At 64.2% G+C, this 42,985-nt stretch carries 44 protein-coding genes and 1 pseudogene; 28 read left to right on the top strand and 17 right to left on the bottom strand.

Features of this window, described 5'->3' with window-relative positions; genetic code table 11:
- Window positions 1-118: 118 nt before the first annotated feature.
- Window positions 119-649, bottom strand: coding sequence for a DUF3617 domain-containing protein (locus AX729_RS37530; protein ID WP_061029904.1), 531 nt, complete (start codon window positions 647-649; stop codon window positions 119-121).
- Window positions 650-693: 44 nt separating this feature from the next.
- Window positions 694-987 carry a hypothetical protein gene (locus AX729_RS37525; protein ID WP_061029902.1) on the bottom strand — a complete coding sequence of 98 codons (294 nt, stop codon included), beginning with the start codon at window positions 985-987 and terminating at the stop codon, window positions 694-696.
- A 184-nt stretch (window positions 988-1,171) separates the two neighbouring features.
- Between AX729_RS37525 and AX729_RS37520 the strand changes: the two genes are divergently transcribed.
- From AX729_RS37520 to AX729_RS37505, 4 genes are all read left to right on the top strand, one after another.
- Window positions 1,172-1,633, top strand: a complete 462-nt coding sequence (locus AX729_RS37520; protein WP_061029913.1) for a hypothetical protein — start codon at window positions 1,172-1,174, stop codon at window positions 1,631-1,633.
- A 120-nt stretch (window positions 1,634-1,753) separates the two neighbouring features.
- A complete protein-coding gene (locus tag AX729_RS37515; RefSeq protein WP_061029900.1) occupies window positions 1,754-2,446 on the top strand; it encodes a ribonuclease T2 family protein in 693 nt (230 codons plus the stop codon).
- A 143-nt stretch (window positions 2,447-2,589) separates the two neighbouring features.
- Window positions 2,590-3,450: a 23S rRNA (adenine(2030)-N(6))-methyltransferase RlmJ gene (locus AX729_RS37510; RefSeq protein ID WP_061029899.1), complete on the top strand. Its 861-nt coding sequence runs from the start codon at window positions 2,590-2,592 to the stop codon at window positions 3,448-3,450.
- Between the two features lie 252 nt (window positions 3,451-3,702).
- Entirely contained in the window at window positions 3,703-3,918 is a 216-nt protein-coding gene (locus AX729_RS37505) for a cold-shock protein (RefSeq protein ID WP_008544396.1), read from the top strand.
- 171 nt (window positions 3,919-4,089) lie between these two features.
- On the opposite strand, the gene AX729_RS37500 is transcribed toward AX729_RS37505, so the two are convergent.
- The gene (locus AX729_RS37500; protein WP_061029897.1) at window positions 4,090-4,713 is read right to left on the bottom strand and encodes an outer membrane protein; all 624 of its coding nucleotides are present in this window, start codon (window positions 4,711-4,713) and stop codon (window positions 4,090-4,092) included.
- A 251-nt stretch (window positions 4,714-4,964) separates the two neighbouring features.
- Between AX729_RS37500 and uvrC the strand changes: the two genes are divergently transcribed.
- From uvrC to AX729_RS37465, 7 genes are all read left to right on the top strand, one after another.
- Window positions 4,965-7,019 (top strand): excinuclease ABC subunit UvrC, encoded by a 2,055-nt coding sequence (uvrC, locus tag AX729_RS37495; protein ID WP_061029895.1) that lies wholly within the window; start codon window positions 4,965-4,967, stop codon window positions 7,017-7,019.
- A gap of 97 nt (window positions 7,020-7,116) precedes the next feature.
- Window positions 7,117-7,734: a CDP-diacylglycerol--glycerol-3-phosphate 3-phosphatidyltransferase gene (gene pgsA / locus AX729_RS37490; protein WP_061029893.1), complete on the top strand. Its 618-nt coding sequence runs from the start codon at window positions 7,117-7,119 to the stop codon at window positions 7,732-7,734.
- Window positions 7,731-7,982, top strand: coding sequence for a molybdopterin converting factor subunit 1 (moaD, locus tag AX729_RS37485; protein ID WP_061029890.1), 252 nt, complete (start codon window positions 7,731-7,733; stop codon window positions 7,980-7,982). Before pgsA ends, moaD begins: the two co-directional genes overlap by 4 nt.
- Before the next feature lie 102 nt (window positions 7,983-8,084).
- Entirely contained in the window at window positions 8,085-8,552 is a 468-nt protein-coding gene (locus AX729_RS37480; protein WP_061029888.1) for a molybdenum cofactor biosynthesis protein MoaE, read from the top strand.
- Window positions 8,552-9,511, top strand: a complete 960-nt coding sequence (prmB, locus tag AX729_RS37475) for a 50S ribosomal protein L3 N(5)-glutamine methyltransferase (RefSeq protein WP_061029886.1) — start codon at window positions 8,552-8,554, stop codon at window positions 9,509-9,511. Before AX729_RS37480 ends, prmB begins: the two co-directional genes overlap by 1 nt.
- Window positions 9,512-9,600: 89 nt before the next feature.
- On the top strand, window positions 9,601-10,188 hold the full coding sequence (locus tag AX729_RS37470) for a phage holin family protein (RefSeq protein WP_061029883.1): 588 nt from the start codon (window positions 9,601-9,603) through the stop codon (window positions 10,186-10,188).
- The gene (locus AX729_RS37465) at window positions 10,189-11,319 is read left to right on the top strand and encodes a YihY/virulence factor BrkB family protein (RefSeq protein ID WP_061029881.1); all 1,131 of its coding nucleotides are present in this window, start codon (window positions 10,189-10,191) and stop codon (window positions 11,317-11,319) included.
- A 46-nt stretch (window positions 11,320-11,365) separates the two neighbouring features.
- On the opposite strand, the gene AX729_RS37460 is transcribed toward AX729_RS37465, so the two are convergent.
- Complete coding sequence (locus tag AX729_RS37460) at window positions 11,366-12,205, bottom strand: class I SAM-dependent methyltransferase (protein WP_061029880.1); 840 nt, start codon at window positions 12,203-12,205, stop codon at window positions 11,366-11,368.
- A gap of 272 nt (window positions 12,206-12,477) precedes the next feature.
- Here AX729_RS37460 and AX729_RS37455 point away from each other — a divergent pair, with 272 nt between their 5' ends.
- Both AX729_RS37455 and AX729_RS37450 read left to right on the top strand, forming a co-directional pair.
- Entirely contained in the window at window positions 12,478-13,947 is a 1,470-nt protein-coding gene (locus tag AX729_RS37455; RefSeq protein WP_061029878.1) for an EAL domain-containing protein, read from the top strand.
- A 15-nt stretch (window positions 13,948-13,962) separates the two neighbouring features.
- A complete protein-coding gene (locus AX729_RS37450) occupies window positions 13,963-14,817 on the top strand; it encodes a TIGR01459 family HAD-type hydrolase (protein WP_061029875.1) in 855 nt (284 codons plus the stop codon).
- Window positions 14,818-14,923: 106 nt separating this feature from the next.
- Here the strand turns inward: AX729_RS37450 and AX729_RS37445 are convergent, their stop codons facing one another.
- Entirely contained in the window at window positions 14,924-15,319 is a 396-nt protein-coding gene (locus tag AX729_RS37445) for a response regulator (protein WP_008567674.1), read from the bottom strand.
- A 229-nt stretch (window positions 15,320-15,548) separates the two neighbouring features.
- Here AX729_RS37445 and AX729_RS37440 point away from each other — a divergent pair, with 229 nt between their 5' ends.
- From AX729_RS37440 to arfB, 7 genes are all read left to right on the top strand, one after another.
- Window positions 15,549-16,520, top strand: a complete 972-nt coding sequence (locus AX729_RS37440) for a bifunctional riboflavin kinase/FAD synthetase (protein ID WP_061029873.1) — start codon at window positions 15,549-15,551, stop codon at window positions 16,518-16,520.
- 206 nt (window positions 16,521-16,726) lie between these two features.
- Complete coding sequence (gene ileS, locus AX729_RS37435; RefSeq protein ID WP_061029871.1) at window positions 16,727-19,771, top strand: isoleucine--tRNA ligase; 3,045 nt, start codon at window positions 16,727-16,729, stop codon at window positions 19,769-19,771.
- A 9-nt stretch (window positions 19,772-19,780) separates the two neighbouring features.
- Window positions 19,781-20,275: a signal peptidase II gene (gene lspA, locus AX729_RS37430; RefSeq protein WP_061029869.1), complete on the top strand. Its 495-nt coding sequence runs from the start codon at window positions 19,781-19,783 to the stop codon at window positions 20,273-20,275.
- Window positions 20,276-20,371: 96 nt separating this feature from the next.
- Window positions 20,372-21,094 carry a hypothetical protein gene (locus AX729_RS37425; RefSeq protein ID WP_061029867.1) on the top strand — a complete coding sequence of 241 codons (723 nt, stop codon included), beginning with the start codon at window positions 20,372-20,374 and terminating at the stop codon, window positions 21,092-21,094.
- Between the two features lie 199 nt (window positions 21,095-21,293).
- Complete coding sequence (locus AX729_RS37420; protein ID WP_502686937.1) at window positions 21,294-22,688, top strand: M16 family metallopeptidase; 1,395 nt, start codon at window positions 21,294-21,296, stop codon at window positions 22,686-22,688.
- Window positions 22,685-24,049, top strand: coding sequence for a M16 family metallopeptidase (locus AX729_RS37415; protein WP_061029865.1), 1,365 nt, complete (start codon window positions 22,685-22,687; stop codon window positions 24,047-24,049). Before AX729_RS37420 ends, AX729_RS37415 begins: the two co-directional genes overlap by 4 nt.
- A 113-nt stretch (window positions 24,050-24,162) precedes the next feature.
- Window positions 24,163-24,579: an alternative ribosome rescue aminoacyl-tRNA hydrolase ArfB gene (gene arfB, locus AX729_RS37410; RefSeq protein WP_061029863.1), complete on the top strand. Its 417-nt coding sequence runs from the start codon at window positions 24,163-24,165 to the stop codon at window positions 24,577-24,579.
- Between the two features lie 71 nt (window positions 24,580-24,650).
- Here arfB and AX729_RS37405 read toward each other — a convergent pair whose 3' ends face one another.
- Window positions 24,651-24,956, bottom strand: coding sequence for a hypothetical protein (locus AX729_RS37405; RefSeq protein WP_061029909.1), 306 nt, complete (start codon window positions 24,954-24,956; stop codon window positions 24,651-24,653).
- 373 nt (window positions 24,957-25,329) lie between these two features.
- Between AX729_RS37405 and AX729_RS37400 the strand changes: the two genes are divergently transcribed.
- The 4 genes from AX729_RS37400 to AX729_RS37385 are packed head-to-tail and all read left to right on the top strand — an operon-like array spanning window position 25,330 to window position 28,228.
- Window positions 25,330-25,650 carry a c-type cytochrome gene (locus tag AX729_RS37400; RefSeq protein ID WP_061029907.1) on the top strand — a complete coding sequence of 107 codons (321 nt, stop codon included), beginning with the start codon at window positions 25,330-25,332 and terminating at the stop codon, window positions 25,648-25,650.
- On the top strand, window positions 25,651-26,046 hold the full coding sequence (locus AX729_RS37395; RefSeq protein ID WP_061029861.1) for a VOC family protein: 396 nt from the start codon (window positions 25,651-25,653) through the stop codon (window positions 26,044-26,046). It begins immediately after the preceding gene.
- Between the two features lie 34 nt (window positions 26,047-26,080).
- Complete coding sequence (locus AX729_RS37390) at window positions 26,081-26,629, top strand: Twin-arginine translocation pathway signal (protein ID WP_061029858.1); 549 nt, start codon at window positions 26,081-26,083, stop codon at window positions 26,627-26,629.
- A gap of 30 nt (window positions 26,630-26,659) precedes the next feature.
- A complete protein-coding gene (locus AX729_RS37385) occupies window positions 26,660-28,228 on the top strand; it encodes a GMC family oxidoreductase (RefSeq protein ID WP_061029856.1) in 1,569 nt (522 codons plus the stop codon).
- 136 nt (window positions 28,229-28,364) lie between these two features.
- Here AX729_RS37385 and AX729_RS37380 read toward each other — a convergent pair whose 3' ends face one another.
- Window positions 28,365-28,682, bottom strand: a complete 318-nt coding sequence (locus tag AX729_RS37380) for a ribbon-helix-helix domain-containing protein (RefSeq protein WP_061029854.1) — start codon at window positions 28,680-28,682, stop codon at window positions 28,365-28,367.
- A gap of 246 nt (window positions 28,683-28,928) precedes the next feature.
- On the opposite strand from AX729_RS37380, the gene mutL reads away from it, so the two are divergent.
- A complete protein-coding gene (mutL, locus tag AX729_RS37375) occupies window positions 28,929-30,740 on the top strand; it encodes a DNA mismatch repair endonuclease MutL (RefSeq protein WP_061029850.1) in 1,812 nt (603 codons plus the stop codon).
- Window positions 30,741-30,847: 107 nt separating this feature from the next.
- Here the strand turns inward: mutL and rsmD are convergent, their stop codons facing one another.
- The gene (rsmD, locus tag AX729_RS37370) at window positions 30,848-31,402 is read right to left on the bottom strand and encodes a 16S rRNA (guanine(966)-N(2))-methyltransferase RsmD (protein ID WP_061029848.1); all 555 of its coding nucleotides are present in this window, start codon (window positions 31,400-31,402) and stop codon (window positions 30,848-30,850) included.
- A gap of 3 nt (window positions 31,403-31,405) precedes the next feature.
- Window positions 31,406-33,493, bottom strand: a complete 2,088-nt coding sequence (locus AX729_RS37365; protein ID WP_061029846.1) for a pseudouridine synthase — start codon at window positions 33,491-33,493, stop codon at window positions 31,406-31,408.
- A gap of 119 nt (window positions 33,494-33,612) precedes the next feature.
- On the opposite strand from AX729_RS37365, the gene AX729_RS37360 reads away from it, so the two are divergent.
- Window positions 33,613-34,071 carry a nucleoside deaminase gene (locus tag AX729_RS37360; protein ID WP_061029844.1) on the top strand — a complete coding sequence of 153 codons (459 nt, stop codon included), beginning with the start codon at window positions 33,613-33,615 and terminating at the stop codon, window positions 34,069-34,071.
- Window positions 34,072-34,174: 103 nt separating this feature from the next.
- Here the strand turns inward: AX729_RS37360 and AX729_RS37355 are convergent, their stop codons facing one another.
- Together AX729_RS37355 and purD are read right to left on the bottom strand one after the other, a co-directional pair.
- Window positions 34,175-35,077 (bottom strand): alpha/beta fold hydrolase, encoded by a 903-nt coding sequence (locus AX729_RS37355; protein WP_061029905.1) that lies wholly within the window; start codon window positions 35,075-35,077, stop codon window positions 34,175-34,177.
- 216 nt (window positions 35,078-35,293) lie between these two features.
- Window positions 35,294-36,577, bottom strand: coding sequence for a phosphoribosylamine--glycine ligase (gene purD, locus AX729_RS37350; RefSeq protein WP_061029842.1), 1,284 nt, complete (start codon window positions 36,575-36,577; stop codon window positions 35,294-35,296).
- 557 nt (window positions 36,578-37,134) lie between these two features.
- Between purD and AX729_RS37345 the strand changes: the two genes are divergently transcribed.
- The gene (locus AX729_RS37345; protein WP_061029841.1) at window positions 37,135-38,310 is read left to right on the top strand and encodes a hypothetical protein; all 1,176 of its coding nucleotides are present in this window, start codon (window positions 37,135-37,137) and stop codon (window positions 38,308-38,310) included.
- A gap of 167 nt (window positions 38,311-38,477) precedes the next feature.
- Here the strand turns inward: AX729_RS37345 and AX729_RS40285 are convergent, their stop codons facing one another.
- The 6 genes and pseudogenes from AX729_RS40285 to AX729_RS37320 form a co-directional block, all read right to left on the bottom strand.
- Window positions 38,478-38,624 carry a hypothetical protein gene (locus AX729_RS40285; protein WP_156457427.1) on the bottom strand — a complete coding sequence of 49 codons (147 nt, stop codon included), beginning with the start codon at window positions 38,622-38,624 and terminating at the stop codon, window positions 38,478-38,480.
- 437 nt (window positions 38,625-39,061) lie between these two features.
- Window positions 39,062-39,871 carry a GIY-YIG nuclease family protein gene (locus AX729_RS40280; RefSeq protein ID WP_156457426.1) on the bottom strand — a complete coding sequence of 270 codons (810 nt, stop codon included), beginning with the start codon at window positions 39,869-39,871 and terminating at the stop codon, window positions 39,062-39,064.
- A 149-nt stretch (window positions 39,872-40,020) separates the two neighbouring features.
- Entirely contained in the window at window positions 40,021-40,749 is a 729-nt protein-coding gene (locus AX729_RS37335) for a hypothetical protein (RefSeq protein WP_156457425.1), read from the bottom strand.
- A complete protein-coding gene (locus tag AX729_RS37330) occupies window positions 40,746-41,228 on the bottom strand; it encodes a hypothetical protein (RefSeq protein ID WP_061029836.1) in 483 nt (160 codons plus the stop codon). The genes AX729_RS37335 and AX729_RS37330 overlap by 4 nt, the downstream gene beginning before the upstream one ends.
- Window positions 41,229-41,508: 280 nt before the next feature.
- Complete coding sequence (locus AX729_RS37325) at window positions 41,509-41,808, bottom strand: winged helix-turn-helix domain-containing protein (RefSeq protein ID WP_061029834.1); 300 nt, start codon at window positions 41,806-41,808, stop codon at window positions 41,509-41,511.
- Window positions 41,808-41,996: pseudogene (locus tag AX729_RS37320) on the bottom strand (hypothetical protein); the annotation flags it as partial. The gene AX729_RS37325 and the pseudogene AX729_RS37320, both read right to left, overlap by 1 nt.
- A 161-nt stretch (window positions 41,997-42,157) precedes the next feature.
- Between AX729_RS37320 and xseA the strand changes: the two are divergent.
- Window positions 42,158-42,985 (top strand): exodeoxyribonuclease VII large subunit (gene xseA / locus AX729_RS37315; RefSeq protein ID WP_063817338.1); only part of this gene is annotated, 828 nt, incomplete at its 3' end.

The following is a 42,985-nucleotide window of genomic DNA, read 5'->3' as shown; positions in this document are numbered from 1 at the left end:
ACCTCCAGGCTCAACGAGCCTACTACAGGTGTCCACTCATTCGGAGGAAGTTCAGATCGCTCTTGCGATCCGGGTGGGGGTACAGGGGGAGCGCACTGACTCCCTGCCGCTTGCTCTCCTACTTCGGCAGCAGCGCCTTCAGCTTGTCCATGTCGCGCACGTTCATCTTGAAGCCGCCGGGCATCACGATGTCGCCGGGCTTCTGATCCGGCTTGCAGGCGCCCAGCCATTTGGCTTGCAGCGTCATGGTTCCATCGCGGCCGGCCGCGCCGGCGACGCCGCCTTTCGCATGCGAGGTGGTCTTCACCGTATAGGCCGAGTTGAAATCACCCGTGATCTCGGCATGCGAGGTCGTGCTGACGCCGGCGACGCTGCATTCGGAATCGCTGACATAGCCGGTCGCGGTCTTCTTGATCTCCTGCTTGGCGCAGACCTGCTTGGCCATCGGAGAGACGTTGTTGCTCATCTCCTTGTCGACGGTCTCGTCGGTGCAGTGCTGCATGGTCATTTCAGGGACGGGCGAGCCGGTCGTGACCAGCTTCATTTCCCACAGGCCGGCCTTGCGCACCGGCAAATCCTCGGCGCTGGCGCTGCCTGCCGACAACGCAAGGCAAAGCGTCGAGCCGAGCAAAGCGAGTTTGCGCGTCATGTGGATGGCTCCCGGCCGAAAGAATGCGGCGTTACGACAGCGTCTCAGTAGAGCGTGCGGATCGGCTGCGCGGCGGCGCCATAGGGCACCCAGCGGCAGGAGAACGAGACATAACCGCCGTCAGAGGGCTGCACCGCGAGGAACTTCACGACCTTGCCGTAGCGCGCGCAATGATCGACCGCGACCTGGCGCGCATCGACCTGCATCGCCATGGAATAGGCGATGATGCCGCCGGTGTCGTTGCCCTTGAACGGCGGCACAGGAAGGAGATCGGCGCGCGCCGACTGGCTCGCCATCATACCCAGGGCAAGAAGGCCCGCGGCCGCAATGATTCGCATTCCCGTCACTCCAATTGGCTGAGCGCCAGTGTACGGTGCCGGGATGGAAGTGAAAAGAACCGAAGCCAGTCAGCGGGCATGTCCCGGTCAACTCCTGGCGAAGTGTTGCCGCGCTGCACTTGACCTCCCCCGGCCTTCGCGGCACCGTCCGACCTTCGCAAGACCTTAGCTGTCCGGATTGATCATGCGCGCCCCCTCCCTGAAATCGCTCCGCTTTGCCGCCGTGCTCGGCCTCATGTTCGGGGCGCTGTCGTTCGGCGAGGTCAGGGCCGCCAATCCGCTGGAGCTGAATTTCTGGCTGAACGGCCCCCGCTACGACGGCGCGGTCGCCGATTGCGACCGGGCGCTACCGACGATCGCCACCCAGTTCTGGGAAAAGGAAAGCTCGTTCTGGAACTCGTCGCTGAAGATCACGGCTTTCTCTGCCGTTCGCGAGGTCGCATTCCGCCCCTGGCAGTCCGACAACATTCCGCGCCGCTACTGCACCGGCGACGCCATGCTCAATGACGGCAAGGTGCGCAAGGTGCACTTCTCGATCATCGAGGACGGCGGCTTCGCCGGCTACGGCGACGGTGTCGAATGGTGCGTGGTCGGGGTTGACCGCAACTGGGCCTACAATCCGGCCTGCCGGGCCGCCAAGCCTTGATTTGAAGGGCGCCTGATTCGGGTGGATCGAGGCGGCAGACGACGGCCGACGAATTTTTGTTCTTGAAATGTTCCCATTGCCTGCTAGGCTGTATGCACAGTCTAGTTGAGGGGCGTCGTCATGTTTGATCCCAGATTGCGTTCGTTGTCCCGCTTGATGATCTCGCTGACTCTCGCCGCGGGGCTGGCCGTGCTCGCCGGTGGCGCCAAGGCCCAGGACAAGCGACAGAACGCGCCGGGCGAGTTCGATTTCTACGTGCTCGCGCTGTCATGGTCGCCTTCGTTCTGCGAGGAGGCGGCCGAACGCGGCGGCCGGTCACAGATGCAATGCGGCGGACGGCCCTACGCTTTCGTGGTGCATGGGCTGTGGCCGCAATATGAGAACGGTTTTCCGGAATATTGCCGGCGGCCGGCGCCGCGGCTGAACCGCAACATCGTCTCCTCGATGCTCGATTTGATGCCGGCGCCGGGCCTGATCTTCAACGAATGGGACAAGCATGGCACCTGCTCCGGGCTCGAGGGCCGCAGCTATTTCGAGATGATCAGGAAAGCGCGCGCCGCGATCAAGATCCCGGCCGACTATCTCGATCTGTCGCAGGCCAAGACCGTGGCGCCGGCGGAGGTCGAGGAGGCCTTCATCAAGGCCAACCCGGGTCTGAGCAACGCCGCCGTCTCGGTCACCTGCAACCGGACGCGGCTCTCCGAGGTTCGCATCTGCCTCAACAAGGACCTGCAATTCCGCGCCTGCGACGAGATCGAGCGCCGCGCCTGCCGCCGCGAGCAGGTGACCATGCCGCCGATCAGGGGCGGCTAGGCCGGCCATCTTCCGGGCGCGCGAAGTGCGAGCCCGGATCGATCGCCCCCGTACGTGGCAAAATCGATTTCGGGCCCTGTGCTGCGCACCACACCCGGAATGACGGGAGTTACTTTCACCGCGCGATGTCGTAACTCTCGGCCATGAACTACCGTCATGCCTTCCACGCCGGCAGCTTCGCCGATGTCATCAAGCACATCGTGCTGGCGCGCATCCTCACTTATCTGCAGGACAAGCCGGCGGCGTTCCGCGTCATCGACACCCATGCCGGCGCCGGGCTCTACGACCTCGACAGCGACGAGGCGCGCCGCAGTGGCGAGTGGCTGACCGGCATCGCGCGGCTGATGCAGGCACGCCTGTCGAACGAGACCGCGGCACTGACCAAGCCCTATCTCGACATCGTGCGCGCCTTCAATCCGAAAGGCGAGCTCAAGGCGTATCCGGGCTCGCCGTTGATCGCGCGCGGCCTGCTGCGGCCGCAGGACCGCCTCGTCGCCTGCGAGATCGAGCCGAAGGCGCGGAAAGCGCTGATCGACGTACTGCGCCGCGACGAACAGGCGCGTGTGGTCGATCTCGACGGCTGGATGGCGCTGCCGGCCTTCGTGCCGCCGAAGGAGCGGCGCGGCCTCGTGCTGATCGATCCGCCCTTCGAGGCGAAGGACGAGTTCGAACGGCTCGGCGAAGCCTTCTCGGCGGCCTTCGCAAAATGGCCGACCGGTATCTACGTAATTTGGTATCCGGCCAAGAACCGGCGTGCCACCGACACGCTGGCCCAAACCGTCGCGCGGCTCGCAGCTGCAGCAAAACCGCCCGGGAAATGTCTGCGCCTCGAATTCAGCGTCGCGCCGCAGCTCGATGGCGCCGCCCTCACCTCCACGGGTCTCCTGATCGTCAACCCGCCGTATACGCTGCACGGCGAGCTCAAGACCATCCTGCCCGAGCTGGAAATGCCGCTCGGCCAGGGTGGAGCTGCCAGATTCCGATTGGAGATGCCGAGGCCATAACGCTCCGGCATTCTTGGGAAAAATATGCAGGAACGGTAGTCAATCTGCGACGAACCGTATTATGCTGTTTCCGTGACTGGCTTTACGTTCCGCTTCCGCGAATGGTTGCGGCGGAGTGAAGGCCCTAAGAAAGATCCCGCCGGACCGATGAGGTCCGTCCAAGGATGGCCAGCTCCCGGGCTCCGTAAGGCCCGGTCATGTCGTGACGTGAGTCTGCGTCACGACGGAGGAGCAATGAGGGGGAGTTTCCCGATGGCCATGACGGGAACGGTCAAGTTCTTCAACGGCGAGCGCGGCTACGGCTTCATCAAGCCTGACGACGGCGGTCGCGACGTCTTCGTTCACATCACCGCTGTGGAGCGGGCGGGACTGAAGGACCTTGCCGAAGGACAGCGTATTACTTTCGAAGTCGAGCCGGACAAGAAGGGGAAGGGGCCGAAGGCGGTCAATCTGGTAATCCTCTCCTAAGGCGCGATGCGATCTGGATGTATCGTCATCGCGCTTGAGGTTGTTGGTTGAGCATGATCTTTCCGGAAGACCGCTGCGCAGTTTTCCCGATCATGCCTCGGCGCGCCCGACGCAAAAAAATCCCGGCCGCGAACGGCCGGGAGGCTGATCCGATATTTTCTTCTCGATATGTCAGAAGCGATAGTTCACGCCTGCGCGGACGACGCTGGCGCTGTAGCCGTTTGACACGCCCGTGATTGCGAACTGGCTCGTCGACAGATCGATGTAGAGATATTCGAGCTTGACGCTCCAGTTCGACGCAAGGCCGACTTCCGCGCCGGCGCCAATGGTCCAGCCCGCGGTGGTGTGCGACTCCGTCCAGCCGAAGGTCTGCCCGCGCAGCTCGCCGAAGGCGAGGCCGGCGGTACCGTAGAACAGCACGTTGCTGAACGCATAGCCCGCGCGGCCGCGCAGGGTGCCAAACCACGGGTTGGAGAATTTCCACGGCGCGAAGGTGTCGTCGGCGCCGGTCGCCTGGATGTCGCCCTCGACACCGAACACCCACGGGCCATTCTGGAAATTGTAGCCGGCTTGCACACCGCCGACGAAGCCCGATGGCTTCGAGGGGTTGTTGTCGACCGAGCCCCATTCATAGCCGATGTTGCCGCCGAGATACGGGCCGGCCCAGCTATAGGCATTGAGCGGCTGATTGACGGTATAGGGCGCACGCTGCCCGTAATTGAGATCGGCGGCCTTTGCCGAAGCTGTCCAGCCGGCGGCAACCAACGCGGCCGCGCCCACAACGAGCCTCTTCATCACACACTCCAACGCAACTGCCGCAATCCGTTGCGATGACCCGCGCCGCCGCGCCGGCCCCGTCGCAAGGTTACGGAACCCCGAACTTTTCGCGTAGGATTTATCGAGAGTTTTAAGTTAAAGGGCTGTTAAGCCGGGTTACTGCGCTGTTAACAGGCTTAAGCAAGCGTTACCGGGAACTCGCCGCCCATCCTGTGCGTGCCGCGTGGGCGGAACTTCAAATCGGCACCCCCAGCGCCTAAATTCCCTCCATGGTTCACGATTCCTCCGACAATCCGGACGACCGCGCGCGCAAGTTGCCGCAGGCTGCTGCGAGCGACGCGCCGCCCGAGCTGGCAGCGCCGGACCTCGATCCCGCGGCAGCGGGCGCCGACGACGAGGACGAGGCGCTCCTGCCGGATATCCTCGAAGAGAGCGGCTCGGTCGGCGGGGAGCCGCTGGCGACCGGCCACGAGGCGATTGAGCGCGCGGTCCGGCTCGCTCCCACCTCGCCCGGCGTCTATCGCATGCTCAATGCGAACGCCGACGTGCTCTATGTCGGCAAGGCCAAGAACGTCAAAAAGCGCCTGTCCAACTACGCGCGCCAGAGTGCGCCGCAGCCGGCGCGCATCCTGCGCATGATCGCCGCGACCGTGACCGTGGAGATCGTCTCGACCACCACCGAGACCGAAGCGCTGCTGCTGGAAGCCAATCTCATCAAGCAGCTGCGGCCGCGCTTCAACGTGCAGCTGCGCGACGACAAGTCGTTTCCATACATCCTGATCACCGGCGACCATTGGGCGCCGCAGATCCTCAAGCATCGCGGCGCGCAGACCCGGCCGGGACGCTATTTCGGCCCGTTCGCGTCCGCCGGCGCCGTGAACCGCACCATCACCGCCCTGCAGCGCGCGTTCCTGATCCGATCGTGCACCGACTCCTTCTTCGAGAGCCGCACAAGGCCGTGCCTGCTCCATCAGATCCGCCGCTGCGCCGGCCCCTGCACCCGCGAGATCGATTTTCCGGGCTATACGACGCTCGTCCGCGAGGCGAGCGACTTCCTGTCCGGCAAGAGCCACGCGGTGAAGCAGGAGCTTGCTGGCGAGATGGAGAAAGCGGCCAATGAGCTCGAATTCGAGCGCGCCGCACTCTACCGCGACCGCCTCGCCGCCCTGTCGGCGATCCAGTCGCAGCAGGGCATCAATCCGCGCACGGTCGAAGAGGCCGACGTGTTCGCCATCCACCAGGAGGGCGGCTTCTCCTGCGTCGAAGTGTTCTTCTTCCGCACCGGCCAGAACTGGGGCAACCGCGCCTATTTTCCGCGTGCGGAAAAGACCTATACGCCTGATGAAGTGCTCGGCTCGTTCCTTGCCCAGTTCTACGACGACAAGCCGCCGCCCAGGAACATCCTGCTCTCGCACGAGATCGAGGAGTGCGAGCTGCTCGCCAACGCGCTGTCGATCAAGGCCGGGCACAAGGTCGAGGTCACTGCGCCCAAGCGCGGCGAGAAGAAGGAGCTGGTCACCCACGCGCTGACCAATGCGCGCGAGGCGCTCGGCCGCAAGCTCGCGGACACCGCGACGCAGAGCCGCCTGCTGGACGCCATGGCCGCGACGCTGAACCTGCCGCACCCGCCCAAGCGCATCGAGGTCTACGACAACAGCCATATCCAGGGCACCAATGCGGTCGGTGCGATGATCGTCGCGGGGCCCGATGGCTTCGTGAAGAATCAGTACCGCAAGTTCAACATCAAGTCGGAAGGACTGACGCCCGGCGACGACTACGCCATGATGCGCGAGGTGCTGGAACGCCGCTTCAAGCGCCTGATCAATCCGCCCGAGGATGGGGCAGCCAGGAAGGACGACGACTTCCCGCAATGGCCGGACCTCGTGATCATCGACGGCGGCCGTGGGCAGCTCAACGCGGTCCGCGAGATCTTTGCAAATCTCGGCCTGACCCAGGTGTCGCTGATGTCGGTCGCCAAGGGGCCGGACCGGGATGCCGGCCGCGAGACCCTGTTCATGCCGGACCGCGAAGCCATCAAGCTCGAGCCGCGCGATCCCGTGCTCTATTTCATCCAGCGTCTGCGCGATGAGGCCCACCGCTTCGTCATCGGCTCGCACCGCAAGCTGCGCAAGAAGGACATCCGCGAGGCCGGTTTGCAGGAGATCCCGGGCATCGGCCCGTCACGCAAACGTGCCTTGCTGCATCACTTCGGGACCCTGAAGGAGATCGAACGGGCCTCGATCGCCGATCTCGGCAAGGTTCCGGGGGTGAGCGCCGAGAGCGCCCGCAGGATTTTCGAGTATTTCCATCCCCAGCCGGGGTGAATTAAAGGGGACCGCAGTCATATGGTCGTCGTATCCCGCACCCCATCTGGGAAGCGGAACGGTTGACGTTCAGGCTCGAGCGGTATTGGTAGGACGAATGAACATCGCCACGACACGAGGGACGACCAGCCGCGCGATGTCCCTCCCCAACATCCTGACCTATGGCCGGATCGCCGCGATCCCGGTCGTGGTGGGATGCATCTATGCGCAGTCTATCCTGGATCAGCCGCTCTGGCTGCGCTGGCTCGCGGTCGGCATTTTCATCGCGGCCGGGGTGACCGATTACCTCGACGGCTATTACGCGCGGATCTGGAATCAGCAATCGGCATTCGGCCGCATGCTCGATCCGATCGCCGACAAGCTGCTGGTCGCCTCCTGCCTGCTGATGCTCGCCGCGGACGGCATCATCCATGGCTGGTCGTTGTGGGCCGCCATCGTGATCCTGTGCCGCGAGATCCTGGTCTCGGGCCTGCGCGAATATCTCGCCGCGCTCCGCGTCAGCGTCCCGGTGACCAAGCTTGCGAAGTGGAAGACCACGGTCCAGCTGGTCGCGATCGGCTTCCTGCTCGCCGGTCCGGCCGCCGACCAGGTGGTGCCCGTCGTCTCGATGATCGGTCTGGCGCTGCTGTGGGCCTCGGCGATCCTCACCATCTACACCGGCTACGACTATTTCCGCGCCGGCATCCATCACCTCATCAAGGAGGACGAGGGATGAAGGTGAAATATTTCGCCTGGGTGCGCGAGCGCGTCGGCAAGGCCGAAGAGACCATCGAGCCGCCCGCGAACGTGCGCACCGTCGAAGAGCTGATCGCCTGGCTGTCCGGCCGAAGCGAGGCTTACGCTTACGCCTTCGAGAAGCCGAAGGTGATCCGCGCCGCGATCGATCACGCCCATGTCAAGCAGGACGCCGCCATCGGGGGCGCTCGCGAGATCGCGTTCTTCCCGCCGATGACCGGCGGCTAGGCAGATGTTCTGGAACAGACCAGCGTATGAGCGTGCGGATTCCCTCACCCGCGCCTTCGGCGCGACCTCTCCCTGTGGGAGAGGTGTGGGAGCGGCTAGACCATGACCTGCCCCGTCACCATCCGCATCCAGGAAGACGATTTCGACATCGCGCGCGAGATCGCGATCCTGACCAAGAGCCGCACCGACATCGGCGCGGTCGTGAGCTTCTCCGGCATCTGCCGCGCCGACGATGACGGCGGCAAGGTCGCCGCGCTGACGCTCGAACATTATCCCGGCATGGCCGAGGAAGAGATCAGGCGTCATGCCGACGAGGCCATTTCGCGCTGGCCGCTCAACGGCATCACGGTGATCCACCGCGTCGGCCGCTTCATGCCGGGACAGAACATCGTGCTGGTACTGACCGCCTCGCAGCACCGACAGGCAGCGTTCCAGGCGGCCGAGTTCCTGATGGACTATCTCAAGACCAGTGCGCCGTTCTGGAAGAAGGAAGAGAGCGCCACCGGCACGGGCTGGGTCGAAGCCCACGCCCGCGACGACGAAGCCGCCGCGCGCTGGACGAAATCCTGATGGCAAAAACCTCCAAAAGAGCACCGCGCGGCCGCGCCGCGCCGAAGCTTGCGAAAGTCGGGCGCGGCGAGCTTCTCACGCTGCTCGACTTCGTCCGCTACGCGGTAAGCCGTTTCGTCGAAGCCAGGCTCGCTTTTGCCCACGGCACCACCGATCCGGTCGCGGAAGCCGCCTTCCTGGTCTGCGAGGCGCTGCATCTCAATCCCGAACAGTTCGAGGTCTTCGCCAATGCCCGCGTCACGGACGCGGAGAGCAAGATCCTGCTCGACCTGATCAACAAGCGCGTCACCACACGCAAGCCGGCCGCCTATCTCGTCAACAAGATCTATATGCGCGGCCTGCCCTTCTATGTCGACGAGCGCGTCATTGTTCCGCGCTCCTTCATCGGCGAGTTGCTGGACACGCATTTCGGCAGCGAGGGCGAGGCCGGCTCGCTGATCGACGACCCCACGGCCGTCACGCGCGTGCTCGACCTCTGCACGGGATCGGGATGCCTCGCCATCCTCGCCGCGCATCATTTCCCGAATGCCACGGTCGACGCCGTCGACGTCTCCAGGGGTGCTCTTGAAGTCGCCGCGCGCAATGTCGGCGCATACGGGCTCGAGGACCGGATCACCCTCTATCGCGGCGACCTGTTCGCCCCGCTCGGCGACAACAGATACGACCTGATCATCACGAACCCGCCTTACGTCGATGCCGAAGGCATGGCGGCGTTGCCGCCGGAGTGCCGGGCCGAGCCGAAGCTCGCCTTCGACGGCGGTGCCGACGGTCTGGACGTGATACGCCGCATCCTGCGCGATGCGCCCGATCACCTGACGCCGGACGGCGGGCTGATCTGCGAGATCGGTCGGGGCCGCGAGCTGGTCGACGAAGCCTTCCCGGAACTGCCGCTGCTCTGGCTGGACACCGAAGATTCCGAGGGCGAGGTGTTCTGGATCGCAGCCGCCGATCTCGGCTGATTCAGCCCGACGGATCACGCTCCGTCGGAACAAGTCAAATACCGCCACGTTCATCCCCGACCAGGTTCTCACTCTCGGAGGATGACCGCATGCTCGCGCCATCGGGCGAAATGCTGCGCGCCGGCATGGCGCTCAAGCTCAACCATCTCAAGCGCGCCATGCAGTCGTATCTGCGCGACCGCACCAGCCAGGCGACCGGACGCGTGACCTCCTATGCGGTCGCGGCCGGCCTGTTCGCCGTGGCCGGACTGTTCGTGGTCGCGACCTTCTTCGTCGGCCTGATCGCCCTCTACCGCTGGATCGCGATCACCTACGGGCAATTCTGGGGGTTTGGTGCCGTCGGCGCAGTGCTGCTGGTGCTGGCCGCGATTTGCGCCGGCGTCGCCATGGCGATGATGAAACGACCGACCAAGGCGATCGTGCCGCTTGCCAGCCGGATGCGGGTTGCGATCGCCACCCCGCGCATCCCGCGCGGAACTGTCAAGCAGGCCGTCAAGGAAGTCGCTACGACGATTCCTCTGGTGCCGCTCGCACCAGGCGAGCGTGGCCACGGCAGCATGGCCCGGGCCGTTCGCACCAACCGGCCCGTGCAGCTCGGCCTGATGCTCGCGGCGATTGGACTGGCGGGGTTCACGGCGGCGCGACGAAGGCGTCACGGTCGAAGATTGGACGCCTGAATGCTGGCGCGGCGCTCCGAACAGATCGACTCCTGGCTGCTGGTGGCGGCCACGGCCGTATTCGTGCTGACGGCGGAGCGCTACTTTCAGGACTCCGGCCTGATCCGGCCGGGGCCCCCGCAAGAGCGTCGCAAGGGCGATGCGAATTCACCGGAAACGCACCCGGCCGGTGCGGCAATGCAGCCCGGCCGGGGCCGCCGGGCGAAAAATCCGTTCGATATCCCCTGGGCGGGCTGGAAGGATATCTTCTGGCGGACATATCAGCGTACCGACGAGGATCGCCTGCTCGCGACGGCCGGGGGCGTCGTGTTTTTCGGGCTGCTCGCGATCTTCCCCGCGGTCACCGCGCTCGTTTCCTCCTACGGCCTGTTCGCCGATCCCGCGACGATCAGCGCCAATCTGCACACGCTTGCGACCATGCTGCCCGAGGGCTCGTTCCAGATCGTCGAGGAGCAGGTCGCGCGCGTGGTGTCGAACGGCAGTACGACGCTTGGGCTCACCTTCATCTTCGGGCTGCTGCTAGCGATCTGGAGCGCCAATGCCGGTGTCAAGGCGATCTTCGACGCCCTCAACGTCGCCTATGAGGAACGCGAGAAGCGCAGCTTCATCCGACTGAACATGGTGTCGCTGGCCTTCACCATCGGCGGCATCGTGGCGCTGCTGTTGATGGTAGGGGCCGTCGTCGCCTTCCCGCTCGCACTCAATCATCTCGGCATGGCGCCCGAAAGCAAGCTGATCGTGGCGCTGGCGCGATGGCCGCTGCTGTTCCTGATCCTGCTGGTGGCGCTCGCCATCCTCTACCGCTTCGCGCCCAGTCGCGACGCGCCGCGCTGGCAATGGCTGAGCCTCGGCGCCTTGACCGCAGCGATCCTCTGGATCGCCGGTTCGGCCCTGCTGTCCTGGTACCTCTCGGAATTCGCCAACTACAACGCGACCTACGGCTCTCTGGGCGCCGCGATCGGCCTGATGACCTGGATGTGGATGTCGGCGATCGTCATCATGTTCGGCGCCGAGCTGAATTCGGAGATCGAGCGGCAGACGCTGCGCGACACGACCACCGGGCGGGAGAGGCCGCTTGGCAGCCGCGAGGCCGTCTCGGCCGACACGGTCGGCGCCACCGCGCCATTTTGATGGGTGGCGGTCAGGCCGGAGGCCGGCCTGACCCACTCAGGCGATGTCAGCGCTTGGTGATCACGGCTTCCAGATATTCGCTGTGCACCACGATCGTGCCGTCGTCGGCGTGGTTGAACTCCTCGAGCAGCGCCAGGAGATCGCGCTTCAGCGCGGCCTGGCCGTTCTCGTCGAGCGCGGCAAACGCCTTCAACGTAGGCCCGTAAAAGGCCTTGAAGATTTCGAGCCAGTGGTCCGGCGAGCGATAGCGGAACACGAACATGCGCGGCTCGGCGGCGATCTCGGAGGCCTGGCTTGCGAACATCTCTTCAAGTCGCGCCGCCGTGCCCCAGAGCGCCGGCGACTTCACTCCCGCGGGCGGCGGTAAATGCTTGCCGATGGTCTTGAACAGCTGGCCGATGAAACCTTGCGGCGTCCAGTTGGCGAGACCGATCTTGCCGCCGGATCTGCAGACCCGCGCGAGCTCGGAGGCGGCCTTGTCCTGATCCGGCGTGAACATCACGCCGAAGGTCGAGAGCACGACGTCGTAGCTGGCGTCGGCAAACGGCAAGGCCTCGGCATCCGCCTCGCGGAACTCGACCATGAGATGTTCGGCCGCCGCGCGCTCCTGCCCGCGCTTGAGCAGCGCCGGCACATAGTCCGTGGACGTGACGTCGCACCAGCGCCGCGCCGCCGCCAGCGTCGCATTGCCGTTGCCGGCGGCGACATCGAGAACCTTGCTGCCGGCGCGCAGGTCGATCGCCTCACAGAGCTGTTCGCCGACGATCTGCAAGGTGGTCCCGACAACGGCATAGTCGCCCGACGACCAGGCGCCGTGCTGGCGCTGCTTGACGGCGGCAAGGTCGGGCTGGGCTATGGGCTGCTTGAGGGCTGCGGATGTCGACATGGGCAATCTCCTGGGGTTGAAAACGCCGGGAGGATAGGACGCATGCGGCTCGCTGGCCTTGAGAGCGGCGTTATTTTACGCTGAGAGCGCCTTGATTTCCCGACGGACAGAGGCGGCGGGCCTGACGCAGGCTGCCGGACAGTCACTATCCCCTCGAATCAACAAATGATGTTAGGGTCTTGCACGCTTGGGGGAGCATGAGGCGCGACGGGTTCGAACGCGACCCGTGTTTTCCCGGGTGAGGCAGTCAGCTCTTGAGGCGAACGCGCGGCATGATTCGCATTTCGACGATCTTCATCGCCATTTGCATGGTCCTGGTCGCGGCCTCGCTCGGGCTCGTGCTCTATTCGGTCGCCGGCATCAGTGGAACGGAATCGGCCATCGTGGCGCTGACCGCGCTGACCTTCCTGATCCTCTACAACGCGGTGTCGATGCGGATGCGCGACCGCAGCGACGTCGGTGGCCAGATCGCCGACCTCTCGCGGGGCACCGCCGACCTCGCTCGCCAGGTGGCCGAGTTCGGCCGCCGGCTTGCCGCCATCGAGGGCCGCATCGCCTCGTCCAATTCGACCAACTCCGACCGCATCCAGTCGGTCATCGGCGAGATCAACGAACTGGGCGGTTTGGTGAGGCAGCTCGCCACCACCGTGTCGGCCCATGAGGATCTGCTGGCCGGCAACGCGCCGGCTCCCGCCCCGGTCGCGAGGCCTGAGCCAGAGACGCAGATCGATCTGGCTGCCCCCTTGGAGGAGAAGCCGGTCGCCCCGCCGCCGCTTTCCGCACCGCCGCCACGGCCGGCGCCCGCGGTTCAGGCTCAAGCCGCCAACCCGGTTCAGACCGCCAATGGACGCAACCAGACCCAGTTGCTGGCGACGCTGCGCAATGCGATCGACGAGAACCGCGTCGACATATTCCTGCAGCCGATGGTGACGCTGCCGCAACGCAAGGTGCGGTTCTACGAGGCGGTGACGCGCCTGCGCGACGAGCGCGACCAGCTGATCGCCGCCGAGGAATTCATCGGCATCGCAGAGGCCTCTGGCCTGATCGGACGCATCGACAACATGGTGATGCTGCGCTGCGTGCAGGTGCTGCGGCGCCTGATGGTGCGCAACAAGGACGTCGGCGTGTTCTGCAACGTCGCGGCCTCCACGCTCGGCAATTCCACCACCTTCGCGCAATGCCTCGACTTCCTCGAAGCCAATCGGGCGCTGGCGCCCTCGCTGGTGCTGGAGTTCAAGCAGTCGACGTTCCGCAATCTCGGCCCGGCCGAGACCGAGAATCTCGCGGCGCTCGCCCAGCGCGGCTTCCGTTTCTCGATCGACCATGTCACGGATCTGCGCATCGAGCCGCGCGAGCTGGCCGATCGCGGGGTGCGCTTCATCAAGGTGCCGGCCACGCTGCTGCTCGACCCCAGGCAGGCCTCGACCTCGGACATCCACCCATCCGATCTCTCCGACCTGCTCGGCCGCTTCGGCATCGACCTGATCGCCGAGCGGATCGAAGGCGAGCGCGCTGTCGTGGACCTGCTCGACTATGACGTGCGGTTCGGACAGGGGTTCCTGTTCGCGCCGCCGCGGCCATTGCGACCGGAGGGGGCATCTGCTACCGCCGGGGCGCCGCCGAACCAGGCGAAAGACATTCAGGGACCTCATGGCTCCGGCACACCCAGCTCAGGCGCGACGTCCTCTGCGCCTCCGCCACAACGCATCACCGGCAACGCGGCGCTTGCGCGCCGCATCTGATCGGCCGCGCACATCATGACCACGCTGCATTTTGCCGAAGGCCTGCGCGAGCTCGTGGGCGGTGTTGACGTCGTGCTCAGCGACATCTGGGGCGTCGTCCATAACGGGCTGGAATCCTTTCCCGAAGCGTGCGAGGCGCTGCACACCTATCGCAGCCGCGGCGGTACGGTGATCCTGATCACCAACGCGCCGCGTCCGGCCGACTCCGTGCAGCGGCAATTGCGCAAGCTCGGTGTCCCCGATGAGACCTATGACGCGATCGTATCGTCAGGCGACCTGACGCGGCTCTATGTCGCCGAGCATCCCGGCCGGAAGATGTTCTGGCTCGGCCCCGAGCGCGACAGCTCGATCTACCGCGGCCTCAATGCGGTGACCGCGCCGCTGGAGGAAGCCGACTACATCGTCTGCACGGGCCTCTACGACGACGAGACCGAGACGGCGGAAGACTATCGCGGCATGATGCTGAAGGCGCGCGAGCGCAAGCTGACCTTGGTCTGCGCCAACCCCGACATCGTGGTGGAACGCGGCGACCGGCTGATCTATTGCGCCGGCGCGATCGCGGAACTCTACCGCGAGCTCGGCGGCGAGGTGATCTTCTACGGCAAGCCGCACCGGCCGATCTACGAGCGCGCGATGGCGCTCGCCGGAGAACGCCAAGGCTACCAGATCGACCGGAAAAAGGTGCTTGCGATCGGCGACTCCGTCCGCACCGACCTGACCGGCGCGCGCGAATTCGGCATCGACTGCCTGTTCGTGACCCGCGGCATCCATGCCGAGGAGTTCGAAGGCCTCGACCAGCTCGATCCGAATTCGGTGCTGGAATTGTTCGGCCACCCGCCGAAGGCGCTGATGCGCGAATTGAAGTGGTGATCTGATCGCCAATCCGGGGCAGCGCGCAGCACTGGACCCGGAATGACGCAGAAAGCCCGGGACAAGCCCGGGCCTTCCGATCGAGCTGAAAGCTTCAGCGTGCGCCTTACGCGCTCGCCATGTCCGGGAAGACCGCCTCGATCTTGGTCTTCAGCGTCGCCGCGTTGAACGGCTTGACGATGTAATTGTTCACACCGGCCTTCTTGGCCGCGATCACGTTCTCGGTCTTCGATTCCGCCGTGATCATGATGAACGGCGTGGTGGCGAGGTTCGGATCCGCGCGGACTTCGCGCAGGAGATCGTAGCCCGTCATCGGCTCCATGTTCCAGTCGGAAATCACGAGCCCGTATTTCTTGCCGCGCATCTTGTTCAGCGCTGCCGAACCGTCGCTGGCATCATCGATGTTCTCGAAGCCAAGCTGCTTCAGCAGATTCCGGATGATACGGATCATGGTGCTGTAGTCATCCACCACCAGAACCGGCATCGACAAATCAACCGCCATCTCGACTCCCCCAACGCAAACCAGGAATATTAGGACCGGACCTGCCTGGCCGGAGCCCGGCAGTTCCACGTCTCAAGGACTAGCATCAAGGCGTTAAACAGCGCGTTAACTGCGGACGCCCCCAAAGGACTGAAATCGCGCGTTCGATGTCCGCACTCCCACCGCTTGACTTCGCCGGGCGGGTCGCGCCACGGTCCGGGCCGGTCCTGCCCCTTCGAGAATTCCCCTGATGCCCCCGCCTTTTACCGTTATCCGCGATACGACGCCGGATTCCGCGATTCCGAGGGGCGCCGTGGTCGCCATGGGCAATTTCGACGGCGTTCATCTTGGCCATCGGGCCGTGATCGCGGCAGCCCTGGAGATGGGCCGGACGCATGGCCGCCCTGCCCTGGCTCTGACCTTCGAGCCGCATCCGCGGCGGTTTTTCAGCCCCAACACCCCACAATTCCGCCTGACGGACGAGCGGGCCAAGCTGCGGCTTTTGGCCGGCACCGGGCTCGCCGGCGCCGTGGTCATGACCTTCGACAAGGCGCGTGCCGGTACCAGCGCGCAAGATTTCATTCACCATGACCTGATCGGGCGTCTCGGCGTCAGCGGCATCGCGGTCGGCTACGACTTCCATTTCGGCAAGGGACGGGTCGGCTCGCCGAGCCTCCTCGTCAACGAGGCGCCCCGGCTCGGCATCGAGGTCGACGTGCAGCCGCATGTCGATATCGACGAGCGTCCCGTCTCCTCCAGCGCGATCCGGATCGCCCTCGCCGAGGGCCAGCTCGACGAAGCCACGACCATGCTGGGCGCGCCCTGGTTCATCACCGGCGAGGTCATCCATGGCGAAAAGCGCGGCCGCGATCTCGGCTATCCCACGGCCAATATCCGCCTGGATGCCAATTGCGGCCTCAAGCACGGCATTTACGCGGTGCGGGTCGGCCGGGGCACCGAGCGTCTGGACGGGGTGGCCAGCTTCGGCCGCCGCCCGACCTTCGACAATGGCGCCCCGCTCCTGGAGATCTTCCTGTTCGACTTCAAGGGCGACCTCTACGGGCAGCTCCTCGACTGCGCCTTCATCGGCTTCATCCGCGAGGAGCTGAAATTCGACAGCCTGGAGGCCCTGATCCGCCAGATGGACGACGATTCCGCCCGCGCCCGCGCCATGCTCGCCGCCGCCCCGGACGCCTTTCCGAGGCTGGGCATCGTCGATTGAGCCCGAAACCGGGCCACCCGAACCTTTGCGCTTCCCTTGGCCCCCTGCTATGGAGAGCCGCATGTTTGCGCGGCGCATCATAGGGATTAGCGGCCCGGCTTCCGCCTGAGCCTGAGGGCTCGGCGCAAGACCGGGATGTCGTCGTTTCACCCCGCGATTACCCTATCGCCATCCGTTTTCCGCGCCCTTCCGAGCCAGTCAGCCTCATGTCCGAAAAGCCGCAAAAGTCCCAGAAGTCCGAAGCCAAAGACTATTCGAAGACCCTGTTCCTGCCGCAGACCGAATTCCCGATGCGTGCGGGCCTGCCGCAGCGCGAGCCGGAGATCCTCAAGCGCTGGTACGACATCGGCCTCTACGAAAAGCTGCGCGAAAGCGCGAAGGGCCGCGCCAAGTTCGTGCTGCATGACGGCCCGCCCTACGCCAACGGCAACATCCATATCGGCACGGCGCTGAACAAGATCCTGAAGGATCTCGTCACCAAGAGCCAGCAGATGCTCGGCTTCGATTCCAACTATGTGCCGGGCTGGGACTGCCACGGCCTGCCGATCGAGTGGAAGGTCGAGGAGGAGCACTACCGCAAGAAGGGCAAGCAGAAGCCCGACTTCCGCGACAGCGCCGCGATGATCGATTTCCGGAAAGAGTGCCGCGCCTATGCCACCCACTGGCTCGGCGTGCAGCGAGAGGAGTTCAAGCGCCTGGGCGTGATCGGCGACTGGGACCATCCCTACGCCACCATGAGCTATCCCGCCGAAGCCCAGATCGCACGCGAGCTGATGAAGTTCGCCGCCAACGGCACGCTCTATCGCGGCTCCAAGCCGGTGATGTGGAGCGTGGTCGAGAAGACCGCGCTGGCCGAAGCCGAAGTGGAGTACGAGGACCACACCTCCGATACGGTGTGGGTGAAATTCCCGGTGACCTCGCCCGCGCACGGTGCGCTCTCCTCCGCAAGCGTCGTGATCTGGACCACCACGCCCTGGACCCTGCCCGGCAACCGCGCCATCTCTTTCTCACCGAAGATCGCCTATGGCCTGTACAAGGTCACGGACGCGCCTGCCGACAATTGGGCCAAGACCGGCGATCTCCTCATCCTCGCCGACGCGCTCGCGGCTGAGGTGTTCAAGCAGGCACGCGTGACGGCCTATGAGAAGGTCCGCGAGGTTCCCGGCGACACGATGGACGCGATCGAATGCGCTCATCCGCTGAAGGGGCTTGCCGGCGGCTACGACTTCATCGTGCCGCTGCTGCCCGGCGACCACGTCACCGACGATACCGGTACCGGTTTCGTGCACACTGCGCCCGGCCATGGCCGGGAGGACTTCGATGTCTGGATGGCGCAGGGGCGCGACCTCGATGCGCGCGGCATCAACACCGCGATCCCCTACACCGTCGACGAGAACGGCGCCTACACCGATCATGCGCCGGGCTTTGTCGGCAAGCGCGTCATCAATGACAAGGGCGAGAAGGGCGATGCCAACGAGGCCGTGATCAAGGCGCTCGTGGAAAAAGGCATGCTGCTCGCGCGCGGCCGGCTGAAGCATCAATATCCGCACTCCTGGCGCTCCAAGAAGCCGGTGATCTTCCGCAATACGCCGCAATGGTTCATCGCGATGGACAAGCCGATTGTGGACGCCCCGGGCAAAGCCGGGGCTACGGACATCGCGACGGGCGGCAAGACCCAGAGCGGCGACACGCTGCGCGCCCGCGCGCTGCACGCGATCTCGGTGACGCAATGGGTGCCGCCCTCGGGCGAGAACCGTATCAACGGCATGATCGAGGCCCGCCCCGACTGGGTGATCTCGCGCCAGCGCGCCTGGGGCGTGCCGATCGCCGTGTTCGTGCGCGAGAAGGGCGACGGCTCCGCCGAGATCCTCCAGGACGAGGCCGTCAATGCGCGCATCGGCGAGGCCTTCGAGAAAGAAGGCGCAGACGCCTGGTACGCGAAGGGCGCACGCGAGCGCTTCCTCGGGGCGCGCGCGAACGAAGACTGGCAGAAGGTCGACGACATTCTCGACGTCTGGTTCGATTCCGGCTCGACCCACGCCTTCGTGCTCGAAGCCCCCGTGCATTTCCCGGGGCTATCAGGCATCAAGCGCAAGGTCGACGGCGGCACCGACACGGTGATGTACCTGGAAGGCTCGGACCAGCACCGCGGCTGGTTCCACTCCTCGCTGCTGGAAAGCTGCGGCACGCGCGGACGCGCGCCCTACGACATCGTGCTGACCCACGGCTTCACCCAGGCCGAGGACGGCCGCAAGATGTCGAAGTCGCTCGGCAACACCATCGAGCCGCAGGCGGTCATCAAGGAGTCCGGCGCCGACATCCTGAGGCTCTGGGTCGCGTCCTGCGACTACACCGACGATCAGCGCATCGGACCCGAGATCCTGAAGAACACCGTCGAGACCTATCGCAAGCTGCGCAACACCGTGCGCTGGATGCTGGGCACGCTGCATCACTACAAGCCGGCCGACGCGGTCACGCCCGCCGAGATGCCCGAGCTGGAGCGCCTGATGCTGCACGAGCTCGCGGTGCGCGCCGCCGCGATCGGCAAGGCCTATCGGGAGTTCGACTACAAGAGCGTTGTCGCGATCCTGTCCGCCTTCCTCAACAGCGAGCTGTCGGCGTTCTATTTCGACATCCGCAAGGACACGCTTTACTGCGACCCGCCGTCGTCCCTGACGCGCAAGGCCGCGCTGACGACCATCGACCTGTTGTGCGCCTCGATCCTGAAATGGCTGGCGCCGATCCTCAGCTTCACCGCGGAGGAAGCATGGCGCATGTACCGGCCCGACGCCGAGCCGTCCGTGCATCTGACACTGTTCCCGACCGATCTCGAAGACCTGCGCGACGACAAGCTCGCCGCAAAGTGGGAGACGATCCGCAACGTTCGCCGCGTCGTCACCGGGGCGCTCGAGCTTGAACGCGCGGCCAAGAACATCGGCTCCTCGCTGGAAGCCTCGCCAGTGATCTATGTCGCCGACCGCGACATGCTGATGATGCTGTTCGACACCGATCTCGCCGAGATCTGCATCACCTCGAACTACGAGGTACGGGAGGGCGAGGCGCCGGCTTCGGCGTTCCGTCTCGATGCCGTGCCCGGCGTCGCGGTCGTGGTGGAGAAGGCGGTCGGCACCAAATGCGCCCGCTCCTGGAAGATTTCGCCGATGGTCGGCGAAGACCCCGAATATCCCGACGTCACCCCTCGCGATGCGAAGGCGCTGCGCGAATGGAAGGCGCTGGGGGTGAGCGTCTGATCCCCGACCATGACCCCGCTCCGCGCCGGCATCCTCACGGCCCTGGTCACGCTGGCGGCCGACCAGGCCTCGAAGCTCTGGCTCTTGAACGTGTTCGAACTCGCCCGTCGTGGCGCAGTTCGGGTGACGCCGTTCTTCGACCTGGTGCTGGCCTGGAACATCGGCATCAGCTTCGGCTGGCTCCAGAACGACAGCCAGGCGGCACAGCTGGCGCTGATGGCCGTCAAAGGTATCGCGGTGGTCGCGCTGGCGATCTGGATGGCCCGCTCGCACACCATGCTTGCGACCGTCGCGCTCGGCCTGATCATCGGCGGCGCCCTCGGTAACGGCATCGACCGTCTGGCCTATGGCGCGGTGGTCGATTTCGCCCTGTTTCACATCGAGATCGCTGGAAAAACCTATAATTGGTATGTGTTTAACCTCGCCGATGTGGCCATCGTTGCTGGGGTGGCAGCGCTATTGTATGATTCCTTTCTGGGAGCACCCGCCGCAAAAGCGCCCTGATCCCGGCCGATACGGACCGGCAGGCGGAACCTGCTTGTGCGACGGTTGGAGCCGCAAGCGAGCGGCAATCTGCCACAATATGGAACAGGTAAAGTGATGCGCAGCTCGAAGACCAGCGGTTCGATGGTTCGAGACACCCGATGGGGGTTCTGGCGGGTTTTGAAGTTGTCCGCTGTCGCGCTCGGCATCGGTCTCGTCATGTCGACCGGCGCGGCTCGCGCCGCTGACGATGACGAGGAAGACGATATGACCTTCGAAGAGAGGCTCATCGATAATCTGATGTCCGGCATCGGTGCCAAGAGCATGGAGAAGAAGGGCATCGAATACCGCGAGCGCTCGCCGCTGGTCGTGCCGCCCAAGCTCGATCTGCCGCCGCCTGCGACCGAAGTTAAGGCTGCACCTAACTGGCCCAAGGACCCCGAAGAAAAGCGCCGCAAGGAGGCCATCGCCGCGCGGAAGAAGGCCACCAAGGCAACGGAGAACTGGCAGGCCGCCCAGCCGCTGACGCCCGCCGAGATGAAGTCCGGCCAGGTCGCCGCAGCGCCCCGCACGAGCAACGATCCGATTCAGCCGGGCACCAACAGCAACCCCTCGCTGAGCCCCGCCGAGCTCGGTTTCACCGGTGGTCTGTGGAACATGATGAAGGGCGGCAACGGCACCGAGTCCAAGCCGTTCACGTCGGAGCCGCCGCGCCAGTCGCTGGTCGAGCCGCCGCCGGGCTACCAGACGCCGTCGCCGAACTACGCCTATGGCGCTGGACCGGACAAATCGCGGCGGATGTACTACGACATCATGTCCGGCAAGGATAAGGAACAATAGCGTTCCGTCCACTGCGACAACCTGCCCAAAGCGAAGCCGGCGCAGGAGTCTGCCTGCAGGCCCGGCGCAGCCGTATATTGCCTATCAGTAACTTGCCCAAGAGTTGCGTTCTCTGCTTCGTGACGCGAAGCCTCAGCCGCACGGTGTAGCATGCCGTGCCTCCGAGCCGGACATCCGGGCTCGGCCTTTCAAAAGGATCATGATGTCCTCTCACCGATCGGCTGCCTGCCTCCTTGCCGCGCTGCTTTCGACGAGTGTCCTCTCAGCCGGCGCGTCCCTCGCCCAGACCACGGTAACATCGGCTCCGCCCGCCAGCTTCACGCTCAGCAACGGCATGCAGGTCGTGGTGATCCCGGATCACCGCACCCCGGTCGTCACCGAGATGATCTGGTACAAGGTCGGCTCGGCGGACGAGACGCCCGGCAAATCCGGGCTCGCGCACTTCCTCGAACATCTGATGTTCAAGGGCACCTCGAAGCATCCGGCCGGAGAATTTTCCCAGACCGTGCTTCGCGTCGGCGGCAACGAGAACGCCTCGACCTCGGTCGACTACACCAATTACTACCAGCGTGTGCCGAAAGAGCAGTTGCCGACCATGATGGAATTCGAGGCCGACCGCATGACCGGCCTGATCCTCAAGGACGAGAACGTGCTGCCCGAGCGCGACGTCGTGCTCGAAGAGTACAACATGCGCGTCGCCAACAATCCGGATGCGCGGCTGAACCAGCAGATCATGGCCGCGCTCTATCTCAACCATCCCTATGGACGTCCGGTGATCGGCTGGCATCAGGAGATCGAGAAGCTCGATCGCGAGGATGCGCTCGCCTTCTACCGCCGCTTCTACGCGCCGAACAATGCGATCCTGGTGATCGCGGGCGACGTCGACGCCGCCGAGATCCGCCCGCTGGTCGAGCGCAATTTCGGCTCCATCCCGGCGCAGCCCGCCATTCCCGCGCGGCGCGTTCGTCCCCAGGAGCCTGAGCCGACCGCCCCGCGCACCGTCACCCTGGCCGACCCGCGCGTCGAGCAGCCGAGCATGCGGCGTTATTATCTCGTCCCCTCGGCGACCACCGCTGCGGCGGGCGAGAGCGCGGCTCTCGACGTGCTGGCGCAGCTGATGGGCAGCGGCAGCAATTCCTATCTCTACCGCGCGCTCGTCGTCGACAAGCCGCTCGCGGTGTCCGCCAACGCCAGCTATTCGAGCATCTCGCTCGACCCGACCCAATTCGCGATCTCGGCCGCGCCGAAACCCGGCGTCAGCTTCGCAGAAGTCGAGCAGGCGGTCGACGGCGTCATTGCAAGCGTTGCGCAGAACCCGATCCGCGCCGAGGATCTGGAACGGGTCAAGACCCAGCTCATCGCCGAAGCGATCTACGCTCAGGACAATCAGGCGGTGCTGGCGCGCTGGTACGGCGGCGCGCTGACGACGGGCCTCTCGATCGAGGACATCAGGAGCTGGCCCGATCGTATCCGCTCCGTCACGGCCGAGCAGGTTCGCGCCGTTGCGCAGAAATGGCTCGAGAAGAAGCGCTCGGTGACCGGCTATCTGATCAAGGACACCGCCGCTGCCAAACGCGAGGAGAAGCGCTCGTGACCTATCTATTCCTTCGACGCGTCGCATTCTCCCTTGCCACCGGCGCGGCGCTCGCGCTCGCCGCGGTCTCGCCGTCACAGGCCGCCGCAAAGATCCAGCGCCTGGTCTCGCCCGGCGGTATCGAAGCCTGGTTCGTGCAGGACGCAACCGTGCCGCTGATCGCGATGGAATATTCTTTTGCCGGCGGCTCGTCACAGGATCCCAAGGACAAGCCCGGCGTCGCCAATCTGGTCGGCGATCTCCTCGACGAAGGCTCCGGCGATCTCGACTCCAAGACGTTCCATGAACGGCTCGACCGCCGTGCCATCGAGCTCTCCTTCAACGCCACGCGCGACACGTTCCGCGGCAGCCTGCGCATGCTGCGCGACAACAAGGATGAGGCCTTCGACCTGCTCAAGGGCGCGCTGACCTCGCCGCATTTCAACACCGCCGACGTCGAACGCATCCGCTCGCAAGTCATCTCTGGCCTGCGTCGCGAGACCACCAATCCGACCTCGCTGGCGAGCCGCAAGTTCCTGGAGGTCGCCTTCGGCGATCATCCTTACGGCCGGCAGACCAACGGCAACCTCGACAGCGTGCCGACCATCACGGTCGCCGACATGAAGGACTATGTCGGCCGCGTCCTCGCCAAGGATGGGCTGAAGATCGCGGTCGTCGGCGACGTCGATCCGGCGACCCTCGGCAAGCTGCTCGACCACACGTTCGGTAGCCTGCCTGCCAAGGCCAATCTCGTGCCGGTCCCCGACATAGAGGCATCGAAGCCGCCGCAACGCGCCTTCGTGACGCTCGACGTGCCGCAGACCGTGATCACCTTCGGCGGCCCCGGGGTGAAGCGCAACGATCCGAACTTCATGGCGGCCTATGTCGTCAACCACATCCTCGGCGGCGGTGGCTTGTCCTCCCGGCTCTATCGCGAGGTCCGCGAGAAGCGCGGGCTGGCCTATTCGGTGTTCGAATCGCTGCTCTGGATGGAGCATTCGGCGCTCTTCATCGGCAACACCGGCACGCGCGCCGACCGCGCCGGCGACACCGTCGACGCCATCGAGAAGGAGGTGCGCCGCATGGCCGAGGAGGGCCCGACGCAGAAGGAGCTCGACGAGGCCAAGTCCTACCTCAAGGGCTCGCAGATGCTGGCGCTCGACACCTCCTCCAAGCTGGCGCAGGCGCTGCTGCAATATCAGCAGGACAAGCTGCCGATCGACTATATCGAGAAGCGCAATGCCATCGTCGACGCCGTGACGCTGGATGACGCCAAGGCCGCGGCCAAGCGGTTGTGGGGCCAAGGCCTCCTCACCGTCGTCGTCGGCCGTACCCCGCAGGCCGCCGCGCAGCCGGCCGCACCGGCGACCAAGTCGAACTGACGTCCGCTCAACTTTCCTGAATGGCCGGGCTCGTCCCGGCCATTTGCGTTTGCAGATGCCATTGCCGAAGCCGGACGTCCGCGATATGTCCGGAGATCACGGATGGTGCCATCATGCTGCGGATATCCCGCGATCTCGTCATCGACGAGGACGACATCGAGATCGGCTTTGTCCGTGCCTCCGGCCCGGGCGGTCAGAACGTCAACAAGGTCGCGACCTCCGCACAGCTGCGTTTCGACACGCGCAAGCTGACCTTGCCGGAGGACGCTGCCATCCGGCTCGCCCGCATCGCCGGCCAGCGCATGACCAAGGACGGGGTCATCGTCATCCATGCCCAGCGCTTCCGTACCCAGGAACGCAACCGGCAGGACGCCATCGACCGCCTTACGGAGATGCTGCGCGAGGCCATGGTGCGGCCGATCCCGCGGCGCGCGACCAAGCCGACCTTCGGCTCCAAGCAGCGCCGGCTGGAGGGCAAGAAGCGCCGCAGCGACATCAAGGCCGGACGGGGCGGCCGCTTCGACGACTAGCTTGGCCCACGAGACAGCCAAAAAAACTCCGGCCGCGACGCGGCCGGAGTTCTGCTATTGCTCCCGAGGAGCTAGTAACGCTTGGATGGAGCCGCCCCACCCGATGTGGAATCGTCGGCCGCCCCCTTCCGCGCAGCGCTGCCCGTGGTGCCGACCGTGCCCCTGGTGCCTTTGGTCGACTTCATTCCCGTCTTCTCACCCGCCGCGCTTGGCTGAGAACTCATTTCTTCGTCGCCACTGCCCATCGTGCTGCCTTGCATCGGTTTGCTCTGCACGGCGCCGCCTGTCGTGGCAGATGGCGCGCCTTGCGCGAGAACGGGCGTGGCAACGAGAGCCGATAGCGCGCATGCGATCATCGATGTCTTGACCAACTTCATCCATTTCTCCTGGATTCTTTCGCGAGGAACGGCGCGGCGGCCCACGCCGCTCATCTGCACCGGCCATGTCATCGCGTAGAGAGTTCGAGCGGCGTGACCGTCATGCAATCCGGATGGTGTGGTGATCGTTTAGGGATTTGACGGCGGTTTCGCGGAATTGTGCTCCGCATATAAGGCGCCGCGGAACATCGCACGCGTCCCACACATCTCCACTTGCCGCGAAACAGCCCGCTACTACCACCATATCTTTGACGCCGACTAGAGTTTGCACACGCTGGATTTGACGTGGATGAGCGAACACTTGGCGATACGCACGATCGCGCTGGGATTGTGCACCGCGATGATGCTGATGGTGCGAGGCGCCGACGCGCAGATGCCGCTGCCGTCGGCAAAGCCGCCGGATGGCGCGACGCTGTTCAAGCAGCAATGCGCTGTGTGCCATACCACCAATCTATCGGATCCGATGCGGCAAGGTCCGCCGCTGGTTCGGATCGTGGGCCGCGCCGCCGGCAAGGTCGAAGGCTTTCATTATTCAGCCGGTCTCGCCAAAGCTGACTTCACCTGGGACGAGGCCCGGCTGGATGCGTGGCTGGCCAATCCGCAAGCCGTCATCCCTGGTGCGACCATGGCTTTTCGGCAGGCCAGGCCCGAGACGCGCGCTGCGATCATCACTTACCTCAAGGAGCTGAACTGAATGGCAAAGCCAGTCCATTCCATGATCCGCGTGCTGGAGGAGACGCGCTCGCTCGACTTCTACAAGCGTGCCTTCGGCCTGGAGGTCACCGACCATTTGAAGTTCGCGGACTTCGCCCTGATCTACCTGCGTCACCCCTCCTCACCTTTCGAGGTCGAGCTGACGGTGAACTTCGATCGTAAGGAGCCGTACCAGCTCGGCGACGGCTACGGCCATCTCGCCGTGGTGGTTGAAGACATCGATGCCGAGCATGCCCGCTTCGAACGCGAGAAGCTCGCACCGGGACCCTTACGCGATTTCAAGCATGACGGCCGAACATTGGCGCGTTTCTTCTTCGTCAGTGATCCCGATGGCTACAAGATCGAGGTGATCCAGCGGGGCGGCCGTTTCAACTGATCAAACCAAAATCAAAATCCACGGAGGACATGCCATGAGAGAAATCGATCGTCGAAGCAAGCACAGCCGCCGCGTCTTTCTCAAGGGCGCGGCAACCGCCGTGCCGGCCGCGGCCGTTGCGACCAGCGTCGGTATCAGTATCGAAAACGCCTGGGCCGAAGAGACAAGCGCGCTCTCGCCCGCGACGATGAAGACGCTGTTGAAGGTCGCGCGCGACATCTATCCGCACGACGTGCTCGGCGACAGCTACTACATCACCGCGATCAAGCCCTGGGACGGCAAGGCGGCGAAGGATCCCGCCGTCAAATCGCTGATCAGCGACGGTATTGCGCGGCTCGATCAGAACGCGCGCGACCGCCACAAAGTGCCTTATGTCGAAGTGGCCTGGGAAGCCGATCGCGTGGTGCTCCTGAAGGAGATCGAGCAAAGCGGCTTTTTCCAGAAGGTGCGCGGCGATCTCGTCGTCTCGCTCTACAACCAGAAAGAGGTCTGGCCGCGGTTCGGATATGAGGGCTCCTCCGCCGAGCTTGGCGGCTACATCAACCGCGGCTTTGCCGACATCGACTGGCTGCCGAAGGCTTAGATCGCCACCCCACGGTTCAGGAGAACGCATATGGCAAAATTCGATCTGAACGACTCCAGCGTTGTGGTGATCGTCGGCTCCGGAGCCGGCGGCGGTACGCTGGGCAACGAGCTCGCGCAGAAGGGCGTCAAGGTCGTCATTCTCGAGGCCGGTCCCCGTATCGAGAACCACGATTTCATCAACGACGAATGGGAGAGCTTCTCCCAGCTCGCATGGACTGATGCGCGCACCACGTCAGGCACATGGCGCGTCGCAAAGGATTTTTCGGGTCTTCCCGCCTGGATCGTCAAGGCGGTCGGCGGCTCGACCGTACACTGGGCCGGCGCCTCGCTGCGCTTCGACGAGCACGAGTTCAGGGTGAAGAGCACTTACGGCAACATTGCCGGCGCGAACCTCCTGGACTGGCCGGTCACGCTCGCCGAGATGGAGCCGTGGTACGCCAAGGCCGAGAACAAAATGGGCGTGACTCGCACCAACGGCATTCCCGGCCTTCCCGGTAACAATAACTTCAAGGTGCTGGAGGCCGGCGCGAAGAAGATCGGCTACAAGACCGTGCACACCGGCAACATGGCGATCAACAGTCAGCCGCGCGACGGACGGGGCTCGTGCCAGCAGATCGGGTTCTGCTTCCAGGGCTGCAAATCCGGCGCGAAATGGTCGACGCTCTACACCGAGATCCCCAAGGGCGAGGCAACCGGCAATCTCGAGGTCCGCCCCGGCAGCATGGTGGTGAAGATCGAGCATGATGCAAGCGGCAAGGTCACCGGTGTCATCTATGCCGACGAGCAAGGCACGATGCAGCGTCAGAAGGCGCGAATCGTTGCGGTGGCCGGCAACTCCATCGAGAGCCCGCGGCTGCTGCTCAACAGCGCCTCGCCCATGTTCCCCGATGGCCTCGCCAACTCCAGCGGTCAGGTCGGCCGCAACTACATGCGTCACATGACCGGCAGCGTCTACGCCGTGTTCGAGAAGTCGGTGCACATGTATCGCGGCACCACCATGGCCGGCATCATCCGCGACGAGGCCGCCAACAACCCCAAGCGCGGCTTCGTCGGCGGCTACGAGATGGAGACGCTGTCGATCGGCTTGCCGTTCATGGCGGCGTTCCTCAACCCCGGCGCCTGGGGACGCTCGTTCACGTCCGCACTCGACGGCTACCCGCGCATGGCCGGCATGTGGCTGGTCGGCGAGGACATGCCGCAGGAGACCAACCGCATCACGCTCGATCCGGTCGTGAAGGACAAGTTCGGTCAGCCAGTCGCGAGCGTGCATTTCGACGATCATCCCAACGATGTCGCGATGCGCGCGCATGCCTACAAGCAGGGCGCCGCGGTCTACGACGCCGTCGGCGCCACCGTGACCTATCCGACGCCGCCCTATCCGAGCACGCACAATCTCGGCACCAACAGGATGAGCGAAAAGCCGCGGGATGGCGTCGTCAACAAGTTCGGGCAGAGCCACGACATCAAGAACCTGTTCGTCTCCGACGGCAGCCAGTTCACCAGCGGCGCGGCCTGCAACCCGACGCTGACCATCGTCGCGCTCGCGATCCGGCAGGCCGATTACATCGCCGGTGCGATGCAGAAGAGGGAGATTTGATCTCGCCTGGCGTTGCCAGGACGACATTGAGGAGGATTGCGTATTCACACGCTGAGTTGACGTCCCGGTCTGGTGCGCGATTGTGCACCAGGCCGGAGCGACATCGATAATGCGGGTGTGGCTGTCGCTGCAGGGACTATTCGGCCGCGTCGAGAATGGGCGCAACGGTTGCCTTGAACTCCTGGACCGGCGCAACGCTTCGAGATCGATAGATCAGACAGGAGCAGCGCAGCAGCGAGGCGAAATTGTTGACCTCGCCATGATGGTCGAGCACCTCGTTGTAGAGCGTGGTCAGGAACTTGCCGAGGCTCATGCTCTCCTTGGCCGCGATCTCCTCCAACGTGTCCCAGAACGCCATTTCCAGACGGATCGACGTGCAGTGCCCACCGATCCGCAAAGACCGGGTCTGGGATTCGTAGTCGCGTTGGGGCTGATGCGCGAAGAGATGGCACATGGCGTCCTCCCGTCCTGTTGCCGTTTTTTCACGATGCTACACCGCTGCCCGGCGCCTCACAATCACAACCACGGCCGAAAGCCGGTTCATCGATGCCGCGGGATTTCCCGAACGTCCAATGTCTTCAATGTGATAGGGGACCTTCTTCCCCAACCGTGACACGGCTGTTGCCCAACACATGCTTTTGACGCAACACGGCATAGAATAGCGCTCTCAGCGAATCCAAGACCGAGCCCGATCGAATTCATGCCCGTCCGTCAATTGCCAGAACAGGTCGTCAACCGCATCGCCGCCGGCGAGGTGGTCGAGCGGCCGGCGAGCGTGGTCAAGGAACTCGTCGAGAACGCCATTGATGCCGGCGCAAGCCGGATCGACGTCTTCACCGACGGCGGTGGGCGGCGGCGGATCGGCATTACCGACGACGGCGGCGGCATGACCGCGAAGGACCTCTCGCTCGCGGTCGAGCGCCACGCCACCTCCAAGCTCGATGACGAGGACCTGCTGCAGATTCGCACGCTCGGGTTTCGCGGGGAGGCACTGCCCTCGATCGGCTCGGTTGCACGGCTGTCGATCACGACGCGGCATGCGAGCGAGCCGCACGCCTGGGCGCTGAGCGTCGAGGGCGGCGAGAAATCCGAGATCATGCCGGCGGCGCTGGCCCACGGCACCCGCGTCGAGGTTGGCGACCTCTTCTATGCGACGCCGGCGCGCCTGAAGTTTTTGAAGACCGACCGCACCGAGGCGGAAGCCATCCGCGAGGTCGTCAGGCGCCTCGCCATGGCGCGGCCCGACATCGCCTTCACGCTCGCGGGCGAGGAGCGCGCGCCGGTGACCTGGGCCGCCGCCCTGCCCGGTGCCGCCGGACGGCTGACCCGGCTCGGCGATATTCTGGGGGCCGAATTCCGCAGCCACGCCATCGAGGTCCATGCCGAGCGCGAGGGCGTCGTGGTCGCCGGCTATGCCGCAGCGCCGGCGCTCACGAAGGCCAACGCGCTCGGGCAATATCTCTTCGTCAATGGCCGCCCGGTGCGCGACAAGCTCATTCTCGGCGCCGTACGTGCGGCCTATTCCGACTACCTGCCGCGCGATCGTCATCCCGTGCTGGCGCTTTTCGTCACGCTCGATCCGCGCGAGGTCGACGCCAACGTGCATCCGGCCAAGACCGAGGTCCGCTTTCGCAATGCCGGCCTCGTGCGCGCAATGATCGTGCACGGACTGAAGGAAGCCCTCGCGCGCGAGGGCCGGCGCACGGCCGCCAACGGCGGCGAGAGCGCATTGTCCTCGTTCCGGCCCGCCTTCACGGCGCGCCCCGCCAGCTGGGACTGGCGGGCATCGCCAGCCGCCCCGGTCGCGCCGATGCCGTCCTTCGAAGGCTCTGCGGCGCCCGCCTTCGCCGAGCGCACGCAGGCTGCCTTCGACGTCGGCGCGCCGAGCGCGGACGTGCGGTTCGAATCGCAACCAACCGGCGACCTCGTCGATCGCCCGCTCGGCGCCGCGCGCACGCAGATCCACGAGACCTACATCGTCTCGCAGACCCGCGACGGCCTGATCATCGTCGACCAGCATGCCGCGCATGAGCGCATCGTCTACGAACGGCTGAAGGCATCGCTGGCTGCCAACGGCGTGCAGCGGCAGATCCTCCTGATCCCCGAGATCGTGGAGATGGACGAGGCGACCGTCGAACGCCTGCTCGAGCGCAGCGACGAGCTGGCCTCGTTCGGCCTTGCCATCGAATCCTTCGGCCCCGGCGCGGTCGCGGTGCGCGAGACGCCGTCGCTGCTCGGCAAGACCAATGCCGGCGGGCTGCTGCGCGATCTCTCCGAGCACATGGCCGAATGGGACGAAGCCCTTCCCCTCGAGCGCCGCCTGATGCACGTCGCCGCCACCATGGCCTGCCACGGCTCGGTGCGCGCCGGCCGAAGGTTGCGGCCGGAGGAGATGAACGCGCTCTTGCGCGAGATGGAGGAGACGCCGAACTCCGGCCAGTGCAATCACGGCCGGCCGACCTATGTCGAATTGAAGCTGAGCGACGTGGAGAAGCTGTTCGGAAGACGATGATCTTCGTAGGGTGGGTTAGCGAAGCGTAACCCACCACATCGCCATCCAGGAAGGCAGACCTTGGTGGATTACGCTTCGCTAATCCACCCTACGCAGCGAGCGTGAGGCTACGGCCTCTTCAAGAACACGAATTCCGTATCGTCATAGGCCCGCCGCTCCAATTCCTCGAACCCTTCCGGCGTGACGAATTGCGCGGCCTTCGCCTCTTCCACCACCAGCAGCGCGCCCGGCGTCAGCCAGCCGCCGTCGCGCAGGCTCGCGAGCGCCTTCTCCGCAAATCCCTTGCCATAGGGCGGATCGAGGAACACCAGCGAGAACGGCTCGACGGGATGCGCGGGACCGAGATCGGTCGCATCGCGACGATAGACCTTGGTGACGCCGCCTAAGCCGAGCGCCTCGACGTTGCTGCGCAGGAGCGCCCGCGCCTCGGCGCCGTTGTCGACGAACAGCGTGAACTTGGCGCCGCGCGAGGAGGCTTCGATGCCGAGCGCCCCGGTGCCGGCGAAGAGATCGAGCACGCGTGCGTCCGCGATCGGATCGTCATAGGCGTGCACGAGGATGTTGAACACGGACTCGCGCAACCGGTCCGCCGTGGGACGGATGTCGCGCGAGGACGGTGAGGCGAGATTGCGCCCCTTCAAACGACCGCCGACCACGCGCACGCGTCAGTCCTCCCGCGGCGCCAGATCGCGCTTGCCGTGATAGCCGCGCTTGGGACGGCGGGGAGGCCCATAGCCGGCCGCTTCCATCTCGTTGCGCTCGCGCGCCTCGTCGCTGCCGGTGCGCTGCACCAGCACACGGCGGCCCTTGCGGTCGTTGATCACGGCGCGCTTGCTGGCGGGCTTGCTCTCGCGGGGCGCATCGTCATCGGCCGCAGAAGATTTCTGCGGCACGTCGAACTGCGCCCCCGATTTTTCGATCACCTTGTCGCCGAGCTGCTCGCGCAGCACGCGTGACCGGATCTCCTCGACCTGGCCCTCGGGGACCTCGCCGAGCTGGAACGGGCCGTAGGAGACGCGGATCAGCCGGTTCACCTCGAGCCCGAGATGGGCGCAGACATTGCGCACCTCGCGGTTCTTGCCCTCGCGGATCGCGAACACCAGCCAGACATTGGCGCCCTGGTCGCGCTCCAGCGTCGCCTCGATCGGGCCGTACTTGACGCCCTCGATCTCGACGCCGTTCTTGAGCTCGTCGAGCTGCGCCTGCGTGACGTCGCCATGGGCGCGGACGCGGTAGCGGCGCAGCCAGCCGGTGTCGGGCAGCTCGAGCGTGCGCGCGAGCCCGCCGTCGTTGGTGAGCAGCAATAGGCCCTCGGTGTTGAAGTCGAGCCGGCCGACGCTGATGAGGCGCGGCAGGCCTTCGGGCAGGTTGTCGAACACGGTCGGACGTCCCTCGGGGTCGTCATGCGTCGTCATCAGGCCGCGTGGCTTGTGATAGAGAAACAGTCGCGTGCGCTCGCGCGGCGGCAACGGCTTGCCATCGACGGACACGACGTCGTTCTGCGTCACGTCCAGCGCCGGCGAGTTGATCACCCGGCCGTTGACCGTGACGCGGCCCTGCGTGACCATCTCCTCGGCGTCGCGTCGCGAGGCAAGCCCCGCGCGCGCCAGCACCTTTGCGATGCGCTCGCCGGCTTTCTTCGGCTTCGGCGTGTCTTCACGGCGCGGCCGACCCTCGAAATCCCGATCGCGCTCGCGATAGGCGCCGCGCCCCCCGAAGGCGGGCCGCTTCTCGAAGATCCTGGTCTCGTCCTCGTTTTCGCGGCGCGGACGATCGCCGAAACGGCCTTCGCTACGCGGATGCTCGTGCCAGTCGGAGCGGCCTTCGGAGCGCTCGCGTGGACGACTGAATTTCGGGCGATCACCGCCGCGCCCACCGCGCTCGCCGTCGCCGTCACGACGAGGCCTATCGAATTTGGGACGATCCTCCCGCGGGCGATCGAATTTCGGTCGCTCGCGGAACGGGCGGTCGCCGGATGCGCGATCGTCGCGCGATCGCGAGACGCGCGGACGGTGGTCGCCGCCTTCGCGCTTCTGCCAAGGCTTGTCTTCACTGCGGTCACGGCCGCCGAAATCCTTGCGCGGACCTTTGCCAAAATCCTTGCGCGGCGGCCGATCGCCGCGCGGAGCCGCGTCGCGCTTCTGCCAGGGCTTTGAATCGCTGCGCTCGCCGCGATCGCGCGGGCGCTCGCTGCGATCCGGTCCGCCTCGCGAAAACTTCCGCTCGCCCTCGAACTTGCGCTCCGGACGATCGCCACGCGGCGCATAAGGCCGCTTGTCGCCGAACTTCCTCTCACCGGTCCGACCGGCCGGGCGCGCGTCGTCACGATCCCGGCTGCGCGGGCGGTCGTCGCGCCCATGGGAGGGGCGATCACCGCGCGGCTTGAACGGCCGCTTCTCGCCATCGCGCGAGGTGCGATCGGAAAACGGCCGGTCGCCGCGCGGCTTGAAGCTGCGCTCGCCACGGCCTTCACTGCTGCGATCGTCGCGCTTGGCGCGGGGACGGTCGCTGAAATCGCGGCGCGGGGCATCGCCCTCCTCGCGGCGGCGGAACGGGCGGCTGTCGCGATCCCCACGGGACGGGCGGCTATCACGGTCGCCGCGGGCGGGACGCTCGTCGCGGTCGTTCTTGCCGGCGAAGCCGCGCTTGGCGAACTTCTTGTCCGGTCCCCGGGGCTTGCCCGAACGGCCCTTGGCCGGGCCGCGGTCACGCCGGTCGCGGGAATCGTTGTCTTTGTCGCTGTCGCGAGGCATGAATGATCTCACTTAAGGGGTAGCCGGAAAGCATTGTGCGCGCTCGCTGCGAGCCGCATGCTCAGGCAAAATCGGTATCCACTCTTGCTGAAGGCGGAGCTAGTAGCAGGTTTCTGGCGATGATACGAGGCATGAAAGCCCCTTCTTTCATGGATTTGGCGCTTCTGACGGCCGAAAATGCCGGGAAATCGGGCGAAGTTCCGATCGGATGCGTGGTGGTCCGCAATTACGAGGTCATCGCCACCGCCGCCAACCGGACGCTGACCGACCATGACCCGACCGCCCATGCCGAGATCATCGCGCTGCGCGAGGCGGCAAGCAAGATCGGCAGCGAGCGCCTCGTCGACTGCGACCTCTACGTGACGCTGGAGCCCTGCACCATGTGTGCGGGCGCGATCTCCTTTGCAAGGATCCGGCGGCTCTATTACGGCGCGGCCGATCCCAAGGGCGGCGCGGTGGAATCCGGCGTGCGCTTCTTTGCCTCGCCGACCTGCCACCACGCGCCGGACGTGTACTCCGGCGTCGGCGAGAGCGAGGCGGCGCGGCTGCTGAAGGAGTTCTTTCGCGAGCGGCGGTAGGGCGGAGCTGCGTAGCCCGGATGGAGCGCAGCACAATCCGGGTCAGTGTCGCTGCGGTGAGAGCCCCCGGATTTCGCTGCGCTCCATCCGGGCTACAAGATCCTCAAGCCGAGAAAAACTCGCGCAGCGCCTTCGCGGTCGCGTCGGGATTCTCCTCGGTCAGGAAGTGGCCGGAATCGACCGGCATGCCGCTCACATTCGTCGCCCATTGCTTCCAGGTGTCGAGCGGGGTGGCGGCGGCCTGCGCGATGCCGGCATTGCCCCACAGTGCCAGCATCGGGATCGTGATCTTCTTGCCGGCCTGGAAATCCGCCTTGTCGAGGTCGTAGTCGAAATAGGCGCCGGCGCGATAATCCTCGCACATCGCATGGATGCGGGCGGGGTCGCGGAACGGGGCGAGGTAGTGTTCGAGCGCGCGCGGGTCGATGGCGTCCAGCGTCTTCGACTTGGTCTGGCTCGCCATCTTGAAGCGCAGGAAGAACTCGCCCTGCCCCGCGATCAGCGTCTCCGGCAGCGGCTCGGGCTGGGCCAGGAAGGTCCAGTGCCAGATCTTCAGCGCATAGGCGCGGTTCATCCGCTCCCAGTAATCATAGGTCGGCAGAATATCGAGTACGGCGAGGCGCGACAGCCGGCCGGGATGGTCGAGCGCCAGCCGATACGAGACGCGGCCGCCGCGGTCGTGGCCGGCGAGCGCGAAATGCACGTGGCCGAGCCGCTCCATCGCCTCGACCATGGCTTTCGCCATGGCGCGCTTGCTGTAGGGCATGTGCAGCGCATCGCTCGTGGGCATGTCGGACCAGCCATAGCCCGGCAGATCGGCGATGATCAGCGTGAACGCGTCGGCGAGCTCGGGTGCCACGCGGTGCCACATCACATGCGTCTCGGAGAAGCCGTGCAGCAGGAGCAGCGGCGGGCCCTTGCCGCCGACGCGGGCGAAGACACGGCCGAAGGAGGTGTCGATCCATTCGGCGGCGAAGCCCGGATAGAGGTCGGCGAGGTCGGACATCTTCTGCATCCTTGTCTGGTCAGTCCCGGAACCGCCCCCGACAAACAAAAACGTCGAAAACAACCCCATGCACAGTAGAGGTATTATCGGAGGGGCCGCTAACCCCAACAGCTGATTGCACATTCTCGACGAAAGATGTGGCGGCGCGGTGGCAGCAAAACCTCGAGATCTCGGATTCGCGCGCTTTATGCGCCGTCCGGGATCGCGCCACTTCCCTCAGCTCCTGGCCTTCTCCGCTTCCACCGCCTGCCAGCCGATGTCGCGGCGGCAGAAGCCCTCGGGCCAGTCGATGCGATCGACGGCCTGATAGGCGCGCTTCTGCGCCTCGGTCACGGTCTTGCCGAGCGCGCAGACATTGAGCACGCGGCCGCCATTGGCGAGGATCGCGCCGTCCTTCGCGACCGTGCCGGCGTGGAAGATCTCGACCGACTCGACCCTGGCGGCCTCCTCCAACCCCTCGATGCGGGTGCCCTTCCGGTAGTCGCCGGGATAGCCCTTCGCCGCCATCACCACGGTGAGCGCGGAATCCGGATGCCAGCGCAGATCGAAATTCTTCAGCTGCCCGTCACAGGCGGCCAGGAAGGCCGGCACGATGTCGCTCATCATGCGCAGCATCAGCACCTGGCACTCGGGATCGCCGAAGCGCACGTTGAACTCGAACAGTTTTGGGCCCTGCGTCGTCAGCATGATCCCGGCATAGAGCACCCCGCGGAACGGCGTGCCGCGCTGCTTCATGCCTGATACCGTCGGCAGAATGATCTTCGCCATGATCGCGTCGTGGATGGCGGGCGTCACCAGCGGGGTCGGCGAATAGGCGCCCATGCCGCCGGTGTTCGGGCCGACGTCATGGTCGAACACGCGCTTGTGGTCCTGCGCGGAGGCGAGCGGGATGGCGGTCTCGCCGTCGCACAGCGCAAAGAAGCTGATCTCGCGGCCAGGCAGAAACTCCTCGATCACGACCTCGGCGCCGGCCTCGCCGAACGCGCCCTCGAACATCATCGCGATGGCATCCTCGGCCTCGCGCACGGTCTTGGCGACGACCACGCCCTTGCCGGCGGCAAGGCCGTCGGCCTTGACCACGATCGGCGCGCCCTGGCTCTGCACATAGGCGCGCGCGTTATCGGCGTTGGTGAATCGCTGGTAGGCGCCTGTGGGAATGCCGAACTCGGTGCACAGCGCCTTGGTGAACCCCTTGGAGCTTTCGAGCTGCGCGGCGACCTTGCTCGGCCCGAACGCCTTGATGCCGGCGGCCGTGAGATCATCGACGATCCCGGCCGCCAGCGGCGTCTCCGGCCCGACCACCACCAGCTCGACGTTGTTGGCCTTGCAGAAGTCGATCACCGCCGCATGGTCGGCGACATCCAGCGCCACGCATTCGGCCTCCTTCGCGATTCCGGCATTGCCGGGCGCGCACCAGAATTTGGTGACCAGGGGGGAGGCTGCGATCTTCCACGCCAGAGCATGTTCGCGGCCGCCGGAACCGAGGAGGAGTATGTGCATCGAGGGCTCGAAATGAGGGGTTCTGCTGGGGGCGGAGGTGGTGTGAAGGGGGGCGACCGCCCATTCCCCGTCATTCCGGGGCGCGCTGCGAATGGCGAAGCCAACGGCGGTGCCTTCTCCCACCATGGAAGAGCGCTTGATGCCGGGCTTGCTAGGGCGAGCTGTCTGTCTCCGTGGATGGCGACTTCACTTGGCGCTTCGCACACCTTTCCCCGCAGGAAAGACCGAACAACAACTCGATGTTGCACTATAGTCGGCGCACATCGGAGGTGCTGCCCTTGGGGATTATCGACAAATCTGTGACGCTAGATTAGGTTCTACTGACGGTTGAGTTGCTATCACGAGCTTAGCGAGACCTGCTTAGGAGACATTCTGTTCGATCACAACCTCGATCTTGTCGGCAGATTGATTGCGAAAATGCGTTGTGCCGCGATATTGCCAGCTGTGCCGATCAAAGCAGTAGTTTTTAAGGATTCGCCCCAAGGGGCTTTCATACTGCGACGTTGTCTAGCGACCTTCAAAGTAATGGGTGTGTCAAACTTGAAGGAACCATCTCCATGGCATTGCGAACCGATCTTTCGATAAACCTGCTCATTGACGGCGAAGCCTCAATTGAAGGGCTTCGGAGAGCACAGCTCTTCTCTGATGTGATCGTCATTCCCGCTACTGCGTTCAATGATCTGGACAAGAAGTGGGATACCGAGATCAAGCGAATGATTGGGGCATCGCGCATCCAGTTTATGAACGCGGCCGACATGAGCTATATCGCAGACAGGTCGCAAGACGACCCTCAATACACTGAACGGCTATTGCATCTCCTTTCTGAAGCTATGTGTCGCGCATTGGCGGCGGGAAAGGCCGAGATTGAGATGCACGAGGCCGGCCATCGCATCCGATGGGCATATGATAACGGATCGGGAGAGTTTCCGGCCACCCCTTTGACCCAATCGTTCGGCATTGTCGGCCTGCGAATTCCAATTCAGAAGTTTGAAGATAGCTTAGATGACTTCATCGAAAGAAATAGTGGATTCGGGGCATCGACAATTCAACGGAATTACGTCGCGTCGGCCGTCTACGCCGAGGCTAGTCAATGGCTACTGTTGCGGCGAACGATGGAGCGCTTTTCGCAACAGCACGATAAGTGGCCCCGCTTAGGCTTGTTTGGGGAATACAGCCAAACCGTCAAATGGACGCAGAAAATCTTGGACGACAACGTAACCCTCGATACGGGGAATGCGGCCGATATCGGAAAGCTGCTAGCTGTGGCACTGCCGGGCAGCGGGCAGGAAGTCAATTTGAGCCAAATCGATGCAAGCGCGTTCTACGATCTTTGCGGCGGAATGAAAGAGGCACGTGACCGCTTCTCTCGCAAGCTGGTCGAATGGTGCCGTGCTCTAGCCTCGTCGGACTCCGAAACTCGGGCGATGGCGCTTCGGAAGATCCGACAGGAAGAGGTCATTCCCGAGATAGAAGAATTCAACAGGAGTGCGAAATCACTATGGCAAACGGTCAAAGGCATTGGCGGCGGTGACTTGGCAACAATATCGGTGGGAGCACTGACAGCAACCGGGTTCTTCGCGAGCGGATACGGTCCCGCCGTTTCCGCGATCAGCGCACTCCCGACCACCGTCAAAGTTGCCGGAGACGTAATCAAGAAAGGCCTGGAGGCGCGTCGAGAGCATCGGCGTCATTGGGTAGCATTTGCAACGAAACTCAACGCCGCCCTTCGCTAGGCATTCGATAACAGCGAAATTACGGTGACAGTGCACTGAACTACCAAAGCGTCAGTTGACCTAGTTTTGTGCACTGTCACCGTAATCCCGTAATCCGGACGAGGTCACGCTGTACCAAGGGCGCATCGAACGGATGAGGAAGTTCTGCGCGGGGCGGAACTAACCGGCTATCCATGGAAGAGTCTCAGCCCATAAGCGGCGAGCGCACCGAGGAAGGCGATCATGATGATGATCGCGCCAACGACGCCCAGCACGCCTTTGGCGCTGAGGCTTAGATTGCGGTATTTGATTTCAAGCTCGGGAAGGTCCGACATGGGCGCAGCTCTCCATTTGACTGGTTATGAGCTGCTGTTGATCAGCGCGTCCGACCCAAGATTCATAAGACCCGAAATTTGAAGACTCGCAAGGGAATTGATTCAAACCGGAGGCATCAAAAAACTTGACCGGTGTTAACGCCCGACAAGAACCTGCTGATACGCCATGCGAATTTTAGTTTAGCCCCCGCATCCAAAAACTTTTTACAAAACCGTTATGCAATGGAGATCACATAACCCGGATTCCGGGCACCCCGTAATTTTCCTAGGTCAATACTGCGGTCGCTTCAGCAGCTCTGGCAGCTTGGAGATCGCCTTCGCGATGCGTCTCGCCTCGTCGCTGTTACGGTGACAGTGCACTAAACTCGTTCGCCAAAGCATCAGCTGCGAGGTTTAGTGCACTGTCACCGTAACCCAGACGGGCTGGTTGAGGACCGTCATCGCACGTAGACAGGCGTTCCCGCTCTTCGAATCTTGGTGAGTCTCACCCAGTTTCCGCGCCCGCGTTCAATCTGCCAAAACCACCAACCATTCGTAGGGCGTTTGATTGCAGCGGACGCCGCCAGCGAGAGCGACTTGTAGGTTACGTTTCCGAACCGAACTGTGCCGTTTCGTAGAACGCGAGCGCGGAACACTTCATCTTTCAAAGTGCCCCTGATCCTTGCTCCCTGCGGAAGAAGCCGGGTCAACTCGCTTTCACCGCCTTGAACAGTGTGCTTCGCTGTGGGTGCCGTTCCCCTGCCGAAGAGAGACGAAACTTCGCTGTATTGTTTTCGGCGGATGGCCTGCGCAATGCGCCTTCGCATGTCCTTAGACTGCGCAAGCTTGCCGCGCTGTCTAGCACCGGGTGGTTTGGCAATACGCAGCAAAAGCGCTTCAATCTCCCGAAGGTGCTGATCCTTAATGGTGAGGTAGATGGAAAAACTGTCCCAAGAGTTACTGTGACGGTTTCTGACATGGGCTTTGAGCCGACTGCGAAGAGCCGTCGCAAGACCCACGTAGTAGAGCTTTCCCCTACGAAACAGCGCGTATACACCTGCATTGCGCCCGACGAACTCTCGGACTAGCTCGGGATGTTTCTCCAACAGATCGCGGGACACATTCTCCAAGTGCTGGTGAACTAATGGTTCACGCGTTCGCCTGCGACGCCGCGCCTTGGTTTTAGGTGCCATCGGGCAAAAACCTTTGGGCAATCTCGAATCGGACAAAAGCGTGCCATGTGCTCTTGGCGAGCTCCAAATGCTCATAGGAAGAATCCACAGCAAACCCCTCATCTATGCCTGCGTACAGGAACAGCCTGACGCTGGTGGTGACAGGAAAACATGCGGGTTGTCGAGCATGCGCCGCAATGGCGTTGCCTTGGCGCAATTCAACCTCGCACGACAGCGACGATCTCTCAGTACTTGCTGTAAACCTTTGTAATCAATTCGTGTATGTGAGCGCCGACTGTTACTTCCTCGAATGATGCCGAGTTGGGATGACCAGCCGTATTGCGTCTATCGAGGCAGGTTTGAAGCTCTTTTTGTTCAGCCTTTGTCAGAGCGCCGATATGTTGAAGCATGTTCAGGAACTCGGATTCCTGCACCGCGTTGGCGAGATCGTCCACGTCGGCAACGTCGCTCCAACCCTTCTTTGTATTCTGAAAACGTCTACGGCCCTCTTGGTTGAACTCGGCAAGCTTGTTGTTCAGTACGTGTTGGTACAGCAAATAGACCGCGCCGACCCAAGTCAGCACGATGGCGGATCGATAAGCCTTGTTCTTCGCGCATTGTATCGCTTCTTCGACGAAGCGGGCATTCTCTGGGTCATGTACATCAGTTAAGTAGCGCTCGAGAGCTTCGGTAACCGGCGTCAGCACGCCAGCTGGGTCAATCAGTCCACGATCCGCAAGACTCTCCTTGCAAGCCTTCGTGACCGTCCAACCGTTCGGCAGATAGATCGCGTTCTTGGTCTGCTTGAGGTAGTTGCCCGGAATGCTTGCGGACCCATCTTTCCAGCCGTTCTGTCGTGCGACGGCTCTGATGTCAGCGGCCTTCATCGGACCGTCGTGCATGGCGACGATCAGAAGGTACTTGTCGGTCTTGGAAACATCTCGGCGAGCTAGACTCTCTCGAAGCAACGTCACGATTTAATCCGTTGCGCGAGCTGTTCGTAGGTCGAGTCGGAAAGGACATAGTTGCCGGGAGAGGGCTCGTTCATTTCGCCTTGATCCATTAGCTTGTCGATGACTTTGGTCAGGTTGCCTTGCATCGCTCGTTTGTAGACGCGAGGAGCCAGCTTCATCTCGTCGTGAATCTGTGTCCGTGAGACGGGCTCGATGCCGTCGCTCAGCTGCACCTTCAACAATGCGGCTTTAAGCAAGTCGTTCGCAGTCCGGGCCTTCAAGGTCGATGCAGCCTGTGCGGTGGTGAATGGGCTGGATGCGGTCCCTCCGTTCAAGTCGATTGTGTCCCCACCACTCTCTTCGAGCTCCTCTGGTAGTGCGCTGCCAATCGCTGCGATAATAGAGCCGATCAGTTCGGGCACCTCAGACTTCAAAAACTCGACGTCGCCCTCCCATTCGATTTCAATCCCTTTGGTTTTAATGCGCAGTTTGCCAGACACAATTTGCCACCTCGAATCGCAAACTACGCCAATACACAACTTGCAATAGCGATTCGGGAGGCGTACGTGCCAGTAATCCCCAAATTCCTCACCAGTTCGCGAATGCAGCGACCACCATGTTTTGAGGGCTACAGGTGCGCAGCAGGCTCCGCAAAGTGCAGTTCAAAAACTCGGCGTTGATCCGCGATTGGGGATACTGGGTAGGTCCCAAGTTGTGCCCGAGATGGAAATCGGACTGCATAAGCAGTCAACGATTTGATTTTATTTAACTATCAGACGATCAACCCTGCCTCCCCGCAATGATCTCCTGCAACGTCGCCACATGCCGCGCGAACGCGCCTCGCCCCGCGGCCGTCGCCGTCACCGTCGTCTGCGGCTTCTTGCCGACGAACGCTTTCTCCACCGACACATAGCCGGCCTTCGCCAGCGTCTCGATATGCGCGCCGAGATTGCCGTCGGTGGCCCCGGTCAGCTTCTTCAGGCGCGCGAACTCAAGGCCTGCCGTCGCCGGCAGCGCGTTGAGCGCCGCCATGATCTTCAGCCGCAGCGGCTGGTGGATGATGTCGTCGAGCTCGGCCATCAGCTCCGCCGCATCCAGAGGCCGCCGACGATCAGGCCGCCGCCGTTGACGAAGGCCATCCAGAGCGGGAAGACCTCGCCGATGTAGAAGAAGCCGATCAGCGTCAGCGCGGTGATGCCAAGGCCGATGGCGACGAAGGCGATGCCGAACCAGATGCCCGCGAGGGCATAGAACAGCATGAAATAGACCGCCTAGCGCCCCCGGAATCCATCAAGCAGCGGCGTTTGTGGCACGATGGATTCCGGGCTCGTCGCTTCGCGCCGCCCCGGAATGACGGCGGCAGGATTCGCGCTTGCCGGCGAAAAGCCTTAACGTCGGGTCTGACCCCAAAATGCCGAATCGTTTGCCGATGCCTCCTGCGGAACAACTGCACAACGCGCCCGAATTCACCGTCTCCGAGCTCTCCCAGTCGCTGAAGCGGACGGTGGAGGACACCTATGGGCATGTCCGGGTCCGGGGCGAGATCTCGGGCTTTCGCGGCGCCCACTCCTCCGGGCATTGCTATTTCGCGCTCAAGGACGAGAGCGCCAAGATCGAGGCGGTGATCTGGAAGGGCGTGCATGGGCGGATGCGCTTCAAGCCCCAGGAGGGGCTGGAGGTGATCGCCACCGGCAAGCTCACGACCTATCCGGGCTCCTCGAAATACCAGATCGTGATCGAGGCGCTGGAGCCGGCCGGCATCGGCGCGCTGATGGCGCTGATGGAGGAGCGCAAGAAGAAGCTGGCCGCCGAAGGCCTGTTCGACGAGGCGCGCAAGCAGCTGCTGCCCTGGCTGCCGGAGGTGATCGGCGTCGTCACCTCGCCGACCGGCGCCGTGATCCGCGACATCCTGCATCGCCTGGAGGACCGCTTCCCCCGCCGCGTGCTGGTGTGGCCGGTCAAGGTGCAGGGCGACGGCTCGGCCGAGCAGGTCGCGGCCGCGATCCGTGGCTTCAACGCGCTGCCCGAAGGCGGCAGGATTCCGCGGCCCGACGTCCTGATCGTCGCGCGCGGCGGCGGCTCGCTGGAGGACCTCTGGTCGTTCAACGAGGAGATCGTGGTGCGGGCAGCAAGCGAGAGCATGATCCCGCTGATCTCCGCGGTCGGCCACGAGACCGACATCACCCTGATCGACTTCGTCGCCGACAAGCGCGCGCCGACGCCGACTGCCGCCGCTGAAATGGCGGTGCCGGTGCGC

The sequence above is a fragment of the Bradyrhizobium sp. CCH5-F6 genome (genome assembly GCF_001556045.1).
Taxonomy (GTDB): domain Bacteria; phylum Pseudomonadota; class Alphaproteobacteria; order Rhizobiales; family Xanthobacteraceae; genus Bradyrhizobium.
The sequence above is the reverse complement of the archived record's forward strand: the minus strand, read 5'-3'. Positions and strand labels throughout refer to the sequence as shown.

What these genes read in the sequence shown, in the direction of transcription:
- AX729_RS37530 (WP_061029904.1), bottom strand. Translation starts at nt 649, where the DNA reads ATGACGCGCAAACTCGCTTTGCTCGGCTCGACGCTTTGCCTTGCGTTG.
- AX729_RS37525 (WP_061029902.1), bottom strand. Translation starts at nt 987, where the DNA reads ATGCGAATCATTGCGGCCGCGGGCCTTCTTGCCCTGGGTATGATGGCG.
- AX729_RS37520 (WP_061029913.1), top strand. Translation starts at nt 1,172, where the DNA reads ATGCGCGCCCCCTCCCTGAAATCGCTCCGCTTTGCCGCCGTGCTCGGC.
- AX729_RS37515 (WP_061029900.1), top strand. Translation starts at nt 1,754, where the DNA reads ATGTTTGATCCCAGATTGCGTTCGTTGTCCCGCTTGATGATCTCGCTG.
- AX729_RS37510 (WP_061029899.1), top strand. Translation starts at nt 2,590, where the DNA reads ATGAACTACCGTCATGCCTTCCACGCCGGCAGCTTCGCCGATGTCATC.
- AX729_RS37505 (WP_008544396.1), top strand. Translation starts at nt 3,703, where the DNA reads ATGGCCATGACGGGAACGGTCAAGTTCTTCAACGGCGAGCGCGGCTAC.
- AX729_RS37500 (WP_061029897.1), bottom strand. Translation starts at nt 4,713, where the DNA reads ATGAAGAGGCTCGTTGTGGGCGCGGCCGCGTTGGTTGCCGCCGGCTGG.
- uvrC (WP_061029895.1), top strand. Translation starts at nt 4,965, where the DNA reads ATGGTTCACGATTCCTCCGACAATCCGGACGACCGCGCGCGCAAGTTG.
- pgsA (WP_061029893.1), top strand. Translation starts at nt 7,117, where the DNA reads ATGAACATCGCCACGACACGAGGGACGACCAGCCGCGCGATGTCCCTC.
- moaD (WP_061029890.1), top strand. Translation starts at nt 7,731, where the DNA reads ATGAAGGTGAAATATTTCGCCTGGGTGCGCGAGCGCGTCGGCAAGGCC.
- AX729_RS37480 (WP_061029888.1), top strand. Translation starts at nt 8,085, where the DNA reads ATGACCTGCCCCGTCACCATCCGCATCCAGGAAGACGATTTCGACATC.
- prmB (WP_061029886.1), top strand. Translation starts at nt 8,552, where the DNA reads ATGGCAAAAACCTCCAAAAGAGCACCGCGCGGCCGCGCCGCGCCGAAG.
- AX729_RS37470 (WP_061029883.1), top strand. Translation starts at nt 9,601, where the DNA reads ATGCTCGCGCCATCGGGCGAAATGCTGCGCGCCGGCATGGCGCTCAAG.
- AX729_RS37465 (WP_061029881.1), top strand. Translation starts at nt 10,189, where the DNA reads ATGCTGGCGCGGCGCTCCGAACAGATCGACTCCTGGCTGCTGGTGGCG.
- AX729_RS37460 (WP_061029880.1), bottom strand. Translation starts at nt 12,205, where the DNA reads ATGTCGACATCCGCAGCCCTCAAGCAGCCCATAGCCCAGCCCGACCTT.
- AX729_RS37455 (WP_061029878.1), top strand. Translation starts at nt 12,478, where the DNA reads ATGATTCGCATTTCGACGATCTTCATCGCCATTTGCATGGTCCTGGTC.
- AX729_RS37450 (WP_061029875.1), top strand. Translation starts at nt 13,963, where the DNA reads ATGACCACGCTGCATTTTGCCGAAGGCCTGCGCGAGCTCGTGGGCGGT.
- AX729_RS37445 (WP_008567674.1), bottom strand. Translation starts at nt 15,319, where the DNA reads ATGGCGGTTGATTTGTCGATGCCGGTTCTGGTGGTGGATGACTACAGC.
- AX729_RS37440 (WP_061029873.1), top strand. Translation starts at nt 15,549, where the DNA reads ATGCCCCCGCCTTTTACCGTTATCCGCGATACGACGCCGGATTCCGCG.
- ileS (WP_061029871.1), top strand. Translation starts at nt 16,727, where the DNA reads ATGTCCGAAAAGCCGCAAAAGTCCCAGAAGTCCGAAGCCAAAGACTAT.
- lspA (WP_061029869.1), top strand. Translation starts at nt 19,781, where the DNA reads ATGACCCCGCTCCGCGCCGGCATCCTCACGGCCCTGGTCACGCTGGCG.
- AX729_RS37425 (WP_061029867.1), top strand. Translation starts at nt 20,372, where the DNA reads ATGCGCAGCTCGAAGACCAGCGGTTCGATGGTTCGAGACACCCGATGG.
- AX729_RS37420 (WP_502686937.1), top strand. Translation starts at nt 21,294, where the DNA reads ATGATGTCCTCTCACCGATCGGCTGCCTGCCTCCTTGCCGCGCTGCTT.
- arfB (WP_061029863.1), top strand. Translation starts at nt 24,163, where the DNA reads ATGCTGCGGATATCCCGCGATCTCGTCATCGACGAGGACGACATCGAG.
- AX729_RS37405 (WP_061029909.1), bottom strand. Translation starts at nt 24,956, where the DNA reads ATGAAGTTGGTCAAGACATCGATGATCGCATGCGCGCTATCGGCTCTC.
- AX729_RS37400 (WP_061029907.1), top strand. Translation starts at nt 25,330, where the DNA reads ATGCCGCTGCCGTCGGCAAAGCCGCCGGATGGCGCGACGCTGTTCAAG.
- AX729_RS37395 (WP_061029861.1), top strand. Translation starts at nt 25,651, where the DNA reads ATGGCAAAGCCAGTCCATTCCATGATCCGCGTGCTGGAGGAGACGCGC.
- AX729_RS37390 (WP_061029858.1), top strand. Translation starts at nt 26,081, where the DNA reads ATGAGAGAAATCGATCGTCGAAGCAAGCACAGCCGCCGCGTCTTTCTC.
- AX729_RS37385 (WP_061029856.1), top strand. Translation starts at nt 26,660, where the DNA reads ATGGCAAAATTCGATCTGAACGACTCCAGCGTTGTGGTGATCGTCGGC.
- AX729_RS37380 (WP_061029854.1), bottom strand. Translation starts at nt 28,682, where the DNA reads ATGTGCCATCTCTTCGCGCATCAGCCCCAACGCGACTACGAATCCCAG.
- mutL (WP_061029850.1), top strand. Translation starts at nt 28,929, where the DNA reads ATGCCCGTCCGTCAATTGCCAGAACAGGTCGTCAACCGCATCGCCGCC.
- AX729_RS37365 (WP_061029846.1), bottom strand. Translation starts at nt 33,493, where the DNA reads ATGCCTCGCGACAGCGACAAAGACAACGATTCCCGCGACCGGCGTGAC.
- AX729_RS37360 (WP_061029844.1), top strand. Translation starts at nt 33,613, where the DNA reads ATGATACGAGGCATGAAAGCCCCTTCTTTCATGGATTTGGCGCTTCTG.
- AX729_RS37355 (WP_061029905.1), bottom strand. Translation starts at nt 35,077, where the DNA reads ATGTCCGACCTCGCCGACCTCTATCCGGGCTTCGCCGCCGAATGGATC.
- purD (WP_061029842.1), bottom strand. Translation starts at nt 36,577, where the DNA reads ATGCACATACTCCTCCTCGGTTCCGGCGGCCGCGAACATGCTCTGGCG.
- AX729_RS37345 (WP_061029841.1), top strand. Translation starts at nt 37,135, where the DNA reads ATGGCATTGCGAACCGATCTTTCGATAAACCTGCTCATTGACGGCGAA.
- AX729_RS40285 (WP_156457427.1), bottom strand. Translation starts at nt 38,624, where the DNA reads ATGTCGGACCTTCCCGAGCTTGAAATCAAATACCGCAATCTAAGCCTC.
- AX729_RS40280 (WP_156457426.1), bottom strand. Translation starts at nt 39,871, where the DNA reads ATGAGCATTTGGAGCTCGCCAAGAGCACATGGCACGCTTTTGTCCGAT.
- AX729_RS37325 (WP_061029834.1), bottom strand. Translation starts at nt 41,808, where the DNA reads ATGGCCGAGCTCGACGACATCATCCACCAGCCGCTGCGGCTGAAGATC.